Origin of the sequence: Streptomyces sp. NPDC017676, from assembly GCF_044329325.1 — a bacterium.
Lineage (GTDB): Bacteria > Actinomycetota > Actinomycetes > Streptomycetales > Streptomycetaceae > Streptomyces.
In genome coordinates this window covers 111,796-167,994 of record NZ_JBIRJA010000016.1, presented here as the reverse complement: position 1 = coordinate 167,994, position 56,199 = coordinate 111,796, and the positions used below count along the sequence as shown (strand labels likewise).

Sequence of the window (56,199 nt, the reverse complement as noted above, 5' to 3'; positions counted from 1 at the left end):
GCGGGGCTGGGGTCCGGTGCGGATGGTCCCCGGGTACGGCCCGTCGGCCCGCGCCGTGCCCCCGGGGGTGTCACGCCGCCGTGCTCAGTGCCTCGCTGCCGGTGGTGTCGCCGTCCTCCGTGGGGAGTGTGAGCCGTACCGGTTGGTCGCGGCTGATGCCCGGTGCGGCGGGTGCCTGGTGGGGCGGACGGTCGGCGGGGCTGGGGTCCGGTGCGGATGGTCCCCGGGTACGGCCCGTCGGCCCGCGCCGTGCCCCCGGGGGTGTCACGCCGCCGTGCTCAGTGCCTCGCGGTCGGTGACGTCGCCGTCCTTAGCGGGCAGGTTCAGCTGCACCGGTTCGCAGCGGCGGCGCAGCAGCAGGCCCGCGCCGATGGACCCGGCGATGAGGAGGCCGCCGGCCACCAGCGCGCCGCGTGCGCCGGCCCACTCCATGAGCAGGCCCAGCAGCGGCGGACCGCCGAGGCTCCACACCGTGCCGACGCTGCTCCACACGCCGAGCACCCGGCCCCGCAGATGCGGCGGCGGATCGGTCTGGAGCACGGCCGTGCCGGCGGTGTCGGAGACGGACTCCACGATCGCCATCGGCAGCACCAGCACCAGCAGCACGGCCAGCGACGGCGACAGGCCCGCCACCACCTGGAGCAGCGCGCCCCCCGCCGCGAGCAGACCCACGGTCCGCACGGACGGCCTGCGCAGCCGGGCGCCGAGGACGGCGCCGAGGATGCCGCCGACGGCGAGCACCGTGGACACCGTGCCGAACGCCCCGGCGCCGCCGGCCAGAGGTCCGGTGACGAGGACGGCGAGGGTCAGGCCGTAGTTGCGCCCGAAGACGGAGCTGAGCCCGGTGATGCCCGCGAGCGCGACCAGGCGGGGCCTGCGCGCGAAGAAGGACAGCCCCTCCCGTACGGTCATGCCCGCGCGCGCCGGAACCGCCCGCGCCCCGGCCGCCGGCTCCCCGGCGGCCCCGGGCACCGGCCGCAGGAACGGCACCACCGCGGCCACGAACAGGAACGACAACCCGTTCGCTGCGTACGCGGCGGACGTCCCGAGGAACCCGACGGTGACCCCGGCCAGGGCCGTGCCGGCCAGCCGGCCCGCGCTGTGCACCAGCGCACCCACCCCGATCGCGGACGGCACGTCCTCCACCGGCACGAGATCGTTGCCGAGCAGGGCACAGGCCGGTCCGTCGACGGTGGCGATGACGCCGGTCACGCCGGCCAGCACCAGCAGCGCCGTCATGTCGATCCGGTCCAGCGCCACGAGCAGCGCGGTGGTGAAGGCGACCGCGCCGAGCAGGGCCTGACTGACGGTGACCGTCAGCTTCCGGGGCCAGCGGTCCACGGCCGCGCCGCCGAGCAGGCTCACGAACAGCGCGGGCGCCGCCTGGACGGACATGGACAGTCCGGTCGCCGCCGCCGAGCCCGTGATGTGCAGCACGAGCAGGTTCTGCACGGTGAGCTGCATCCACGTGCCGGCGTTGGAGACGAAGTTCGCGGCCGACCACCAGCGCATGCCCCGGTGCCGCAGGGATCGCCACGGCGAACGCGAGGCCGGGGCGGTGAGGGGTGCTGACGGGGGCTGGACAGGGGCAGAAGACACGACGGGGTACTCGGCAACCGGGAAAGTGAGGAGGACCGGCGGGCCCGTCGGATCGGCAGCGCTGCACGGCCGGGGCTGCCAGGTCAGGGCGCCGACCATGGTGGCAGACGGGACGGCACGGTCGACGCCACCGCGTCCGCCGGTACCCGGTGGCATCCGCCAAGCGGCCTCGGACATACGGTGGTTGGGGCGCGCGTGGGGTTCCTCACAGGGCGGTTTCGACCTGTCCGTCCCGGGTAAGCGCGGACGGCCGACCGAGCGGCCCACCGGAGGAGCACGGTCATGCACGGGCACGGACGGACGACCGCGCCGGACCCCCGCTCAGGCCCCGGCGCGACCGGCCGCCGCTTCCCCCGTAGCGACACGACAGGCCACTCCGTACCGGCGGTGAACCGGCAACCCCGAACCGGCCACCGCGTACCGGCACCGAACGGCCACCGCGCGCGGCGCCCCCGACTGCCGCTGCCGCTCCGGCGCCGTCTTCCTGCCCGTGTCCACCACGGCGACCACCGGCTTGCGAGGTGGCGTGCGGCACGTCACGGCGTCACAGCGAAGCGGCCCCCGCGGCCCCCATGACCCGCAGAACCCGAAGGCCCCCGGGAGGCATCGTCGGAGCCGTCACGAGGAACCCCGGTCGCCGGGCGGAGTTCCCCCGGGCGCGCTAGCGGTTGACGGCCCTCATCCCGGCCTCGTCATACCGCTCACCCGCCGCCGCGGGCAGCTCCGCGTCGATGCGGGCCAGGTCGTCCTCGGTCAGCTCGATGCCCACCGCGGCGGCGTTCTGCTCCAGATACGTACGGCGCTTGGTACCCGGGATCGGCACCAGGTCCTCGCCCTGGGCCAGCACCCACGCGATGGCGAGCTGGGCCGGGGTCACGTCCTTCTCGGCGGCGATCTCCTTCACCTTCTCCGCCAGCCGCAGGTTCGCCTCCAGATTGGCGTCCGCGAAGCGCGGGTTCGTGCGCCGGAAGTCGTTCTCGTCCAGTTCGTCGGGCGAGGTGAAGCGGCCCGCGAGGAAACCCCGGCCGAGCGGCGAGTACGGCACGAAGCCGATGCCCAGCTCCCGGCACGTGGGCAGCACCTCGGCCTCCACGTCCCGCGACCACAGCGAGTACTCGCTCTGCACCGCGGTGACCGGGTGGACGGCGTGCGCGCGCCGGATGGTCTCGGCGCTCGCCTCGCTCAGCCCGATGTACCGCACCTTGCCCTCGGCGACCAGCTCGCCCAGCGCGCCGACCGTCTCCTCGATGGGCACGTTCGGGTCGACCCGGTGCTGGTAGTACAGGTCGATGCGGTCGGTGCCCAGCCGCTGGAGCGAGCCGTGCACCGAGCTGCGCACGTGCTCGGCCGAGCCGTCCTGCCGGCCGACCGTGCTCATGTCACCGGGGACGGCGTCGTCCATCCGGTAGTTGAACTTCGTGGCGATGACGTACTCGTCGCGGTGGCCCCTGATCGCCTCACCGACGAGCGACTCGTTGGTGAGCGGCCCGTACACCTGCGCGGTGTCGAGGAAGTCGATGCCGAGTTCGAGGGCGCGCCGGATGGTCGCGATGCCCTCCTCCTGGTCGGTGGAGCCGTAGAAGGCGGACATCCCCATGCATCCGAGCCCGATGGCCGATACCTGGAGGTCCCGCAGCCTGCGCTTGTGCATGTGGGGTCACAGCCTTTCGTGCACTCGACGGTCGTTCTCCGGGCGCGAGGGCCTTCTTCCATCTAGCGACGGAATCCGGCACCCGGCATCCCGTGGGGGAGCCGGGTGCCGGCACGCGCACCGGCGCTGTGTGACGCTACGAGCTGGAGCGCTCTCCAAGTCAAGCCGGGCCGGGGCGGGACGGTGTTCCGGGGCGTTACGGGTTCAGCCGTACCGGCAGCTCGAAGAGGTCGTTCTGGGTGACCACCGGCTTGTTGCGCAGCTCGGTCGCGGGGACCGCGAGCTCCAGGCCGGGGAAGCGGGCGTACAGCGCGGGCAGGGCGACGCCCGCCTCCAGACGCGACAGGGCGGCGCCGGGGCACACGTGCGGGCCGTGGCCGAAGGAGATGTGCCGGTTCCTGGTGTCACGGGTGATGTCGAACTCTCCGGCGGTCGGGCCGTGGGCACCCTCGTCGCGGCCGATCGCGCCGTACGACACGATCAGCGCGTCCCCGGCCGGGATCACCTCGTCACCGACCGGTACGTCCTCGGTCGCGAAGCGGATCAGGACGTGGGAGGTGGGGGTGGAGTAGCGGAGTGTCTCCTCGATGACCGCCGACCAGTCGGCCCGGCCCGACAGCACGAGGGCGCGCTGCTCGGGGTGGGTGGACAGATTGACCACGGCGTTGACGATCAGCGAGATCGTGGTCTCGTGGCCCGCCGCCACCATGAGCTGGAGGGTGGAGACGATCTCCTCGTCCGTGAGGTGGTCGCCGTCCTCCGAGGCGAGGATCAGCGCGCTGGTCAGGTCGTCGCCCGGCGCGGCCCGCTTGGCCGACACCGTCTGCGCCATGATCTGCGCCAGCTCCGTGAGGGTGGCGACGACCTCCTCCGGCGGGGTCTGCGTGGAGAAGAACTTCTCGAACAGCACCTTCAGCCGGGGCAGCAGGCCCTCGTCGATGCCCATCAGGTCGGCGATGACGTACATCGGCAGCGGGTAGGCGAAGGCCGCCTTCAGATCGACGGTCCCGCCGTCCGCCGGCAGCGCGTCCAGCAGGTCCTGGGTGAGCTTCTCGATCCGCTCCCGCATCCGCTCCACCCGGCGCGGGGTGAGCGCCTGCGCGACCAGCGTGCGCAGCCGGCGGTGGTCGGCGCCGTCCACCGTGAGCATCGAGCGGCCCGGGTTGGCGAGGCCGATCAGCGGCCAGTCCGCGGGTATCTCACCGCGCCGCCACGCGCCCCAGACGTTGATGTCCTTCACCAGCCGGGGGTCGGTGAGCAGCGCCTTGGCCTCGGCGTGGTGGGTGACGGCCCACACCGGGACACCGCCCGGCAGTTCCACGGCGGCGAGCGGGCCGGCCGCGCGCAGCGCCGCGCTCTCGGCCTCCAGGTCGGTGACGAAGGGATCGAGGGCGATGCGGGGTGCTTCGGTACCGGTCGTCATCGTGACGTGCCTCCCAGGGCAGGGGTCGGGTACGGCGGGTACGGCGCCGGTCCGGGGACGGCCCCCGGGCCGGCGGCGGGACAGCGGGTCGGCCGAGGCGCGGGTCAGCGGGCGGGTACGGGGCTGAACCGGACGGGCAGCCCGGACAGCCCCCTGAGCCAGGGCGAGGGCCGGCGCGTGAGGGACTCCGCGGGCACCGCCAGATCGATGTCCGGGAGCCGGTCCAGGACCACCTCGATACCGGTCCGGGCGATCACCTCGGCGATCTCCTGCGCGGGGAACGGGCAGCGGTGCTCGCCGTGGCCGAAGGAGAAGTGCGCGTTGTTGCCGCCGGTCAACGCGGAGGCGTCGGTCCGCACCTGCGGGTCGGAGTTGGCCCCTTGCAGACCGAGCAGCAGCAGATCACCGGCCTTGACGCGCCGGCCACCGAGGTGCGTGTCGCGGGCGGCCCAGCGGCCCGCCACGTTCTGCGTCGGCGTGTCCTCCCACAGCACCTCGTTCATCGCCTCGGCGACGCTGTTGCGCCCGCCGAACAGGGATGCGGCGAACCGGTCGTCGGTCAGCATCAGCCGCAGCGAGTTGCCGATCCAGTCGGCGGTCGGCTGGTGCCCGGCCGCCATCATCACCATCAGGTCCTGCGCGATCTCCTCGTCGCTGAACCCGCTCTCGTCGGCCAGCATCCGGGAGACCACGTCGGCCGCCGGCTCCTTCTTCCGGTCGGCCAGCAACTGCGCCATGGACGCGGCCAGATGGGCCTGTCCGGCCAGTGCCCGCTCCCGCCCGTCGATCATGTCGTTCAGGGCGGTGACCAGGCCCGGACCGTCCTCGTCCGGGAAGCCGTACAGCCGGGCCAGGACCCGTACCGGCAGCAGCATCGCGTACTGCGTGACCAGATCGGCCTCGCCCGCCGAGCACAGCGCGTCGATCAGTTCGTCCGCGAACCGCTCGGCGTGCGCCCGTAGTTCGAACGGGTCCACCTCCTCCAACGCGTTGCTGATCATCGCCGCGCGCTGCCGGTGCCGTTCGCCGACCGTGTAGAGGATCGACGGCTGCCTGTGCCCGATCATCGGCAGCAGCGGCCAGTCCGCGGGGATGTTCTCCCACTGGTTCCACAGGTCGGAGTCCCGGCTGAACAGCACCGGGTCACCGGTCACCTGGTGCAGTTCCCGGTAGCCGAGCACCAGCCAGGCGGGGATGCCGCCGTCGAGCAGCACCGGTACGACGGCACCGTGGTCGCGCCGCATCTCCCGGTACAGACGGGCCGGTTCGGTCTGGAACCGGGGTCCGCTCAGCGGGACGGCGTCGGGCGTGCTCACACGAACTCCTGTCGGGGCAGGACCGTCCGCGCGGACGGGTCGGCGTACCGGTTCTTCACGTGCTGCACCAGCGTGATCAGCACCTGCTTGCCCGACTCCCGGGAGCGGGCGTCGCAGTCGACCAGCGGCACCTGCGGATCCAGGTCGAGAGCCTCGCGGACGTCCGCGCCGGCGCGGACCGGACCGCCGAAGTCGTTGCAGGCCACGATGAACGGCGTGCCGTGGTGCTCCAGCCGGTCGATGGCGTACCAGGAGTCGTCGATGCGCCGGGTGTCCACCAGGACGACCGCCCCGAGCGTGCCGGAGAACAGCCGGTCCCACAGGAACCAGAACCGCTCCTGGCCCGGCGCGCCGAACAGGTACAGCACATTGCGCGCGTCCAGGCTGATCCGGCCGAAGTCGAAGGCGACGGTGGTGCCGGACTTGCCGCGCACCTGGCGGATGTCGTCCACCGTCGCACCGGCCTGCGTCATCGTCTCCTCGGTGTTGAGGGGGCGGATCTCGCTGACCGAGCGGACCAGCGTGGTCTTGCCGACGCCGAAACCGCCCACGACCACGATCTTGAAGCCTTGGTCGGCGGTGGCACCCAACGGGGTGCGCGCGGGAGTGCGCGCGTCAGAGGTTGCGGAGTCCAACGAGCACCTGCTCCAGGATGTCGGGATCGGTAATGGCCGGTCTGCTCGGATGCCGGGCGCTGACCCGGCCCGCCGCCAGCAGATCGCACAGCAGCACCTTGGTGATGCCCACGGGCAGCCGCAGTTCGGCGGCGATCTCCGCCACCGAGGCGGGGAACCGGGTCAGCTCCAGGATCGCCACGTGCTCCGACTGCATGCCGGCCGCCGGCTCCGACTCGGCGACCACGAGGGTGACCAGGTCGAAGGGGTTGTCGGGGTCGGTGCGGGTGCGTCCCTGGGTGATGGTGTACAGCCGGTCGGGGGCGTCGTCCCGGCCCGGGCGGTTGATGCCCGGGCGGTCCAGGTCCCGCCGGCCCGTGTCCGGTCGGCTCATGACGTGCGGGGCGGAGCGGTGAGGTGCTCGCCGAGCTGCTCCACCAGCTCGCTCATGTTGTGCCCGATGACGCCGGCGTCCGCGTCCTCCGTGGCGATCACGGCCAGATGGGCGCCGGCGCCCGCCTCCACGATGAACAGCACACCGCCGTAGAACTCCGTCATCGCCGAACGCACACCGCCGCTGCCGTCGCCGAACTCCACGGACGCGCCGTGCGACAGCGACTGGATGCCGGCGGCGATCGCGGCGAGCTGGTCCGCCTGGTCGACGCTCAGCTCCGGCGTACGGCACAGCTTCAGCCCGTCCCGGGACAGCACGAGCGCGTGCCGGGCACCCGGGGTCCTCTCCAGCAGGCCCTCCAGGAGCCAGGTGAGCTTGTCGTCGGCGGTGGTCGGGCCGGTCATGAAGTGGTGTCGCCTTCCGGGTACGCGTGCGGGTGAGAGGGGGCGGGGGAGCCCTGGTCGTCGGCGCCGTGCGAGGAGTCGCCGGCCGGCACACCGTCGTCCGGGGGCGGGGTGGCGGCTCGCTCGTCCGGCGCCGTGGTGTGCGAGGGGTCGGTGGTGTGGTTCCGGGACCGGTCTGCGGTGGGGTCGGTACGGCGGGTGCCCGGTGCGGACGGGCGCACCGCCTGCCGGAAGCTGCTGAAGCGGGCGGCGCGGGTCCTGCCCACGTCGGAGGCCGGGGCGCTGCCGGGTACGTCGACGGCCGGTGGCGTACGGTGCCGCGTGCTGTCCGGTGCGGTGTCGTGCTCGGCCGCGTCCGCTGCGGTGCCGTGCGCGGCAGAGGTGGGCGCCATCGCGGTGCCGTGTGGTCCGGTGTCGTGCTCGGGGGCGGCCGGTGACGTGCGGAGCTCGGCCGTGTCCGTCGCGGTGCCGTGCTCGGCAGAGGTGGGTGCCGTCGCGGTGCCGTGCTCGGCAGAGGTCGGCGCGGAGCCGTGGTCCGAAGTCCCCCGGGGCGTACGGGGCTTGGGTGTTTCCGGCGCCGTCCGGGCGCGTTCCGCCCGGGCGAGGGTGCGGCCCCGGCGACGCCTGGGCAGACCGGCCGGGCCCTCCTCCGTCGCCCCGGCGGGCTCGTGGACGACGGCGGGGTCCACGGCGGCCGCTGCCGGCGCGGACCGGCCGCTCTCCGGTCGCGGGGCCGCGGCGGCCGGCTCGGCGGGTGCGGAGGCGGGGCTGGTCAGGATCTCCTGCGGGATGAGCAGCAGCACGCCCGTGCCACCGCGCGCCGACGGCCGGAACGACACCTTGAGCCCGTGCTTGCGGGCGAGCCGGCCGACCACGGCGAGCCCGAGCCGGGTGCCGGTCAGACCGCCCAGCTCGGAGACGTCACCGGAGACCGCCCGCTCGGCGCGGCGCAGCTGCACCTCGCCCATCACCAGCCCGCTGTCCTCCACGGACACGATGACCCCGGCCGGCACCTCCTCCACGTAGACGTGGACCTCGGCGGTCGGCGGCGAGAAGTTCGCGGCGTTGTCGAGGAGTTCGGCGAGCGCGTGCATCACGCCCTCGGCGGCGTGCCCGGCGACGGCGGCCTCGCTGACCGAGTGCACCCGCACCCGCCGGTACCCGGCGATCCGGCCCATCGCGCCGCGCAGGATCGACTCCATCCCGATCGGCCGTGCCCAGCGGCGGCCCGAACGCGCCCCGGTGAGCACGGCGACGGAGTCCGCGAGCCGGCCGGCCTGGGCGGTGCGGTGGTCGAGATGGAGCAGGTCGGCCAGCACGTCCTCGTCGGTGTGCCGGTCCTCCATCGCCCGCAGGTCGGCGAGGGTCGCGGTGGCGAGCGCCTGCATCCGGGCGGCGGCGTTGGAGGTCGCGGCGACCGCGGCCGCCCGCTCGCGCCGGGCACGCTCCAACTCGTCCGAGAGACGGGCGTTCTCCTTCGCGAGCCGGTCCAGCTCCCGCGCGCCGTCCTCTTCCAGACGTGCGCGTTCGGCCGCGAACGAATCCGTGAACTCGGTGCGCTGCTGAGCGAGTTCGTCGATGAGCCGCTGCTGCTCCCGGCGCGCCTCCTCGGCCGTACGGGCCTGCTGCTGGAGCAGCCGTCCGACGTCCTGGGTGACGCTCTCCAGCCGGCGCCGGGTGCCGCGCGCGGTCCGCAGGGCGTGCGCGGCCGTGGCCACCGCCGCGCTGAGCACGATCGCGGCCGCGCCGGCGCCCGCGGCGAGCGGGGTGCGCACCGAGTCCGGCGCCGCCGCCACGGCCGCGCAGACCACGAGCGCCGACAGCACACCGGTCACGGCGAGGGCGGAGACGAACGTACGGAGGGAAGGTCGGTCGCCGGGATGCGTGGGCGCGGTCATCGGTCCGGTCTGATCCTTGCGGCGGAGACGGCAGGCTGGGCGGGACTGGCAGGAACATCGAGTGGTGCGACGTGACACCGGTGGTGAACTGGCGGTCACTATACGAGAGTTCGTGATCGAAACAGAAAGGTTCCGTGTTCGTTCCGGACCGCGGCCCCGGACATGCCTGTATCCGAGGACGGTTCCACGGGTGTGCCGGTTGCCTCCCGGCCCCTGTTTTCGGCGCCGTACGCCTGTGGGTCTTCCCACACCGGCGTGCCCCCGCGGCGGATCTTGACGCCCGCCTCCGGGCTCGCTGGACTGCACGGAGGGGCGGGTCGGACCGGAGCGTTCCGTACATCCGTACGATGGCGCCTGAAGTGGACGGATGACGGACGAAACGCCTCGCACGGTCGGACCGCCGGGAGCGAGGCGAAGGGGGCGATGCGCGTGACGGGGGACCCGACGGCGACGGGCTGCCGTGCCTCATGACCGCTGAAGGGCGCACCCCGCGAGTCCGCCCGCCGCTCGCGCGGCTCGCCCGGTTCACCGGGCGGACCCTGTCGGGCGAGTGGCACGCCATCGTCGTCGACCCGGTGCGGCGGCTCGTGCGGCGCGGACTGTCCGGGCTGCTGCTGGCCTTCGTCGCCGCGTTCGGCGTCATCTTCTTCCACGACATCGCCCAGCACCCCACGGGAGCGCTGTGGGTGGAGCGGCTCGGCGGGGTCCGGGCCGAGCTGCCGCTGTGGCTGTCCCTGCTGCGTACCCCCGTGTCGCTGTACGTCCCCGCGCTCGACCTGCCGGTCTGGGCGGGCATCACCCAGCTGTTCCTCGCCTTCGCCCTCGCCGAACTGGCCCTGGGCCGGGCCCGCACCCTGATGATCGCCTACGCCACCACCCTGGCCGGCACCCTCACCGCCCGCCTGATGATCGCGCTGGGGCCCGGCTGGTGGGGGTTCGGGCTGCCGCCCGAGGCCGGGCGGGTCCTGGACACCGGGCCCTCCGCGGCCGTGGTCGGCCTGTTCACCTATCTCTCGGTGGTCCGGCGCGCGCCCGTGGTGTTCACGCTGACCGGCGGCTCGATGGTGTGGGAGTCCATCGCCGTTCCCAACCTGGCCGGCCGCGAGCATCTGATCGCGGTGGCCGCGGCGATCGTCCTCGGCCTGCTGCACGGCCGGGGGGAGCGGTTCCGCTCCCCCCTGCGGTCCCGCTGGCCCATGCGTCGACGGCCCTCGCGCACAGCCCCGCCCGCCCCCGGTCCCACCCTGACGGCCGAGTGCCCCGGAAACACCCATTCGAAGGTCCCGTCGCATTTCCTCGAACGCTAGTCCGCCTCGACCGAATCGGCAGAAACCCTTCCCGGGAAATATCCCGACTTCCGGGCATGGAGATCTCGGAACTCCCACTGCTACGCTCACGCCGTTGCCCACGGTGACCCCATTCACGGTTCGGGGGCGGGGGCCATGAAGGTCGGCGTCCCTCTGCCACTGGCGGAATATCCCGGAAAACAGCCCTCCTACGAAGAGGTGAGAGCGCTCGCCCGAGAGGCGGAAGCGGCCGGTTTCGACTCCCTCTGGTGCTTCGACCACCTGCTCTTCCGTGAGGACGGCGAGCCGGTCGAGGGCATCTGGGAATGCTGGATCACCCTCAGCGCGCTCGCCGAGGCCACCTCACGTATTCAATCGGATTGCTCGTCCTGTGCACCGCTTTCCGGAATCCCGCCGTCCTTGCGAAAATGGCGGTGACGCTCGACTCGATCAGCAATGGCCGGCTCATTCTCGGACTGGGCGCGGGCTGGCACCGGCCGGAATTCGAGGCGTTCGGCATCGATTTCGATCACCGCGTGGCCCGCTTCGAGGAAGCCGTGCACATCATCGCGTCACTGCTGCGCACCGAAAAGGCGGAATTCGACGGCCGTTACTCCTGGGCCCACGGCGGCGAACTTTGTCCGCGCGGGGTGCGGCCGGACGGCCCGCCCCTGCTGATCGGCGGCACCGGCCCCCGCATGCTCCGGGCCACCGCCCGCCACGCCGACCTGTGGAACGGCTGCTGGTTCGGGGACCCGGCCGGCTTCGCACCCGCGCTGCACACCGTGCGCGAGGCCTGCGCCGCCGCCGGCCGCGACCCGGCCACCCTGCGGATCACCGCCGGAGTGAACGTCGTACCCACCGCCCGCGCGGAACCGCCGGACCCACGGCGGCCCGTCCTCGGCGGCACCCCCGCCGACCTGGCCGCCGGCCTCGCCGGCTACCGCGATCTCGGCGTCGACCACCTCGTCTGCAACGTCAACCCGAGGAGGAACCCGTTCGATGACCTGGACGATCGACGAAACCAGGGTGATGCCGTTCCTCAAGGCGGCCCACCGCCGGGACCTGCTCGCCGCCCTGCGCCGGCCCACGCCCGTGACGGACCCCGCACCCGCGATGGAGGACGGCACACCGGCCCCCGCAACCGCGACGGGGGACGGCACACCGGGACCGCACGCCAAGAGCTCCAAGGACTTCAAGGACTCCAAGGACGTCACCGACGGCGCCTGGACGCCCACCGGGTCCGCCGTCCCGCTCACCGCGCGCCCCGCGGAGCGGACCGAGACCATGGCGGCCGGCACCGACGCCGGCTGCGACGACGTCCTCACCGTGCTGCGCGCCTCCCGGGCGAGCCGCTTCCTCAGGGAGCGCGGCCTTGTCATCTGACACCGCAACGAGAGCGCCGTCCAGCGCCGGGACGACACCCGCGCCGGACGCCCCCGCCGACCTGGTCGTCATCGCCGACCCCCGGGACCCCGTCGCCGTCGAACTCGCCGCCTACGTCACCGAGCAGGGCCGCTCCGTCGCCGTGCTCGACGTGTTCGACGCGGCCCAGCTGTTCACCGTCACCGCCCGCGCGGGCACGGCGACCGTCGACCCGGCGGTCCCGCTGGTGCTCCTGCCGCCCGCCCCGCCCGAGCACCGGGCCGGGTTCGACGCGGAGTTCCACCTCGGCGAGTGCCTCGCCCAGCTGTGGGCGGTCGCCGCGCTCACCCCCGCGCCCGTGGTCGATTCATCCGCTCCGCCCCCGCCGGCCTTCCCCGGGGGACTGCGCTGCCGCTTCTGACCCGCCCGGCCCGGCGCGCCCGTGTGGCGCCGCCCACCCCGTCAGTGTGATGGTTTTCGCACATCGACCCGTGCGGGCACCCCCTAGGGTGGCCGCGAGTACGGCAGGCGTGGCTGACACCAGGGTGTTCGTCGCCGGCAGGCAGCTGAAGGGAATCCATGATGTTCCGCAAGGTGCTGGTCGCCAACCGTGGAGAGATCGCGATCCGCGCGTTCCGGGCGGGCTACGAACTCGGCGCGCGCACCGTCGCCGTGTTCCCGCACGAGGACCGCAACTCGCTGCACCGGCTGAAGGCCGACGAGGCGTACGAGATCGGGGAGCCGGGGCACCCGGTGCGGGCCTACCTCTCCGTCGAGGAGATCGTGGGCGCCGCCCGCCGGGCGGGCGCCGACGCCGTCTACCCGGGGTACGGCTTCCTGTCCGAGAACCCCGAACTGGCCCGCGCCTGCGAGGAAGCCGGCATCACCTTCGTCGGCCCCAGCGCGGCCACCCTGGAGCTGACCGGCAACAAGGCCCGCGCGGTCGCCGCCGCCCGCGCCGCGGGCGTACCCGTTCTCGGCTCCTCCCAGCCCTCCACCGACGTGGACGAACTGGTGCGCGCCGCCGAGGAGATCGGCTTCCCCGTCTTCGTCAAGGCGGTCGCCGGCGGCGGCGGGCGCGGCATGCGCCGCGTGGAGGACCCGGCCCAGCTCCGCGAGTCCATCGAGGCCGCCTCCCGCGAGGCCGCCTCCGCGTTCGGCGACCCGACCGTCTTCCTGGAGAAGGCCGTCGTGGAGCCCCGCCACATCGAGGTGCAGATCCTCGCCGACGGCGAGGGCAACGTCATCCACCTCTTCGAGCGGGACTGCTCGGTGCAGCGCCGCCACCAGAAGGTCATCGAGCTGGCCCCCGCGCCCAACCTGGACCCGGAGCTGCGCGACCGGATCTGCGCCGACGCCGTCCGCTTCGCCCGCGAGATCGGCTACCGCAACGCCGGCACGGTCGAGTTCCTGCTCGACCGCGACGGCAACCACGTGTTCATCGAGATGAACCCGCGCATCCAGGTCGAGCACACCGTCACCGAGGAGGTCACCGACGTCGACCTGGTCCAGGCCCAGATGCGGATCGCCTCCGGCGAGACCCTCGCCGGCCTCGGCCTCTCCCAGGACACGGTCACCCTGCGCGGCGCCGCCCTCCAGTGCCGCATCACCACCGAGGACCCCGCCAACGGCTTCCGCCCGGACACCGGCCGGATCAGCGCCTACCGCTCCCCGGGCGGCTCCGGCATCCGCCTCGACGGCGGCACCACCCACGCCGGCACGGAGATCAGCGCGCACTTCGACTCGATGCTGGTCAAGCTCACCTGCCGGGGCCGCGACTTCCAGGCGGCCATCGGCCGGGCCCGGCGCGCGGTCGCCGAGTTCCGCATCCGTGGCGTGGCCACCAACATCCCCTTCCTCCAGGCGGTCCTCGACGACCCCGACTTCCAGGCCGGCCGGGTCACCACCTCCTTCATCGAGCAGCGCCCGCACCTGCTCACCGCCCGCTCCTCCGCCGACCGCGGCACCAAGCTGCTCACCTACCTCGCCGACGTGACGGTCAACCAGCCGCACGGCCGGCGGCCCGACCTGCTCGACCCGCTGACCAAGCTGCCGCCGCTGCCCGCCGGCGAACCGCCCGCCGGCTCCCGCCAGCTCCTCGTGGACCTCGGCCCCGAAGGCTTCGCCCGGCACCTGCGCGAGTCGCCGACCATCGGCGTCACCGACACCACCTTCCGCGACGCCCACCAGTCCCTGCTCGCCACCCGGGTGCGCACCAGGGACCTCCTCGCCGTCGCCCCGGTCGTCGCCCGCACCCTCCCGCAGCTGCTGTCCCTGGAGTGCTGGGGCGGCGCCACCTACGACGTCGCCCTGCGCTTCCTCGCCGAGGACCCCTGGGAGCGGCTGGCCGCCCTGCGCGAGGCCGTCCCCAACATCTGCCTCCAGATGCTGCTGCGCGGCCGCAACACCGTCGGCTACACGCCGTACCCGACCGAGGTGACCGACGCCTTCGTGCAGGAGGCCGCCGCCACCGGCATCGACATCTTCCGCATCTTCGACGCCCTCAACGACGTCGGCCAGATGCGGCCCGCCATCGACGCCGTACGCGAGACGGGCACCGCGATCGCCGAGGTCGCCCTCTGCTACACGGCGGACCTCAGCGACCCGTCGGAGCGCCTCTACACCCTCGACTACTACCTGCGCCTCGCCGAGCAGATCGTCGAGGCCGGCGCCCACGTCCTCGCCGTCAAGGACATGGCCGGCCTGCTGCGCGCCCCGGCCGCCGCCCGGCTCGTCTCGGCGCTGCGCCGCGAGTTCGACCTGCCCGTGCACCTGCACACGCACGACACCGCCGGCGGTCAGCTCGCCACCTACCTCGCCGCGGTCCAGGCCGGCGCCGACGCCGTCGACGGCGCGGTGGCCTCCATGGCCGGTACGACCTCGCAGCCGTCGCTGTCCGCGATCGTCGCCGCCACCGACCACTCCGACCGGCCCACCGGCCTGGACCTCCAGGCGGTCGGCGACCTGGAGCCGTACTGGGAGGGCGTCCGGAAGGTCTACGCCCCGTTCGAAGCCGGCCTCGCCTCCCCGACCGGGCGCGTCTACCACCACGAGATCCCCGGCGGCCAGCTGTCCAACCTGCGCACCCAGGCCGTCGCCCTCGGCCTCGGCGACCGCTTCGAGGACATCGAGGCGATGTACGCCGCCGCCGACCGCATCCTCGGCCGGCTGGTCAAGGTCACCCCGTCCTCCAAGGTCGTCGGGGACCTGGCCCTGCACCTGGTGGGCGCCGGGGTCTCCCCGGACGCGTTCGAGGCGACCCCCGACAAGTTCGACATCCCGGACTCGGTGATCGGCTTCCTGCGAGGCGAGCTGGGCACACCGCCCGGCGGCTGGCCCGAGCCGTTCCGCACCAAGGCGCTCCAGGGCCGGGCGGCGCCCAAGCCCGTGCCCGAGCTGTCCGCCGAGGACCGTGAGGGGCTGGCGAAGGACCGGCGGGCCACCCTCAACCGGCTGCTGTTCCCCGGCCCGACCCGCGAGTTCGAGACGCACCGCCAGTCCTTCGGCGACACCAGCGTCCTCGACAGCAAGGCGTTCTTCTACGGCCTGCGCCCGGCCAAGGAGTACGCCGTCGACCTGGAGCCCGGCGTCCGGCTGCTGATCGAGCTCCAGGCGATCGGCGAGGCCGACGAGCGCGGTATGCGGACCGTGATGTCCACGCTCAACGGCCAGCTGCGGCCCATCCAGGTCCGTGACCGTGCGGCGGCCTCCGACATCCCGGTCACGGAGAAGGCCGACCGCACCGACCCGGGCCATGTCGCGGCACCCTTCGCCGGTGTGGTGACCCTGGCCGTCGCCGAGGGCGACGAGGTGGCGGCGGGTGCCACGATCGCCACCATCGAGGCCATGAAGATGGAAGCCACGATCACGGCCCCCAAGGCGGGCCGTGTCTCCCGCCTCGCCATCAACCGCATCCAGCAGGTGGAGGGCGGCGACCTCCTGGCGGAGCTGACCTGACACCACCGACCTTGGACCCCGCCGCCCCGGCCGCCCCGGCCGGCGGGGTCCCCGGCGGGTGGCCGGCCGGGGGCCGAACGCCGGGCACTGGGGGGCAGAGCCGCACGGGGGTGACCGTCGGCAGACGGCTTCCCACGCCTGGCTGCCAGCGGGCGCCGCTGTCCGGGCGCGGGCGGGGTGCAGGGCGTCGAGTCGAACCCGGCACTGGTCCACCGCGAGTCGGGCCCGGCACTGCCCGCCCCTCCGCTACCCCCGGCCGATGAGGTGGCGCAGGCGGGCGAGGAGGAGGTTCGGGTCGTGCCGGGTGGTGGACGCGGCGCTCGGGACGTACACGGTTCGGCCGCGGACGGCCACGGAGGTCGGGTTGGACAGACCGTCCCGTGCGGTGAGCACGGTCGTGACGGTGCCGTCCGCGCGGACCAGGACGACCCTGTTGCCGGTGTTCAGCGCGGCCAGCACGCTCCTTCCGGAGCCGGGAAACGCGAAGTCGTCGATGCCGGCGAGTCCGTCGGCCCGGGTCTCGACAGGTCCGGCGGCGCCGTCCGGGAGCACGGGGACGCGCAGCAGCGTGCCCCGGTCGGTGTTGGACACCCACACCGCGTCCCGGCGGACCTTGACGCCGTTGGCGCCGAAGCCGCGCGCCGGCGCCGCCGGGAGCGGAGCGAGCGCCACGCCCCTCGCCCACGCCGTGGCCGAGCCGCCCGCCTGCGGGACGCGCCAGACGGTGCCACGTGCCGAGTCGGCGACATAGAGCACGCCCCGCCGCTCGTCGAGGGCCAGCCCGTTGGGCAGCCCGTCGGCCGGCAGCGCGGCGATCTGCTCCGGCGCGTCGCCGGGGGAGAGGCGCCAGACGCCGGTCGCGCTGGTGCCGGTGGCGTAGTTGACGTACAGCGTGCCGTCGTGGGCGCGGGCGATGCCGGTGACCACGGCGCTGTGCAGCAGGGGCGTGCGGGCGTGCGCGACGGCCGGCAGGGTGGCGCGGGTCCGGATGCGGCCGTCGTCGGTGACGTGGGCGATCTGCCGGGCGGAGGCGAAGGTCAGGTCGGCGGAGCCGTCGAGGCCGAGCGCGATGTTCTCGGGCGTCTGCCCGGCGGCCAGGTCGAGGTGGGCGAGGACGCGCGCGTCGGTGACGAGGGGCTCATGGCCGGTGGCGGGCGCGGCGGCGACGAGGCCGAGCGCGAGCGCGGCCGCGGCGGCTCCGGTCAGACGCGGGCGGCGGGGGAGGCGGGGCATGTGACCTCTTCTCGGTCGGCGCGCGGGAGCGCCGGCGTGCGGGGTCACACCAACATGGCGGGCGACGGGTCACCGGTGGCGGGAGCCGGGGCCGCGGGATCGCTCGCGCGGACCACCGGCACGCGCCGTACGAGGCACACCCGCAGTCGCCGTACGAGGCACGCCCGCACGCTCCGTACGAGGCACACCGGGTGACGTACCGCCCGGCCGCGGTCCGCCCGGGCCCTGTCAGTCCCAGAGCGGATACGTCATGACCTGCTTGAAGCCCTCCGGACGGCCCTCCTGGTAGGTAAGGCTGATCCGGCTGTAGCGCTGCACGTCAGGGTGCTTCTTCCAGGGCTCGCGGCCGTCGAGCCGGACGGTCACCGGGTACGCGTGGAAGGAGCCGGCCGCGCAGTACGGCTTGCAGTCGTTGACCATGTTCATGCCTTCGGCGACCGCCCCCTCCGGACTCCACTTGGTCCAGTGGAGTCCGGCGAGGCGGCTGTTTCCGTCGCCGCAGGCCAGGATGAAGTCGCCGGGGCGGACGGTGCGGTTCCACAGGCAGTCGACCAGGACCGTCGGCGACGCACCGGTGTGGGACGGCGACGTACCGGCGCGGGGCTGCGTCGTGGCCGTGACCGGCGGACTGGCCGTCGCCGTGGTCATGGCCGCTGTCAGCAGGGCTCCCGCCGCGAGGACGATCGCCGTTCCCGTCACTGATCCGCGCATGGTCGCTCCCACCCGTCGTGCTGTGTCCGACCGCGTTCACCCGACGCTACGACCGTCCCGCCGTTCGCACCAGTCGCGCAGGTCGGGCCGCGTGTCAGCCGTGCGAGACGGTCAGCCCGTAGAAGGCCACGCGGGCACCGTTGGTGGTGCTGTCCGAGGAGGACTGGTTGTAGGAGCCGGCCTTGAAGTACTGCTTGTACGGCTTGAAGGAGGACGGGATGGCGTAGTGCGTGGTCGTGCCGTTCACGGTGAGGTCGATGGTGTTCCCGCCGGAGACGGCGATGGTGTAGCTCCAGGTCTTGCCGACGGACACGTGCCCGACGGTGTGCTGGGTCTGGCCGCCGGCCGGCGAGTCCTCGGTGCCGAGGACGATGTCCCCGCCCGCGCGGTAGTACAGCTCCACCAGCGGCTTGGTCGAGGAACCGCCGGAGCCGAGGTGGATCTGGCCGACGCAGACGTTCTTGGTCACGGACACCACGCGCAGGGTCGCGCTCATCCGGTGGCTGCCGCTGAGCGCCCAGTCGGCGGCGGAGCCGTCGCGGTTCATCTCGCGCAACTCTGAGCGGGCGTACTTGGAGTTCGGTGTGGTGACGCCCTTCTCGGGCGCCCAGAACGTCATGGCGCCGTCGCGGGTGTCGGTGTAGAAGTACGCGTCCTGGTAGCCGTTCGCGCCCTGGAGCCGGGACGACGGGATGGTGGTGGGCTTGCCGGGGGAGCCGACGGGCTCCTGGAGCTGCCACACGGACAGGTCGAAGTTGCCGCCGGGTGCGACACGCGGGTCGGCCGCGTCGGCGCCGCCGGTGCCGAGGGCGGTGAGGGCGAGCGCGAGGACGGCGGTGGCCGTCGCCGCGGGTATCCGGGAGCGGGTCATGTGGGGGGTCCCTTCGTCGGACCGATGAGGACCGAGCGCGAGCCGGTGTTCATGTGTCTGAACGCTGGACTCATTCTTGTCCTCCGGTGACCCGAGAAGGTAAAGGTCTGAACCAGACACGTCAAGAGTGGGCGGCCGACTCGCACGTCATCGTCGGTCGCTCACCAGGAGCCCTTCGGCACCGCTCGGCATCCGTGGCCCCTGACCGCGCTGGTGCCGACGTCGTCGGCCCGGTCGCAGCGCCAGTCGTTCCGGCCCGCCCGGTCCTCGATGTGGACGCCGTCGCCTTCGGTGGTCTCGGCGACCTTGGCGCACCCCTCGCCCACGAGCGTGCCGGAGGGCTGGTCCTCGGCGGTGCGGGCGCAGTCGTAGTAGTAGGGCGGCGCGGGCGCGGCGACGGCGGCCGGGGCCAGGAGCGTCCCGCCGCCCGCTGCCAACAGGCCGACGCGGAGGACCGTCACGGTCCGGCGGCGCGTGGTGCGAGCGCGCATGAGGTGTCCCTTCCGGTGCTCGGCCGGGCGAGCGGGCGGGTGCTGCCCCGGTCCCGGCCCCACACGGGAGCGTTCCACCCCGGCCGACCGCCCTCACACATCGCTCACCCGAACGAGGACGGCGGGTGGTCCCCCTGCGCGCCGCGGACCGTCAGCCGAACCCCAGCCGCCCGGTGACCGTCCGTCACGGGGACGGGCTCGCGATGCGGAGCGGTGCCGCGGGGGCGGTGCGGTGACCGTCCGTCACGGGGACGGGCTCGCGATGCGGAGCGGTGCCGCGGGGGGCGGTGCGGTGGTCTCGGTCTCGCCGGTGGCGTCCGCCCACCAGTCGGCACCGTCCTCGACGTAGCGCAGCAGCACGCCCTCGCGGATCGCCCAGGGGCAGACGACGGCCCGGGGCAGGCCCATGAGCTTCAGCGCCGTGTGCCCGACGACCGCTCCGGCCAGACTCTGGGCGGCGCGCGGCGCGGAGATCCCGGGCAGCTGGGCGCGTTCGGCGGCGGGCAGCCCGGCGAGGGCGTGCACCGCCGCGCGCAGGTCCCGGCAGACCAGCTCCCGGTCCACGAAGGGACCGAACCGCCCCGGCGCGGCCCCGCACAGCCGGGCCAGCTGCTGGAACGTACGGGACGTGACGGCGGCGGTGCGCGGACGTTCCCAGCGGATCCGCGAGGCCACGTCCCGCAGTTCATGGCGGATACGCCGGCGCAGCTCCTTCAACTCGCCCGGCCCGGGCGGGTCCTGGACGCCCAGGTACTCCCGGGTCAGCCGGTTCGCGCCGAGCGGCAGGGAGGCGGCGAAGTCGGGCAGCCGGCCCCGGCCGAAGGCCACCTCCAGCGAGCCGCCGCCGATGTCGAGCAGTGCCAGCGGTCCCGCCTTCCAGCCCAGCCAGCGGCGCGCCGCCAGGAAGGTCAGCTCGGCCTCCGTCTCACCGGGCAGGGTGCACATGCGGATACCGGTTCCGGACGTCACCCGTTGCAGCACCTCGTGGCGGTTGGGGGCGCCGCGCACCACCGCGGTCGCGAAAGCCAGCGGGCCGGCCGCGTGCCACCGCCTGGCCGTGGCGCCCGCCGCCGCCACCGCCTTCACCAGTCCCTCCACCGCCTCGTCGGCGATGGTGCCGTCCGGGCCGACCTGTTCGGACAGGCGGAGCTTCCACTTGACGGTGTGCACCGGCAGCGGAACACCACCCTCCACATCTGCGATCACCAATCGGACCGTGTTCGAGCCCGCATCCACCACGCTCACCCGCATGGCCGGGGAGTACCCAGTTCACCGGCGGCCACCCTTGACCACGGGGGGCGTGCCGGTGCACAGCGCACCCGGCCGCGTGCCTCAGGAGCGGCTCGCGCGGCACTCGGAGGCGGACCAGTGGCGTGCGGCGCACGGGCCGGGGGCCGGCGGAGGCCCACCGCGCGGCAGCGTGCGCGCACACCCTCCGCACACCACCTCCACCTCGGCGCCGGCCCCGCGCAACCGCGCCGCGGCTCGGACGGCCGCCTCCAACCAGGTTCCCTCGACGGCCGGTACCGGAGCGGCGGCCATCAGCTGTGCGCTCCGCCAGGCACTCAGCCCGGTGACGGCCCGCAAGGCCTGTACGACGTCCCTCCGGCGCTCACCCACACCCGTGAGCAGCACCGTGAACTCCGGTTCCTCCACCACACGCCCCTGCCCCGGCTCCGCCGCCCCCTGCCCCGGCTCAGCCGCCCCCTGCCCCGGCTCAGCCGCCCTCTGGCCGGCGTGTCCGAATCCCGGCCCCGTGCCTCCCGACGGCCCCACCGCTGCCCTTGAATGGTCACGCCCACGGTCGGGGCGCGCGGCGGCAGGTGACGGAGCGTATGCCATGAGGGTACTGGTGATCGGCGGCGGTATCGCGGGGACCGCGACCGCCCTGGGCCTGCACAAGGCCGGTGTCGACGTCACCGTCTTCGAGGCGCACCCGGACACGGCCGAGGACATCGGCGCCTTCCTCACCCTGGCGAGCAACGGCATGCGCGCCCTGGCCGCACTGGACGCCACGCACGCCGTCACGGCCGTCGGTTTTCCGCTGACTTCGCTGCGACTGCTCGACAGCCGGGGCACCGAGGTCGCGCACGCACCGCTCGGCGAGGCGGACGACCCCGCCCTGCGCTACCGCTGTCTGCGCCGCGGCGAGCTGAACGCGGCCCTCCAGGGCGAGGCGGTCCGGCGCGGCATCCGGCTGCGCCACGGCGCCCGGCTGGTGTCCGTGACGGACGGCCCGCACCACGTCACCGCCCACTTCGCCGACGGCTCCACGGCCACCGGCGACCTGCTCATCGGCGCCGACGGCCTCAACTCGACCGTGCGCGGGCTGCTCATGCCCGAGGTCCGGCCCGGGTACGCCGGCCAGCGGGTCTACTACGGCTGCACCGGAACCGCGCCCGGCCCCGGCCCGGAGGGCGCCATCACCATGGTGCGGGGCGGCGCGACCGCCTTCGGGTACGCGGTGTCGCCGACGGGGGAGACGTACTGGTTCGCCCGCGCCGGCGGCGATCCGCTGCCCGCCGGGGCCCTCGCCGCGCCACCCGCCGTGCTGCGCGCACGGCTGCTGCCGCTGCTGAGGCAGGACGACACCCCCGCCGCCGCACTGGTCGAGGCCTCCGCCGACACCCTCATGGTCACCAACGCCACGGAGCTGCCGCTCGGCACCGCCTGGCACGCCGGGCGGGTCCTGCTCGTGGGCGACGCGGCCCACGCGGCCTCCCCGGCGACCGGCCAGGGCGCCTCGATGGCCCTGGAGGACGCCGTCGTCCTGGCCAAGGCCCTGCGCGACCTGCCCGATCCGCAGGCGGCGTGCGCCGGGTACGAGCGGCACCGCCGCCCGCGGACGGAACACAACATCACCGTCAGCGGCGGCCTCACCCGCGGCACCCGCACCCCGTCCCGCCCCGCACCCGGAGCGCCTCCTGCCACCGGGCCGGACGAGCGGCTCATCCACCAACTCGCCTGGGACACCCCGCTGTCCGCCACCCCGCCCGAGCCGGGCTGACCCGCCCCGACCGCGTGCGCGAAGCGCACGAGCCGGCCGCCCTGTGACCGTGGGACGGCACCGGCGAGTTGAAGGATCTGGTGTCCGAAGACTTGTGGCCCGGTTGGTTCATCTCTTAAATCAAAGCATGAACTAAGCCATGGGCCGTGCCCGTTGAACCCCACACGTCTGGAGCCGCCGAATGAGACTGAGATCCCTGGGCGCAGCGCTGGCCGCCACGGCCGCGCTGCTCGCCCTGCCCACCACGCACCCCTCGGCCACAGCGGCCGAAACCCCCTTGTCCCAGGGGAAGTCCGCCACCGCGTCGTCCGAGGAGAACGGCGGCACCGCCGCCGCCAAGGCGGTCGACGGTGACACCGGGACCCGCTGGTCCTCGGCCGCGAGTGACGACCAGTGGGTCCGCGTCGACCTCGGGAGCACCGCGACCGTCACCCGGGTCGTCCTGAACTGGGAGGCCGCCTACGGCAAGGACTACAAGGTCCAGATATCCGGGGACGGGAGCACCTGGACCGATCTGAAGTCCGTGACCGGCTCCGACGGCGGCACCGACACGCTCGACGTGTCCGGCCGGGGCCGCTACGTACGGATGCTCGGCGTGCACCGGGCCACCGCCTGGGGCTACTCCCTGTGGGAATTCCAGGTGTTCGGCACCACGGACGGCGCCCAGGCGGGCTGCGGCACCGCGAACGCGGCCCAGGGCAAGGCCGCCACGGCCTCCTCCACCGAGAACGCCGGCACACCCGCCTCCGCCGCCGTCGACGGCGACACGGGGACCCGCTGGTCCAGCCAGGCCGCCGACCCGCAGTGGCTCCGGGTCGACCTCGGCTCCGTCCAGGACCTGTGCAAGGTGGACCTGAACTGGGAGGCAGCCTACGGCAAGGACTTCCAGATCCAGGCCTCCTCCGACGGGCAGAGCTGGAACACCCTCAAGACCGTCACCGGCGCGACCGGCGGCACGGCGTCCTACGACGTCAGCGGCTCCGGCCGGTACGTCCGGATCTACGGCACCGCCCGCGGCACCGGCTACGGCTACTCCCTGTGGGAGGTCGCCGTGCACACCGGCAGCACCGGCGTCCCGCCCGTCCAGGGCGGCGGCGACCTCGGCCCCAACGTCATCGTCGTCGACCCCTCGACCCCGGGCCTCCAGCAGAAGTTCGACGACGTCTTCGCCAAGCAGGAGTCGGCCCAGTTCGGCACCGGCCGCTACCAGTTCCTGCTCAAGCCCGGCACCTACAACAACATCAACGCCCAACTCGGCTTCTACACCTCGATCTCCGGTCTCGGCCTGAACCCCGACGACACGCAGATCAACGGTGACATCACGGTCGACGCGGGCTGGTTCAACGGCAACGCCACCCAGAACTTCTGGCGTTCGGCGGAGAACCTCGCCCTCAAGCCCGTCAACGGCACCGACCGCTGGGCCGTCGCCCAGGCCGCGCCCTTCCGCCGCATCCACGTCCAGGGCGGCCTCAACCTCGCCCCCAACGGCTACGGCTGGGCCTCCGGCGGCTACATCGCGGACTCGAAGATCGACGGTACGGTCGGCCCGTACTCCCAGCAGCAGTGGTACACCCGGGACAGCTCGGTCGGCGGCTGGACCAACGGCGTGTGGAACATGACCTTCTCCGGCGTCCAGGGCGCCCCCGCCACCAACTTCGACAGCGGCCCGTACACCACCCTGGACACCACCCCGGTCTCCCGCGAGAAGCCGTTCCTCTACCTCGACGGCTCCGCCTACAAGGTGTTCGTCCCGGCCAAGCGCACCAACGCCCGGGGCGTCTCCTGGCCCGCGAACGCCGGCACGTCGCTCCCGCTCGACCAGTTCTACGTCGTCAAGCCGGGCGCCACGGCCGCCACCATCAACCAGGCCCTCGCCCAGGGCCTCAACCTCCTGTTCACCCCGGGCGTCTACCACCTCGACCAGACCATCGACGTCACCCGGCCGAACACCGTCGTCCTCGGACTCGGCCTCGCCACGCTCGTCCCGGACAACGGCGTCGACGCGATGCACGTCGCCGACGTCGACGGGGTGCGGCTCGCCGGATTCCTGATCGACGCGGGCCCGGTCAACTCCGACACGCTGCTGCGCATCGGCACCCCCGGCGCCACCGCCGACCACTCCGCGAACCCCACCACCATGCAGGACGTGTTCATCCGCGTCGGCGGAGCCGGGCCCGGGCTCGCCACCAACTCCGTGGTGGTGAACAGCGACGACGTCATCATCGACCACACCTGGCTCTGGCGCGCCGACCACGGCAGCGGCGTCGGCTGGGACACCAACCGCGCCGACTACGGCCTGCGCGTGAACGGCGACGACGTCCTGGCCGCCGGCCTGTTCGTGGAGCACTTCAACAAGTACGACGTCTACTGGAACGGAGAACGCGGCCGGACGATCTTCTTCCAGAACGAGAAGGCCTACGACGCCCCGAACGCCGCCGCCATCACGCACGACGGCATCACCGGCTACGCGGCCTACAAGGTCGCCGACTCCGTCACCACCCACGAGGCGTGGGGCCTGGGCAGCTACTGCAACTACACGTCCGATCCGTCGATCGTCCAGGCACACGGCTTCCAGGTGCCGGCCACCTCGGGGATCAGGATGCACGACCTGCTGGTGATCTCCCTCGGCGGCAAGGGCCAGTACGCGCACGTCGTCAACAGCACCGGCGCGCCCACCTCGGGCACCGACACGGTCCCGTCCAAGGTGACGTCCTTCCCGTAGGACACCGCGCAGCCGCCGGTCAGCCGCCGGCCAGGGTCTCGTGCGGGGCCCTGCGGTAGGTGTCCCGGTACAGGGAGGCGAAGCGGCCCGGGTGGTGGAAGCCCCACCGGGCCGCGATCTCCGTGACCGTGACCTCGCCGGGGTCGGCGGCCACCAGTTCGTGATGGGCGTGCGCGAGCCGCACCCGGCGCAGCTGGGCCAGTGGAGTGGTGTCCAGATGACGGCGGAAGGCGTACTGCAGCGCCCGTACCGTCACATGGGCCGCGGCGGCGATGTCCGCGACCGTGACGGGCTGGTCCGCGTGGTCGTCGATGTAGGCGAGCGCGCGGCGCAGCACCGCCGGGTGCGCGTCGGCATCGTGGGCGGCGGGCTCGTCCAGCGCCGTGTTGGGGAACGCGGCCAGGACGCTCGCCGCCAGGTGCTGGGCAGCCGTGGCGGCGATCAGCGGCTGGTCCGCTGTCTCGGCGTCGGACAGCACATCGTCCCGCAGATGGGCGATCGTACGGCTGAGGTGGCGGGCCGCGGCGGCCGAGCGCGGCCGGTGCCCGGTCAGCCGTACCGGTCGCGAGCCGTCCCCGGCCACCTGGGCGAGCAGTGCGGGATCCAGCATGGTGATGTTGTAGCGGGCGTTGCAGATGCGGCCCGCGTACGGCAGGTCCGGTGGCGCGAACAGCACCACGTCACCGGGGCCGAAGGAGTCCTCGACACCCCGGAAGCCGTGGTCCCGCACGGTTCCCTCGTGCACGACGCACAGACAGATCCGGCCCAGCGGAGACACCGAGTAGGCCATCTCGAAGTCCAGCGCGAGTTCGTCGACACTCACCGCGGGGATGCCGGCGCGGTGGATCCGGGCACGGGTCGAGCCGGGCGTCCCGCTGGCGATGCGCATCCTGGCGTAGGCCCGGCTGAGGAAGTCCTCCGTCACGTCCAGGTCGTGACTGTCGAAGGTGAGGGTGTCCATGCCCCCCGGCTGCCCCCGGATTCCGCTTCCACGACTCGCCGACCAGCGATTTTTCGTTTTCTGTACCGCCTCTTGCCCGGTTGTTCGTCTGGCGGCTGGCGCTCGGCGGCCGGGCTGCGCAGGGTGAGCGCATGATCGGACGCGACGAGCAGACGGACCAGCTGAAAGCACTTCAGGAGGAGGTCGAGCAGCTGCGTCATGCCCTCGGCTCGCACGCCCTGGTCGACCAGGCGATCGGCGTGGTCATCACCGTGGGCGGGCTCCGCCCGGAGCAGGGCTGGGAGGTCCTGCGGCACGTCTCGCAGCACACCAACATCAAGCTGCGGGAGGTGGCGCGCTGCCTGGTGGAGTGGCCGTTGCGCCGCCGGCTGCCCGAGGTGATCCGCCGGGCCCTGCCCGCCGCCATGGAGCACGCGCGCACCCAGGCCGAGGTCGCCGGCCGGGAGGACGAACGCGAGGTCTGCTGCGGCCGGCCGGGTTGAACGGCCGCACCACGGTCGGGCCGCCGGGGGCGTGCGGGCGTACGGCGTTCCGCCCGGCCGGGCGGCCCCGCGGCCGTCAGTCCGCCGTCAGGTGCAGGTCCGCCCACGCGCGGCCGCGCAGGTCCGCGTCCCGCAGGATGTCCACCGCCGTGCAGGCCAGCGCCTCCACCACCGCCGTCAGTACCCGGCGGGCCCGCTCCGAGGCAGCGGCCTCGGCGAACTCCGGCGTGTGGTCGGAGCCGTCGGCGCCCATGATCGCGACGAACGGGTGAATGGCGGGCACCCGGCCGCTGACGTTGCCGATGTCGGAGGAGCCCAGGTAGACGCCGGGCGTGGGCGCGGTGAGTGCGATCCCCGCGCGGTCCAGGTGCCCGGCGAACCGCTCGGACAGCACCGAGCTGTCCCGGAAGTGCTCGTACCGCACGCTCGCGCGTTCCACCGTGACGGCCGTGCCGGTCGCCAGCGCCACCCCCTCCGCGGCGGTGCGCAGCTGTTCCGCCAGCTCGTCCAGGGCGGCCGTCGTGACCGCGCGCAGTCCGAAGCGGCCCTCGGCGTACTCCGGGACGATGTTGATGGCCGTACCTCCCTGGGTGATGATCCCCTGGACATGGGACCCCTCCGGCAGCCGCCGCCCGAGTGCCGACAGGACGTTGAACAGCTCGATCAGCGCCGCGAGCGCGTCGAGGCCCTCCGTCGGGTTGCCCGTCGGGTGCGCGGCCCGGCCCCGGAAGCCGACCCGGTACTGCTCCTGCGCGGTCAGGGGCGCCCGCACCCAGTCGTACACCCCGGGGTGGAACATCAGGGCGGCGTCCACCCCGTCGAAGACCCCGGCCTCCACTTCCAGCGCCTTGCCGCCACCGCCCTCCTCGGCCGGCGTGCCCACCGCGAGGACCGTGCCCCCGGTGCCGTCCCGCACGGCCTCCGTGACCAGGGCCGCGCCCAGGCCCGCCGCCGCGATCAGGTTGTGCCCGCAGGCGTGCCCGAGCCCCGGCAGCGCGTCGTACTCCAGGGGGAAGGCCACCACCGGCCGGCCCTCGCCCGAGCGGGCCGTGAACGCGGTCGGCAGGCCCGCGGCCTCCCGCCGCACCGCGAACCCCGCGCGCTCCAGCTCGCCCGTGAGCAGCTTCGCCGCGCGGTGTTCGGAGAACGCGGTCTCCGGGTCCGCGTGCAGGGCGGTAGCCACGGTCCACAGCGCGTCGGCGCGGCGCTCGGTCTCCTCCCGGATCCGCTGGTACAGCGACACGAGACCTCCTGGGGTTCGGCGGGCCTGTTCCGTGGCGGCCCGGGTTCCACCGAACAGCTCCCTGACACCGGCCGCGTGTTTGGGGAGCACGGCCGGTGCAACACGGTGGATGCGGCACCGACCAGCTCAGGAGGACAGCCATGGATCACTCGCGCGTACCCGTCCTGGAGGCTCTGCAGGAGTTCCGGCGGCGAGGAGACGTGGCGTACGGGCCACCCGGGCACAAACAGGGCCGCGGCACCGATCCCCGGGTGGCCGAGATCCTCGGTCTGGACGTCTTCCGCTCCGACGTGCTCAGCCTCAACGGCCTGGACGACCGCCGGCAGTCCCAGGGCGTGCTGGAGCAGGCCCAGGAGCTGATGGCGGACGCGGTCGGCGCCGAGCAGGCGTTCTTCTCCACCTGCGGCAGCTCCCTGTCCGTGCGGACCGCGATGTGCTCGGTCGCCGGACCGGGGGAGAAGCTGCTGGTGTCCCGCAACGCCCACAAGTCGGTCATCGCGGCGGTGATCATCAACGGAGTGGAGCCGATCTGGGTCCACCCCAAGTTCGACGCCGAACGGCACATGGCCCATCCGCCCGAGGCCGACGACGTGCGCAACCGGCTGCGCGAGCACCCCGACGCCAAGGGCATGCTGCTGATCACGCCCACCGACTGGGGCACCTGCGCCGATGTGCGCGCCGTGGCCGACGCCTGCCACGCCTTCGACGTCCCGCTCATCGTGGACGAGGCGTGGGGCGCCCACCTGCCCTTCCACGACGGGCTGCCCGTCTGGGGCATGAACGCGGACGCCGACCTGGTCGTCACCAGCGTGCACAAGATGGGCGGCGCGATCGAGCAGAGTTCCGTCTTCCACCTCCAGCACGACCGGGTCTCGCCCACCGTGCTCAAACAGCGCGAGGACCTGCTCGGCACCACCAGCGCCTCCAGCCTGATCTACGCGACCCTCGACGGCTGGCGGCGGCAGATGGTCGAACAGGGGCATGCCCTCCTGGACGCGGCGCTGCACCGGGCCGAGCGCGTCCGCGCCCAGCTGCGCGAGCTGCCGGGGCTGCGGGTGATGGGCGGCGAGGTGATCGAGGAGGGCCTGGCCGCCGAGTTCGATCCCCTGAAGATCGTCGTCGACGTACGCGACCTCGGCATCAGCGGTATGCAGGCGGCCGAGTGGCTGCGCGCGAACTGCCACGTCGACGTGGGCGGCTCGGACACCTGCCGGATCAGCGCCTCCATCACCCACGCCGACGACGAGCAGACCGAGAAGCTGCTGGTGGAGTCCGTGCGCTCATTGGTGGAACGCGCGGACACCATCGAGCGACAGCCCGCCGTGCACCTGCCCGAGCCCGGCGCCCTGGAGCTGGAGCAGGCGGTGCTGCCCCGCGACGCCTTCTTCGGCCCCGCCGAGGTGGTGTCCGCCGAGCGGGCCGTGGGCCGGATCGCCGCCGAGACGATCAGCCCCTACCCGCCGGGCGTGCCGGTCGTGGCGCCGGGCGAGGTGATCACCGCGGAGGTCGTCGACTACCTGCGCAGCGGTGTCGCCCACGGCTTCCTCATCCCGGACGCGGCGGACTCCTCCCTGGAGACCCTGCGGGTCGTGGCGCGCCCGTGACGGGCGGCCGAGGGGCCGTACTCCAAGCCGTACTCCCGGACCCGTCCCGAACTGCGCCCGACGGGGTCAGCGCCTAGGGTGGCCTGTGCGGGCGGCCGCCGGGTGACCGCCTGCCCCGGGTCAAGAAGCCGGCCCTGCTGACAACACGTCCTCGGCGGGCGGCACTTGGTCCTGCCGGTGGTCCCCGGGTCCGGACCAGCGCGTCCGGCGGGCCTCCCGCCCCGGCAACGCGATAGGAGACGGCCCGACTTCACCCCGACCGGAAATCCCCGTGATTCCCGGTTTCGGACGCCCCGGCCCGGGGACCTCGGTACGAACCCGTCACAACCCCTCTCATTCGACATTCGCCCGGTACGACCCGGTGCCGGCCTGCCCCCAGCGTGGGCAGCCGTGCCTCGGACACCCACCTCGCCCCTGCCGGGCCCGCTCCGTGACCAGCGAAGGAATCAGAACTGATGAGCGAGACCAATCCCCTGAAGCGAGCGGCGGACAAGGTGGCGGACGCCCTGCAGGGCGGGCCGGCGGGCCCCGAGGACGGCATCCCCGGCAAGCCGGGACCCAAGTCGCCGCCGGTCGCCGAGCCGACCGACCCCCACGAGCCGTACCCGCCCAAGCCCGAGCAGAGCGGCCCGGACACCGTCTCGCCCACCGGGCAGCCGACCGGCGCCGACCAGGCGCGGATGGCACAGAGCGGCAGCTACCTGACCAACGCCCAGGGCACCCGGCTCTACGACACCGACCACTCCCTCAAGGCGGGTCCCCGCGGACCGGTGCTCCTCCAGGACCACCACCTGCGCGAGAAGGTCATGCACTTCGACCACGAGCGCATCCCCGAGCGCGTGGTCCACGCCCGCGGCGCCGGCGCGCACGGCGTCTTCCGCAGCTACGGCACCGCCGCCAACGTGACCAAGGCGGCCTTCCTCGCCGAGGACGTCGAGACACCGGTGTTCGTCCGCTTCTCCACCGTGCTCGGCTCCCGCGGCTCCTCCGACACCGTCCGCGACACCCGGGGCTTCGCGACGAAGTTCTACACCAGCGAGGGCGTCTTCGACCTCGTCGGCAACAACATCCCGGTGTTCTTCATCCAGGACGCCATCAAGTTCCCGGACGTCATCCACGCCGGCAAGCCGCACCCGGACCGGGAGATCCCGCAGGCGCAGAGCGCCCACGACACCTTCTGGGACTTCGTCACCCTGCACACCGAGGCCACCCACCACACCCTGTGGAACATGTCCGACCGGGGCATCCCGCGCTCGTACCGCACGATGGAGGGCTTCGGCGTCCACACCTTCCGCCTGGTCAACGCCGCCGGGGAGACGACCCTGGTGAAGTTCCACTGGAAGCCGAAGCTGGGCGTGCACTCCCTGGTGTGGGAGGAGGCCCAGATCATCAACGGCGTCGACCCCGACTTCCACCGCCGCGACCTCTACGACGCCATCGAGGCGGGCGCCTACCCCGAGTGGGAGTTCGGCATCCAGACCTTCCCCGACACCCCCGACCAGACCTTCGAGGGCATCGACCTGCTGGACCCGACGAACATCGTCCCCGAGGAACTGGCCCCCGTGCAGCGGATCGGGCTGCTCACCCTCAACCGCACCCCGTCGAACTTCTTCGCCGAGACCGAGCAGGTCGCCTTCCACGTCGGACACCTCGTCCCCGGCATCGACATCACCGACGACCCGCTGCTCGCCGGCCGGCTCTTCTCCTACCTGGACACCCAGATCACCCGGCTCGGCGGCCCGAACTTCCCGCAGATCCCGATCAACCGGCCGCACTCGCCCGTCAACGACATGCTCCGCGACGGCTTCCACCAGACGGCCGTCCACCGGGGCGTGGCCCCCTACCGCCCCAACTCCCTCGACGGCGGCTGCCCGTTCACCCCCGGGACGGACCTCGAAGGGGCGTACGTCGAGACCCCCGTCCGCGTCCCCGAGGCGACCAAGGTCCGCGAGGCGCCCGAGTCGTTCCAGGACCACTTCAGCCAGCCCCGCAGGTTCTGGCTGAGCATGAGCCCGGTGGAGCGCGAGCACATCATCGGCGCCTACACCTTCGAACTCGGCAAGTGCTACGAACAGGCCATCCGGGAACGGGCGCTGCAGGTCCTGGCCAACATCGACCCGGAGCTGTGCGAGGGCGTCGCCGCCGGCCTCGGCCTGCCCGCCCCCGCGCCGACGGTGCCGCTCGCCGACGTCGAGCCCAGCCCCGCCCTCTCCCAGGTCGGGCACACCTGGCCCACCGACGGACGGATCATCGGCATCGTCACCGGCCCCGACGGCGACCTGGACGGCGTACGGGCCGTACGCCGGCAGGTGCTGGACGGCGGCATGGTCCCGCTGATCGTCGCACCGGCCGGCGGCACCCTCGGCGACGGCGCGGACGCCCTGACCGTGCAGCGGACCTACGCCACCGCGCGTTCCGTGGAGTTCGACGCGCTGCTGGTGGCCGGCACCCCCGGCGTCGGCGCCGACGCCTACGGCGCCCGGGACGCCAAGGCAGGTCACCCCAACGGCCACCAGGCCACCCCCGACCCGCGGGTGGGGCTGCTGCTGGCGGAGGCCTTCCGGCACGGAAAGGCCATCGGCGCCGCCAAGGGCGGGCAGAGCGCCCTGGAGGCGGCCGGCATCCCGCTGGAGGCACCCGGTGTCGTCGCCGACGACACCGCCACCGCCGCGCTCCAGCAGCTCACCCAGCTGCTCGGCGCCCACCGGGTCTGGGAACGCTTCCCGTCCGCCGCCTGACGGTCACCGGACGGACGTCCGGACCCGTCGCACGAGCGTCGGCCCCGCGCCGGCTCCCACACCACCGGGAGCCGGCGCGGGGCCGCTCACTCCAGCGTGGTGCGGCACAGCAACAGGCAGATGTCGTCGTCGTGTTCGGAGTCGTGGAGCATCGGCTTGAGCAGCGCGTCGGCCGCCCCGTCCAGATCCGCCAGATCCGACCGGCCGAGCGCCCCCATCGCCTGGGCGAGGCGGTCGATGCCCGCGTCGATCCCGGCCGACCGCCGCTCCACCAGGCCGTCCGTGTACAGCGCGAGCGTCGAGCCCACCGGGAGCTCCAGGGTGTGCTCCTCGTACGAGAACGCCATCGGAACCCCCAGCATGATCCCCGGTCTGGCCTCCAGCACCCGCACCTCGCCGTGCGGGCCGCGCGCGATGGCCGGCGGATGCCCGGCCGCCGCCCACACCACACCGGGCTCCCCGGGCGTGAACCGGGCGATCGCACAGGTCGCGTACAGCTCCGGCTGCTGATGCCGGAGCATCCGGTGCAGCAGGGTGAGGATGCGCGCCGGCCCGTTGCCCTCGACGGCGTAGGCGCGCAGCGCGGTCCGCAGCTGGCCCATGATCACCGCCGCGCGCAGTCCGTGCCCCGTGACGTCCCCTATCACCGCCAGCACACTGCCGTCCGGCTGCGGAAACGCGTCGTACCAGTCACCGCCGATGTTCAGACCGTGCGTCGCCGGCAGATAGCGGGCGGCCAGTTCGAGACCCGGGGTGGCGGGAAGTTCGGTCAGCTGGGCCCGTTGCAGGGCCTCGGCCACGTCCCGGTGCTGTTCGTACTGGCGGGCGTTGTCCAGGGCGATGCCCGCCCGCCGGGCCAGTTCCAGCAGCATCACGGTGGTGTCCGGGTCGAAACGCTCGCCGGGCGCCGCCAGCGTCAGCACCCCCTGCACGGTGCGCGCGCCGAGCGGCAGGCACAGCAGCGACCGGTCCGGGGAGAGCGCGGAGGCCGGCAGGTCGTCCACGCCGGGGAGGTCACCGGGGTGGGGGCCCGCGTGCTGCGGGCGGCCGGTGCGCGCCGCCGTCACCGTGGCCGCCGCCCGCTCGGCCGGCAGGATCCGCTCGTCGTCCACGAGCCAGACGTCGACGTGCCGCGCGTACTCCGGGACCAGCAGCTCGGGCAGCCGGCGCAGGATGTCCTCGTGATCGAGGGAGGCGTTCAGCACCGCGCTCGCGTTGGCCAGGAAGGTCAGCAGACGGCGGGCCTTCTCCGCCTCCGCGCGCGCCACCCGCTCCGCGTCGAGGAGCTCGCGCTGCGCCAGCGCCGCCGCCTCCAGCTCGGCGTGCAGCGCCAGCACGCCCTGGTTGGTCTGGTGCAGCTCCTCCCGGTGGAACCGCAGCAGCTTCTCCGTCTCCGCCAGGTGCCCCAGCAGGGCGGCGGTGTCCTCGTCGGCGCCCAGCAGGGCCTCGGCGAGCGGGGCGTCGTCCAGGGCGGGCAGCGGGCCGGTCACGGGGGCGGGGCAGACGAGCGTGTGCTGCCACGGCTCCGGCCCGTCCAGGGCGACCCGCAGCTTCCCGCCCGCCTCGGCGGTCACGGCCAGCTCCGCGCGGCCGGCGTCGACGGCGCGGCGCAGCCGGGCGCCGAGCGCGGCCAGGAAGCGGGCGCGGTCGAGCGCGGACACCCCGGCGTCCGCGGTGAGCCGCGCCAGCAGGGCACGGGCGCGGGCCGCGTCCGCGGTGGAGGCGATGGTCCAGTTCTCAGAGGCGGCTGTCATGGGCGCTGGTCCGGCGGTCGGGGGCCAGTACGGCCACGCTGGTGTCGTCGCGAGCGGGGCGGGCCGGGCTGCCCGCGTCCCGCAGGATGGCCGCGGCCACCACGGACGGGTCGTGGGCGAGCAGCCGGGGGTCCTCCGGCGGCCGCCACCGGCTGGGCAGTCCGTCACTGTGCATCACGAGCAGGCTGTCCTGGCGCCACGGCACCCGGCGCACGGGCACGTGCGCGGGAAAGTACGCGCCGACGATCCCCGGATGGGAGACGAGGGACGTCCAGGAGTCCCCGGTGCGCACCCGGGCGCCGACGTTGCCGACGCCCGAGAAGCTGAGTTCCGCCCGGTCCGTGTCCACCTGGGCCACCGTGACCGCCGCGCCCCGGGTGGGCCGCAGCGCGGTGTGCAGCCGGCGCAGGATGTCGGCCGGCGGCAGATGGGCGGTGCGGCGCAGCTCCGCCACCGCCGCGGTGGAGGCGTGCGCGGCCTTCGGACCGTGTCCCAGACCGTCCGCGAGCAGCAGCGTCAGCAGGCTCCCGGAGCGCACCCAGCTCCACGCGTCACCGCACTGCTCGGCCTGCGCGAGGGCGACCGTGATCCCGCCCGCCGGCACCGCTGCCGGCGGTGCCCCGCGCCGGACGGGCTCGGGGTCGATCCGCGCCGCCGCCACCGTCCCTCCGCCCGGCAGGCTGTACAGGTGGAAGGCGTTGGCACTGCGCTGACAGCTGCCCAGACCCGCGCCGAGCGAGCCCGTGGCGGTGGACCAGCCGTCCCGGCGCGCGGCGCCGACGTCGGCGATGCCCGGACCGTGGTCGAGCGAGAAGAGCTGCACCGACAGGGCCTCCCCGCCGTCGGCCGGCGCCGTCACCAGGTTGACCACCATGCGGCCCCCGCCGGCGTGTTTGAGCAGGTTGGTGGCCAGCTCGGTGGCGACCAGCTCCGCGGCCGCGGTGCGCGCGGCGGCGAGGCCCGCCTCTCCGCACGCCTCACGGGCCGCGATCCGGGCGTCCCGGACACGCGTGGAGTCGTGCACCGGGATCTCCCACACCCGGCTCATCCCACCCCCGCACGCGACGCGGGCACCTGGGCCACCCAGGCGACGGCGGTGACGGTCGTGCCCCGGCCGGGCTCGGTGTCGACACTGAACTCGTGCACCAGCCGCTTCGCTCCGCTCAGCCCGAGTCCGAGGCCGCCGCCGGTGGTGTACCCGTCGGTCATGGCCAGTTCCAGGTCGCGGATGCCCGGACCGCTGTCGATGAAACGCATGCGCAGACCCCGGCTGCGGCCGTTGTCCAACGGCGTGATCTCCGCCCGCCCGCCGCCGCCGTGCACCAGCGTGTTACGGGCCAGTTCGCTCGCCGCCGTGACCAGTTTGGTCTGCTGCACCAGACCGAAGCCGAGCTGCGCCGCGCACTGCCGCACCTGCTGCCGGACCCAGGCCAGATCCGCGTCCGAGCCGATGGGCAGGCTCGTCGCGGAAGCCTGGCCGGACGACTGCATCAGCTCCCCCTCTGTGCGAGCAGTTCCATGGCACGGTCGACGTCCAGGGCGGTGACCAGGCCGGGCAGGGTGAGCCCCAGCTCGACCAGGGTGATCGCCACGGCGGGCCGCATGCCGGCCAGGACCGTACGGGCCGCCAGCAGGCTGGCGGTGGAGGCGATCTCCGCGAGGACCCGGCCGAGGAACGAGTCGACGATGTCCACGCCGGAGATGTCGAGGACCACACCGGTCACCCGGCTGGTGGCGATGCGGTTGGTGATGTCGTGCTGCAGCTGTTCGGCCATGCCGTCGTGCAGCTCGCCCTGCAGTGAGACCAGCAGGACGTCGCCCAGGGCGAGCACCGGGACCTGGGACGGCTGGGCGGGAGTGGGCTGGTTCACCGGGCGCTCGCACCCGCGTCCGCCCGGGACACCTCGATGCCCTGCTTGCCCAGCGCGTAGGCCAGCGCGTCGGACAGCGAGGCGCGGGTGAGCACCGAGCCCAGGTCGATGCCGAGCTGCACGATGGTCTGCGCGATGGCCGGACGGATGCCGGACACGATGCACTCCGCGCCCATCAGGCGTGCCGCGGCCACCGTCTTCATCAGGTGCTGCGCGACGAGCGAGTCGACCGTCGGCACACCGGTGATGTCCAGGATGGCGTACCGGGCCCGCTGGTCGACGATGGCCTCCAGCAGCGACTCCATCACGACCTGGCTGCGCGCGCTGTCCAGCGTCCCGATCAGCGGTACGGCGACCGTGCCCTCCCACAACTTGATGACAGGGGTGGCCACTTCGAGGAGTTGCTGGCGCTGCCGCTCGATCAGCTCGGCGTTCGCGTCCAGTGCCGTCTCCATCACCACCAGGCGCAGCGTGCCGAGCAGCAGCGTCAGTGCCATCACGCATTCCTGGGCCTGCGGGGTGGCGGGGTCGGGGAACTCCTCGCGCAGCAGATCGACGGCGGGGACGCGCAGGCCGGCCACCTCGTCGGCGATCTGGGCCGGGGTGGATCCGGTGCGGGTCCGGGTCTGGGTCATCCGCCCCAACTGGTCACGCACCGGCGCGAAGCCGGGCGCGGCGATGTCCTCCAGCCGTCCGCCGACGGCCACGTCGGACAGCGCGTCCACCACGGCCTTGCACGCCTCGACCGCCTCGTCACGGGAGACGGTGAAGACCGAGCGGAACAGGGGGGCGTCGGCCCAGCGCTGGGCGATCTGCTCCTTGCGCCGTTCCAGGAAGGAACTCACCACCTGCGGGGCCGATTCGGCCGCGTCGTGCTCGGGCACTCTCATCCTCTCCTCTCGCACAGCCAGGTCCGCCGGTCGGCCGGCTCCCCGTACCGATCATCGCCGACCGTCCACCGTAGCCCCCGCCGTCCGACCGGACCAAACCCGGTCCTGGCAACTTTCCCCAGGTCAGCGTCCTTTGGCCGGAGACACCGCGCGGACCTCGCCGGACGCCGCGTCGGCGCCTGGGCCGGGGCCGCGGCCCTGGACGCCGACATGGCCGGACGTCCGGGACACCGGGAGCCGTCCCGCACGGGGAGGCCGTGGCGTCCCGGGGGCCGGAGCGCCGAGCGGGCCGTGACGTACGCCGCCGCGCCGTGGCACGGGTCTGCGGCTCGGCCACGGGCCGCAGTGCGCGGGTCTCCTGTGCCGATGTGCGGGGTATGAGGTGTTTCACAGGATCCTGTGCTGATGTGCGGGGTATCAGGTGTGTCGCGGGGTCCCGTGCAGCGGTGCGGGGCACGGGGCGTGCGCCAGGGACTCGTGCTGTGGTGCGGGGCACGGGGCATGCGGCCCGTGCTGTGCTGCCGGGCGTGGGTCGTGCCGTGGGGCCCCGTGTCGCGGTGCGGGGCGGCGGGTGGTGTCCTGGCGCGTGGCAGTCGACCGGCAGGGGCGGGGGACGGCCCGGCCGTCGTCGGCCGTCGGCTCGTCCCGGTCTGCTTCCCGCGCACGTCGTTTCGGCTCCTTCGCTGCGTTCACGTGGTGCCGGCCCGCCGGTGTGCGCCGCCGGGCCGGTGTCGGTGAGCCGCCTACCCCGAAACCCGCGGGACTCTCCTCGCTGTTGCGGACGTCACCCGTGCGTGCGACCGGCCGTGACCGCGCGAGTCAGTCGCGCGCCGGTGCCGGGGCCTCCCGGCGGACCGGTGCGGGGTCCGGCTGCGCGGAAGGACGGCGACGGCGCAGCAGCAGGCGCCGTGCCGGGCGCTCCACCCCCTCGTACAGCACCCAGGACAGGCCGAGCGACACCGCGAACGCGGCCGCGGTGACCGCCGCCCCCGCCAGGGCGCCGAAGTGCGGCTTCCTGCCCACCAGCTCCGTGGCGGCGCGCAGGACCAGCAGGTGGATCATGTAGAAGGCGAACGACAGCTCCCCGAGCCGTACCATCCGCCGGCGCCGCCACAGGGACGGCAGCCCGTGCAGGTCGGCGACCGCCGCCGCCGGGATGAGCAGGGCGAACCCGGCGATGGTGCACACGGTGGCGGAGTAGCCGGGCGTGACCTGCGGAACCATGAAGTAGCCGATGACGGCGAGGGCGAGCGAGGCCTCCAGGCCGGGTCCGCGCCAGCGGCCCAGTAGCACCAGCCGCGCGGTGACCGCGCCGAGCACGAACTCCGGTAGCCGCGCGGCGGGGAACGAGTAGATCGAGTACGTCCACCAGTGGTGGGCGTCCGTCCAGGCCAGCACCAGGACCGCCGCCACCGACAGCCCGCCCAGCGCGGCCGAACCGCGCGCCCCGAGCCGGCGCAGCAGCAGGATCAGCAGCGGGAAGGCGGCGTAGAAGAACGCCTCGCAGACCAGCGACCAGCTCACCGGGTTCAGCGTCTGCCACCACGGACGCCACCAGGAGTGCAGCAGCAGCGCGTTCGCCAGGCCCTGCTTCGCCGTCGGCCGTGCCTGGTGCGTCAGCGTGTACGCCATGACGAGGGCGATGGTGAGGGTGGCCAGGTGCACCGGGTAGATCCGGGCGACGCGCCGGCGCCAGAAGGCGAGCGCCCGGTCGCGGGGCCGCGCCGACCAGGTCAGCACGAATCCGGACAGCACGAAGAAGAACGACACTCCGGTGGCGCCGGAGCCGAAGGCCCAGGACACGAGGCGGCCACCGGAGCCGCCGAACCAGCCGAAGTTGTGCACGTGCAGTCCGAAGACCAGCAGCGCCGCCATCCAGCGCAGCCCGGTGAGAGACGGCAGGGCGGCCGGTGCGGTGGACCCGGCGGTCGCCGGGCCGGTCCGGGCGGGTGGCGTCCGGAGCGCCGGGGTCGTCGCCGTGGTCATCACATCACCTGCCGCAGGGGGATCGCGTGGGGCATGAAGGGGAGCGTTGCCCGCCGGCCCCCGGTCCCTCACGCCCCATGGGAAACATCACACTGCTGCCGAACGACGGACCGCCGTCCGTGCCACGGACGGCGGGACCGCGTGCACCCGCACGGGTGAGCACGCTCACCGCGGTGACAGGTGCACTCCGCGAACCCCCGGACGGGTCAGCCGGCCAGTTCGTTCCTGATACCTCGCCCTGCCCGATGTCCAGGTGCTGGTGGATCCGGGCCGGGGTGCCGGGCGGGCTCAGGATGTACCGCAGCCCGGAGGACCCCTTGTGGTTGAAGGTGTCGGCGATGTGGACGTGCCGGAGTAAATCCGGAAAAGCAGAAGTATGTTCCGATTAAAGAGACGCCTGGTATCGTCGATAACATGAGCAATAGATCGCTGATCCTGGAGGCGGCGACCGAACTGCTGGAGGCGTCACCCACCGGGGACGTGGCCACCCGCGGTGTCGCCGAGAAGGCGGGTGTGCGACAGCCGGTCATCTACCGCCTCTTCGGCGACAAGGACAGCCTCCTGGCCGCGGTCGTGGATCAGGGGTTCGCGCGGTACCTGGCCGCCAAGCGGGCCGCCGAGCCGACCGCCGATCCGGTCGCGGACCTGCGGCGCGGCTGGGACCAGCACACCCAGTTCGCTCTGGAGCACCCCAACCTGTACCGCCTGATGGCCGCCCCCGGGCCGGCCTGCGTACCCAAGGCCATCGATGAGATGCACGCGCTGCTGCACGCCACGCTGGAGCGCGTGGCACAGGCGGGGCGCCTCGCGGTCGAGCCGGACCGGGCGGCCGACATCGTGATCTCGGCGAACACCGGTGTCGCGCTCACCCTGCTGACCCGGCCCGGCATGCGGCCCGGCACCGACCTGTCGGCGCGGGTCAGGGACGTGGTGCTGGCCGGGGTCCTCACACCGGAGGCGTCCACTTGCGACGCGTCCCCGCCGGTGAGCACCCGGCGGGCCGCGACCACCCTGGCGGCGCTGCTGCGGTGCGACCCTCCGCGCTCGTTCACCCCGGCGGAACGGGCGTTGCTGGCCGAATGGCTCACCCGGCTCATGGACGACGGCGCCACACCTGGATCCCCCGGCAACGCATCCCGTACCAATGCATCCCGTACCAACGCATCGCGTACCCATGGATCCCGCACCCCGGACCGGAGCACGACGTGACGGCTGCGACGACGAAGACATCCACCACCGAGGTCCTGCCCGCCTGGAACCGGGGATCTCCCCACCCGCTCTGGCTGGCCATCCCGTTGCTGCTGGTCATCGCCATCCCGACAGTCGACGCGTTCCTGCCGCCGGACATCCATCTCGCCCACCTCCTGGTCGTCGCGACCGCGTTCACCGCCATGGCCTACGGCCCCGGAGCCACGACGCTGGTCGGCACCCTCGCGGTGCTCGCGCTGATCGCCGCCGGCACGGAGCGCGGAACCCTCGTCACCGAGAGCGTGCTGGTCGAACTGTGCACGCTCGCGGCGCTCTGTGTACTGCTCGTCGCCTTCACCCACCTGCGGGACCGGCGCGGACGGGAACTGCTCAGAGCGCGTGCCGTCTCGGACACCGCGCAACGCGTGGTCCTGCGTCCGCTTCCCACGCGCGCCGGACCGCTGTCCCTCGCCGGCGAATACCGCAGTGCCGAGGCCGACACCTACATCGGCGGCGACCTGTACGCCGCGGCCCGGACCGCCCGCTCCACCCGCCTGGTCATCGGGGACGTCCGCGGCAAGGGCCTCGCCTCCATCAGCGACACCGCCATCGTGCTGGGCGCCTTCCGCGCCGCCGCCCACCGCCCGGTCCCGCTGCCCGAACTCGTCGCCTACGTCGAGGACGCCGTCCACTGGGGCCTCAAGGAGTTCTCGGAAGTCGATCCGGACGTCGGGGAACGCTTCGTCACCGCCGTCGTGCTCGACATCCCGGACGACCAGCCCGTGCTGCACATGATCAGCTGCGGGCATCCGCCGCCCCTCCTGCTGAGCCGGTCCTCCGGGACCGCGACCGCGCTCCATGTCACCGACCCCGCCCCACCGCTCGGTCTGGGCGCCCTGTCCGACACCACCTACACGGCGGCGACCTTCCCCTTCCACGTCGGGGACAGGATCCTGCTCTACACCGACGGGGTCACCGAGACCCGCGACAGCGACGGCACGTTCTACCCGCTCGGCGAACGCCTGGCGAAGTGGTCCGCCCTCGACCCCGGCCCGCTCCTGCGGGAGATCGTCGGCGATCTGCGCGACCACGCGGGGGGACTGGTCCAGGACGACATGGCCATGATGGTCGTACAACGCGACGGGACGCCCGCCGCCGGCTGACGGGCGGAGCCACGCGCCCCCGCCCGGCCGGACGTCACAGCAGGTCCTCGACGGTGATCGGGAACCGCCGCACCCGGCGGCCGGTCGCGTGGTGCACGGCGTTCGCGATCGCGGCGGCGGCGCCGACCTGACCGATCTCCCCGACGCCCTTGACGCCCAGCGGGTTCACCACGCTGTCGTCGACCTCGACCAGTTCCACGTCGATGTCGGGGGCGTCCGCGTTGACCGCGACCAGGTACTCGCCCAGGCTCGCGTTGGCCCACCGCCCGGTGCGCGGGTGCATGTGGTTGGCCTCCAGCAGCGCCTGGCCGAGGCCCCAGAGCATGCCGCCCGTCAACTCGCTCCGGGCCGTCTTCGGATTGAGCACCCGGCCGGGAGCGAAGGCCCCGGTCATGCGCCGCACCCGGACCAGGCCCAGCTCCGGGTCGACGGCCACCTCCGCGAACTGCGCCCCGAACGTCATCGTCGCGAACCCGGCGTCCCGGCCCGGCGGACTCCACACGCCGAGCGCCTCGGCGTCGGGCTGGAAGGTCCGCTGGAGCAGATCGGCGTACGACTCGGAGGCCGTCCCGGCGGTCATCACCCCGTCCCGCACGACCACGTGGAGCGGGTCGGCGCCGGGCAGCGGGGAGCCGGCGTCGGCGACGGCCCGGCGGACGAGCTCGAAGGCACAGGTCCGCTCGCCCCCGGGGGCCAGGGTGTGCACCCGCGCGTCCATCGCCATCAGCGCCACGGCCACGTCCGAAGGGTGAGCGGCGATGCAGTGCCCGCTGGTGCCGAGGACGGCGTGGCCGCGGCTGAACCCGTCGAGCGCCGAGCAGCCCGTGCCCGGATCGCGCTTGTTGCACGGTGACCGGGCGTCCCGGAAGTTCGAACACCGCACGCGTTGCAGCAGGTTACCGCCCATCGACGCCATGTGACGCAGCTGTGCCGAGGCGCCCAGTTCCAGGGCCTGGCGGATCACCGGGCAGCGCTCACGCACCATGGGCGACGCGGCGACCTCGCTCATCCGGGCGAGGGCTCCGATGCGCAGGCCGCCCTCCCGGGTCGGCTCGATCGCGGTCAGCGGGAGGTGGTTGATGTCCACGAGCCGACGGGGGTGGAGGACGTTCTGGCGGAGCAGATCGATCTCGGTGGTGCCGCCGGCGAGGAAGTCGCTGGTGGGATCGGCGCTGACCGCGGCGACCGCGGTCGCGGGATCGGTGACCCGGGCGTAGGTGATCGGCTGCACGGCAGGGCTCCTGGCTTCCGTCGCGGACGGCCCGGATCGCGGCCCGGATGTGCGGATTGGCGGCGCAGCGGCAGATGTTGCCGCTCATCCACTCCTTGGTCTCGCCGTCGTCGCCGGCGTGCCCCTGCTGAGCAGTGCCACGGCCGACATGATCTGGCCGGGTGTGCAGTAGCCGCACTGGAAGGCGTCCTCGGTGATGAACGCCTGCTGCACGGCGTGCAGTTCGTCCCCCTCCGCGAGCCCCTCGATCGTGGTGACCTCACGCCCCTCGCACGTCAGGGCGAGTGTCAGACACGCCAGGACGCGGGTGCCGTCCACCCGGACGGTGCAGGCCCCACAGGTTCCCTGGTCACAGCCCTTCTTGGCGCCGGTGAGGAGAAGATGCTCGCGCAGGGCGTCCAGCAGGCTGACGCGGGGCTCGATCTCCAGGGAACGCTCCACGCCGTTCACCGACAGGGTGACCCTGACCGGCCCAGGGCCCCGCTCCGCGAGTGTCTGCCCACGTTGGGTGAGGGATGGACCGTGTACAGACATGTCTCACCTGCAACAAGGCAGGTTCATTCTCATACCGCATCAAAAGTGCCGCAACCGTACGGCTGTGGTACGAGGCGGAGTGGGGTGGTAGAGCCGCTACCCCCCTTGGCGCTTGCCCCTTCATTCCGGCCGACGCACGGTTGAAAAAGGAAGTAAGGGACAAATGGGAATGACGGTCCCTCATCTCCGACCCGACTGACAACACCTCAGAAACTGTGCAGAGGAGACTGGTTATGCGTTGTGCAAAGTGGCCCCTCGCCGCCGTGGCGGGTCTCGCCCTCGCGCTGGGCGGTGCCGCGGCGTCGGCCTCCGCCGCTCCGGCGTCCCCGGCGGCAGCCCACCACGCCGTCGATGACCACGGCGGCCACGGCGGCCACGGCGGGTATGGAGGCTACGGAGGGTACGGACGGGGATATGACAACGTCCGGTACGACGTCGAGGACTACGGCTGGTACGGCGGATACGACCACGGTGGCTATGACCATGGCGGATACGCTCACGGCGGCTACGGCCACGACGGTTTCGGCCATGGTGGTCATGGCGGTGGTGGTGGCCACGGCGGTGGTGGCGGTCACGGCGGTGGTGGTGGCCACGGCCGATAGTTACGTCGCCAAGGGGGCCGGCACCGCGCCGGCCCCCTTCGGCTTGTTCGTGGCGACGGGCCCGGGGCCGCCCTGTGCGGTCGAAGAGCCACGCCGTCAGCCGCGAGCACCCGTACCCGTGGCCGGCCGTTCCACCCGCGCGGCGGCCTTCTCGGCCCGGCGCCGGGCCTCCCGGACCGCGCGGCCGGCCTGCCGCTCCCGGTCCCGCGCGTCCCGCTCCGCGGCCCGGGCCCGCTGCTGCTCCTCCTCGGCGTCCCGCAGCCGCTCCCGGAGCTCACGGAGCCGCTCCTCCGCGTCGGTCAGCCGTGCGCCGGCCTCCTCCGCCGCCCGCGCGGCGGCGTCGGCCTCCTCCTCGTGTGCGCGCAGCTCCCGCTCGGCCTCGCGGGCCTCGGCGCGGCGTCGGCGTCGCTCCTCCTCACGGGCCTTGTCCTCTCGCCGGCGCTTGTCCTGTCTCCGGCGCTCGTCTTCGTCGCGGTCCTGGTCCTGTTTCCGGCGCTCGTCTTCCTCGCGGTCCTGGTCCCGTGTCCGGCCCTCGTCTTCCTCACGGCCCCTGCCCCCGGCAGGCTGCTTCGGCTCGGGAGCGGGCCGGCGGCCGAGCACGGCCTCGTCGGCCGCCGGGAACCCGATCGTCGAGGTGAGCGGCTTCACCAGCCGGCCGGCCGCCCACTCCCGCGCGGCCTGTGGATCGGCGAGCGCGGCGTGCAGGGTCTCCTCGACCTCGCGCTGGACGCCCTCGCCCACCGGATGCCCCGCCTGCGCGGCCAGCCGCCGGGCCTGCCGTCCCAGCGCGCCGATCACCTCGTTCTGCCGACGGGCCAGCCTGCGCAGTTGTGTCCCGTCCAGCTCGCGGTGCGCGCGGCGCAGCTCCTCGCCGAGGCCGAGCAGCGGCTGGACCTCCTCCGGCTGCCGGCGCACCAGCAGATTGCTGACCCAGGCGGCCAGGCTCGGTCTCCGCAACGCGCCGATCTTCTTGGCGAGGGCCTGGTCACCGGCCTTGCGGGCGTCCTGGGCGCGGCGGTCGCGGGCGGCCACGAACTCCTCCGGTCGCAGCCCGTACAGCTCGTCGGCGACGGCGTCCAGGTCCATGAGCGTCCCTCCCGACGGCCACCTCGGTGACGGGCTACGGGTTTCTCACTCGGCGGGGTTCATGTGCTCTGTGGCTCCTCCGCTGTGCGGCGCGCACCGGCGGGTGTGCGTCGGGCGCACCGAGTCACCGGTTCGCGGGACTGTCCGGCTCGCCGCGCGGATCGCGCCCGTCCCGGGCACCATGATGCGGGAACGCCCGGTACGAGCCTCCGGCCGGCCCGGGATGCACTTGCGTGGGCAAACGTCCGGCGAGCGGTATGGCGGGTGGAAGGGGGCGGGGAAGTGGACGCGGGACGACGACACGCGGCCAAAATTGCACCGTTCGTTTTCTTGAATCTCTCGTGTTTATGAGGATAGGTTCGGCGGCATGACCGCCTCCCCGACCCCGACCACCGCCGAGGAGCTCCGCGGTGCCGGCCTGCGCGTGACGGCAGCCCGCGTCGCGCTGCTGGAGACCGTCCGGGACGGCGACCACCTCGGCGTCGAGGCGATCGCCTCCGGAGTCCGCGATCGCGTAGGCCACATCTCCCTGCAAGCCGTCTACGAGGCCCTTCACGCGCTGACCGCGGCGGGTCTCGTACGCCGTATCGAGCCGGCAGGCCACCCGGCCCGGTACGAGGGGCGTGTGGGCGACAACCACCACCACATCGTGTGCCGGTCCTGCGGCGCCGTCGCCGACGTCGACTGTGCCGTCGGCGACGCGCCCTGCCTGACCGCCGCCGACGACCACGGCTTCGCCATCGACGAGGCCGAGGTCGTGTACTGGGGCCTGTGCCCCGACTGTTCCACCGGCCGCAGTTCCTGAGCACCGAGTTCCGCACAGCCCGGAAGGATTGCCATGACTGAGAACCACGACGCGATCGTCACAGACGCGAAGTCGGAGGAGGGGAGCGGCGGTTGCCCCGTCGCGCACGACCGGGCCCTGTACCCGGCCCAGGGTGGTGGCAACCGCCAGTGGTGGCCGGAGCGGCTCAACCTGAAGATCCTGGCGAAGAACCCGGCCGTGGCCAACCCGCTCGACGAGGACTTCGACTACGCCGAGGCGTTCAAGTCGCTCGACCTCGCGGCCGTGAAACGTGACATCGCCGAGGTGCTCACGACGTCGCAGGACTGGTGGCCCGCCGACTTCGGCAACTACGGCCCGCTGATGATCCGTATGGCCTGGCACAGCGCGGGCACCTACCGCGTCAGCGACGGCCGCGGTGGCGCCGGGGCCGGCCAGCAGCGCTTCGCCCCGCTCAACAGCTGGCCCGACAACGGCAACCTCGACAAGGCCCGCCGTCTGCTGTGGCCGGTCAAGAAGAAGTACGGCCAGAGCATCTCCTGGGCCGACCTGCTGGTCCTCACCGGCAATGTCGCCCTGGAGACCATGGGCTTCAAGACCTTCGGCTTCGGCGGCGGCCGCGCGGACGTCTGGGAGGCGGAGGAGGACGTCTACTGGGGTCCCGAGACCACCTGGCTGGACGACAAGCGCTACACCGGCGACCGCGAGCTGGAGAACCCGCTCGCCGCCGTGCAGATGGGTCTGATCTACGTCAACCCCGAGGGCCCGAACGGCAACCCGGACCCGATCGCCGCGGCCCGCGACATCCGTGAGACGTTCCGCCGCATGGCGATGAACGACGAGGAGACCGTCGCCCTGATCGCCGGCGGCCACACCTTCGGCAAGACCCACGGCGCCGGTCCCGCCGACAACGTCGGCCCCGACCCCGAGGCCGCCTCGCTGGAGGACCAGGGTCTGGGCTGGAAGAGCACCTACGGCACCGGCAAGGGCGGGGACGCCATCACCTCCGGCCTGGAGGTCACCTGGACCAGCACCCCGACCCAGTGGAGCAACGGGTTCTTCAAGAACCTGTTCGAGTTCGAGTACGAGCTGGAGCAGAGCCCGGCCGGCGCCAACCAGTGGGTGGCCAAGGACGCCCCCGAGATCATCCCGGACGCGCACGAGCCGGCGAAGAAGCACCGCCCGCGGATGCTGACCACCGACCTGGCGCTGCGCTTCGATCCGATCTACGAGCCGATCTCCCGCCGGTTCTACGAGAACCCGGAGGAGTTCGCGGACGCCTTCGCCCGCGCCTGGTACAAGCTCACCCACCGCGACATGGGCCCGAAGTCGCTGTACCTCGGCCCGGAGGTCCCGGAGGAGACGCTGCTGTGGCAGGACCCGCTGCCGGAGCGCGAGGGCGAGCTGATCGACGACGCGGACGTCGCCACCCTGAAGACCAAGCTGCTCGAATCGGGCCTGTCCGTGTCCGAACTGGTCACCACCGCCTGGGCGTCCGCCTCGACGTTCCGCTCCAGCGACAAGCGCGGCGGCGCCAACGGCGCCCGCATCCGCCTCGCCCCGCAGCGCGGCTGGGAGGTCAACGACCCCGACCAGCTGGCCCAGGTGCTGCGCACCCTGGAGAACGTCCAGCAGGAGTTCAACGCCTCCTCCGGCGGGAAGAAGGTCTCCCTGGCCGACCTCATCGTCCTCGGCGGTGCCGCCGCCGTGGAGAAGGCCGCCAAGGAAGCCGGCCACGAGATCCAGGTGCCCTTCACCCCGGGCCGTGTCGACGCGACCGAGGAGCACACCGACGTCGAGTCCTTCGAGGCGCTGGAGCCGACCGCGGACGGCTTCCGCAACTACCTCGGCAAGGGCAACCGCCTGCCGGCCGAGTACCTGCTCCTCGACAAGGCGAACCTGCTGGGCCTGAGCGCCCCGGAGATGACCGTCCTCGTGGGCGGCCTGCGCGTCCTCGGCGCCAACCACCAGCAGTCGCAGCTCGGCGTCCTCACCACGACGCCCGGCGTCCTCACCAACGACTTCTTCGTCAACCTGCTCGACATGGGTACGACGTGGAAGGCGACCTCCGAGGACCAGACCACGTTCGAGGGCCGCGACGCCGCCACCGGCGAGGTGAAGTGGGCCGGCAGCCGCGCCGACCTCGTCTTCGGCTCCAACTCCGAGCTGCGCGCGCTCGCCGAGGTCTACGCCAGCGACGACGCGAAGGAGAAGTTCGTCAAGGACTTCGTCGCCGCCTGGAACAAGGTCATGGACGCGGACCGCTTCGACCTGGTCTGACCGACCGGCTCCACCAGGCCTGACCCGTTGAACAGCACGTCCGGGTCCGCCCCGCTGGGCGGACCCGGACGTCATGCTTTCCGGCGGGACCGGGCGTGCCTGCTTTCCGGCGGGGCCGGGCGCGTCAGTGGCCCAGCGCCGTCGCGCCCGCCCGCGCGTACCGCTCGTCCAGGTCGCCCGACGGGGCGCCCGCGACACCGATGCCCGCGACCGGAGCGCCGTCGGCGGTCACCGGCGTACCCCCCGCGAGGAACAGCGTGCCCGGGATGTCCTTCAGGGTCGGCGCCTGCGCCAGCCGCCCGGTCAGCTCGGAGGTCGGCGCGTTCCAGGACACCGCGGTGAACGCCTTGCGCTCCGCGGACACGTACGACTGCGGGCCCGCCCCGTCTCCGCGCAGGGTGACCAGCGTGTTGCCGTTGCGGTCGACGACGGCCACGGACACGTGCCGACCGTCCTTCTCGGCCGCCTCGACCGCGGCGCGCGCCGCCCTCGTCGCCGCGTCCAGGGTGAGGTGCGTGCTCCGGGTCAGCTCTCCGTTCCGGGCGGCGACGGGAGCGGCGGCGGGCGTGGCGTCCGTGGAGCCGGCGGCGTTGGCGGCCACCGTGCCGACGACGCCGGCACCGGCGACGGCCAGGGCGGCGCCGCCCACGAGGACGCGGGCACGCGGGGACGGCTTCTTGCGGCTGGGCATGCTGAGGGACCTTCCGGTAGGGGCTGGGCCGGGGGCGGAGTCGCTCCCGGAACCGATCCTCGGCCCGGTGCGGGCCGGGTTCCGTCGTCGGACCGGATGCCCCGGGGGTCATCCGACCGGATGACCCCGGAGGTCCCGGGCGTGGGCACAATGGAGGGTGTTTGCCCAGTTCAGCGCGGAGAGGGAGGTGCCCGCGGTGGCCCTGTCCGAGCGCGACGACACCCGTGCCCTCACCGTCGTCATGCACACGGCGTTCTTCGTGCTGCTGTCCGCGTCCGTCGTCCGCTACCTGGCCCGGCACGCCGGCGGACCGCACACTCCCTGGGTGATCGCGCTGTCCGCGCTGCTGGCCGCGCTCTACGTCCTCGGCCCCGCCCTCGGCAGCCGGCCCGGCCCGCGCCGCCTCACCTGGCTCGGCCTCGTCGTCGCCGCCTGGGCGCTCCTCGTCGTCCTCGCCCCGAGCTTCGCCTGGTGCGCGGTCCCGCTCTTCTACACCGGCCTGCGCACCCTCCCAGCGCGCACCGCGATCCCGCTGGTCGCGCTCCTCACCGCGCTCGCGGTGGCCACCCAGCTCCGCCTGGCCGGCTGGCCCGACCCGAACGTGCTGCTGGCACCGCCCGCGGTGGCCGCCGTGGCCACCACCGTGTTCGTCGTCATGCAGCGCCAGGCGGCCCGCCAGGACGCCCTGATCGACGACCTGGTGCGCACCCGGCGCGACCTGGCGGCCACCGAGCGCCGCGAGGGCACCCTCGCCGAACGCGAACGGCTCGCCCGGGAGATCCACGACACCCTCGCCCAGGGCCTGTCCAGCCAGCGTATGCTGCTCCAGGCGGCCGACCGCCTCTGGGACACCACGCCGGGCACCGCCCGCGACCACGTCCGTACGGCGGCGGCGATCGCCGAACGCAGCCTCGCCGAGGCCCGCCGCTTCGTCCACGACCTGACCCCGGCCGAGCTGGCCGAGGGCGGCGGCCTGCTCCAGGCCCTGCGCGCCGTCGCCGAGCGCGAGACGACAGCCAGGCTCCCCGTCCGCGTCCACGCCGAGGGCAGCCCGCCCGTCCCGCTGCCCGCCCCCGTGGAGTCGGCCCTGCTGCGCATCGCCCAGGGCGCCCTCGCCAACGTCCGCGAACACGCGGCGGCCACCACCGCCACCCTCACCCTGACCTGCCTGGACGACCAGATCGTCCTCGACGTCACGGACGACGGCCGCGGCTTCGACCCACGCACCCCGCCCGCCCCGCCCGCCCCCGAGGCCGCCCCGGCCGACGCACGCGGACACGGCCTGCCCGCCATCCGCGCCCGCCTGCGCCAGCTGGGCGGCACCCTCACGATCGAGTCGGCGCCCGGTGAGGGAACCGCGCTGTCGGCGGCGATCCCGTTGGAGCCGAGATGACCCACACCCCCGAGACGGCCGCACCGGCACCGGTGCGCATCCTCGTCTGCGACGACCACGCCGTCGTACGCGCCGGACTGCTGGCGCTCCTGCGCAGCGCCCCGGACATCGAGGTCGTCGGCGAGGCCGGCAGCGGCGAGGAGGCGCTCGCCCTCGCGCGCAAGACCGCCCCGGACGTCGTCCTCATGGATCTCCAACTGGGCGAGGGCATCGACGGCGTCGAGACCACCCGCCGGCTGCGCGCCGAGCCGTCCGCCCCGCACGTCCTGGTCCTCACCACGTACGACACCGACGCCGACGTCACCCGGGCCGTCGACGCGGGCGCCACCGGCTACCTGCTGAAGGCCGAGCGCGCGGAGGACCTGTTCACGGCGATCCACGCCGCCGCCCAGGGCCGCCCGGCCCTCTCGCCCCCGGTAGCCGACCGTGTCATGTCCCGGCTCCGCAACCCGCGCCCCACCCTGACACCACGCGAACTCGACATCCTCACCCACCTCTCGCGAGGCCTCTCCAACCACGCCATCGCCCGCGCCCTCTACATCAGCGAGGCCACGGTGAAGACGCACCTGCGGCGCATCTACGACAAGCTCGGCGTGGACACGAGGGCGGGCGCGGTGGCGGTGGCGAAGGAACAGCGCCTGCTGGCCTGACGTGGGCCACGGAACGCCGGTCCGGACGACGACCGGCGGGGGCGCGGGGCGGCGTCCCTGTGCGGCTCGGCCGCGTGGGCGCGACCAGCCACCGGAAACCCGCGGCCGGGCGACGACACCCCCCGGCGGGCGCCGACGCGCGACAGCCCCCTACTTCCGCAACGCCTCGAACGCCTCCCGCCCCGCCGCCCCGATCGCGAGGTCGATGTCCGGGGCCAGCCCCGCCCGCCGTCCGGCCCGGGTCAGCGCGGCGATCGCCACCCGCTCCCCGGACTCCGCCTCGACGACCCCGATCTCGTGCCGGAGATGCAGGAACGTGCCCGTCTTCCCGCTCCACCGCAGCGTGTCCGTCCGCAACTCGCCCGCAAGCCGCTGCGTGAACACCTGGAGCCCCATCAGCCGCCGCAGCTCCGCCGTCGCCCCGGGACCGGCGATCCCGTCGCTCCACACGCGCTCCAGCAGGCCGACGAGCGCCGCGGCCGAGCCGGCGTTGGCATGGGCCGGGTCCAGAGTCTCGATGGTGTGCCGGCCCGCCCCCTCGTCCCGGACGGCGAGTTCCAGCGCGAGGGAGAAGTCGTTGCCGGCGGCACCGGCGGCGCACTCGTACAGGTGGTTCATCCGGTGCCGCATCCGGATCCCGTCGCAGCCCCAGGCGCGCAGCCGCGCGTCGACGTCCGCCACCGGTACCAGGTCGAGCAGCGCGTCCGCGGCGGCGTTGTCGCTCACCGACAGCATGAGCGCGAGCAGGTCGCCGACGGCCACGGTGGCCGGGTGGCGGAAGGCGGCGAGCCCGGTGGGACCGACGCTGCTGGTGCCGGGATCCACCGTGACCGGGTGCGCCGGGTCGAGGTCCCCGTGCGCGATCCGGTCCAGCACCACCAGGGCGAGCGGGACCTTCACCACCGACGCCAGGGGGGTCGACTCCTCGACGTCGAAGCCGAGTTGCTCGCCGCTGTCGAGGTCACGGGCGAGGAAGGAACCGCGGACGCCGAGCGCCGCCCAGTCCGCGGCGATGGCCTCGGCGACATCGAGGAGGGCCCGGTCGTCGCCGACGTACACCGGCCGGTGCGCCGGTGCCGTGCCGGTCGGTGAGCGGTGCGCGGTGTTCATCGACCCGTCGTGCCTCTCGGTGAGGTGCCCGCCGATCCCATCGGCGAGCCGTCTGCCACGTTCACCCGCGAAGCCGTCCCCGCTCGTCCGCAAGCCGTTACCCCCCTCGTCCGCATGGCCTTACCCCGCTCGTCCGCAAGCCCTTACTCCGCTCACCCGCAAGCCCTGCCTCGTCCGCAAGCCCTGCCTCGCTCACCCACACGCCCCTGCCCCGCTCACCCGCGAGCCGCCAGCCGCGCGCGCACGTCCTCGCCGCCGGCCCCCGGCCCCCGCCCCCCATGCCGGGCGGGCGCCGCGCCCACGGCCGATGCCAGCAGCGTGGCCAGCCAGCCCGGTACGGTGCCCGCGCTGTCGCGGCCCGGGGCGGCGCCCACGTCGTACCCCCGGTGCAGGGCGGGGTCGGCCAGGGGCCTCCAAGGGGCCCCGTGCTGCCGCGCGAACGGCTCGGTGCACAGCAGCAGACCGCTTCCGGCCAGTGTCTCGGCGAGCGCGGTGGCCGCCGGTCCGGCCGGCCGGATCCTGCTCTCGGGCAGCCCGGCGCGCGCGGCTGCCCGAGACAACCGGTCCTCGTAGTACGGCACTTGGTCCTCCGCCGGGAGCAGCAGGGGCGGTGGCGCGGCGGGCCCGGCGGTGCGACCGCGGCGCGGCCGCAGCTCTTCGAGATGGACCGTGCGCCGCGAGGCCCCGCTCCCGGCCCCGCCGCCCTCCGGCGCCGGCGCGGACGCCAGCCCCAACGGCACCCGGAACGCGGCCTCTTCCGGCGGGGTCCGCACCAGCGCGTACCCGAGCGAACCGTCGGCCAGTCCGGAAACCCGTTCCAGGGGCGGCAGTTCGCGTATGCCGAGGGTGATCCCGTGCTCGGCGCCGGCGCGCAGGGCCCGGGCCAGCACGGCGGGGGCGCAGTCCGCGGGCACTCCGACGGCGCACACCCGGGACCTCCGGGCCGAGCGGGCGACCTGCCGCAACCGCTGGGCCCGGTCCAGCACGTCCCGGGCGTACGGGAGCAGGAGCACGCCCAGCTCGGTGGTCACGGTCTGCCGCCGGGACCGGTCGAAGAGCGCGCCGCCGAAGTGTTCCTCCAGCGTCTTGATACGGCGGCTGAGCAGCGGCTGGGCGATCCCGAGCCGGTCGGCCGCCCGGGAGAAGCTCGCCTCGTCGGCCGTCGCCACATACGCCTCCAGGTGTGCCAGGAGATCCATCCCGCACTCATATCAATACGGTATGGGATCTTCAAAGTTCTCTCTTGGACATCAGTGGCCTCCCGCTGTTTCGCTGTCCCCGTCGCCGGCCGCCGGCGAAGACCGACGCCGGTGCGGACGCCGCCGACCGACCCCGCCGACCGACCCCGATGACGGGCCGACCTGGGAGGACCTCACCCATGACCGATCCCGACCGCCGCACCCGGCTACCGCGTCGCCGCCTGATCAAGGCCGGCCTCGCGCTCACCGGCGCCGCCGTCACCACCACCGCGCTCTCCGCTTCCCCCGCCTCCGCGAGCCCGGACGCCGAAGCGCGCGCCGCACACGCCGAGCTGGCCGAGCTGGAGCAGCGTTACGGCGCCCGGCTCGGCGTGTACGCGCGCAACGTCCGTACCGGGCGGACCGTGTCCCACCGGGCGGGGGAGCGGTTCGCGATGTGCTCCACGTTCAAGGCGTTCGCCGCTGCGGCGGTCCTGCGCGACCGGGCCGGGTGCGCGCCGCTGGACCGGGTGGTGCACTACCCGCCGCACGACCTCCTGCCCAACTCCCCGCGCACGGAGGAGAACGCGGTGACCGGCATGACCGTGGCCGACCTCTGTGCGGCGGCGATCCAGTACAGCGACAACGCGGCCGGCAACATGCTGCTCCGGGAGCTGGGCGGCCCGGCCGGACTCACCCGCTTCCACCGGTCGCTGGGCGACGAGGTGAGCCGGCTCGACCGCTGGGAGCCGGAGCTGAACACCGCGATCCCCGGGGACCCGCGCGACACCACGACCCCGCAGGCGATCGCCGCGAGTCTGGAACGTGTCACCCTGGGCCGGGCGCTGGCCCGCGCCGACCGTGAGCGGTTCGTCGGCTGGCTGAAGGGCAACACCACGAGCTCGGCACGGTTCCGCAAGGGGCTGCCGAAGGAGTGGGTCGTGGCGGACAAGACCGGTACCGGCGACTACGCGACCGCCAACGACATCGGCGTGGCCTGGACGACCCGGCGGACACCCCTGGTGCTGGCGGTCCTGTCCGGCAAGGGCACCCCCGACGCCCCGGTGGACGAGGCGCTGATCGCCGACGCGGCGGCCGTCGTGGCCCGCACCCTGGCCCCTGGCGAGTAACTCCGAGCAGCGGTCCAGAAATTCACTCATCTGAATATGAATCATGTACGCGACCGTTGACGCGTGCATGACGTTTCCCTACCGTCGGGAAGGTCCAGGGGAAAGCGCTTTCCGTCATCGTTTCACCATGCCATGACCGGTCGCCGAGTTCACCCCCTGGACCACTCGCATCCGCTCAGCCGAGCCAACCCGCAGGGAGACGAACCGATGCACCTGAGATCAGCCCTCGCATGCGCCGGTCTGCTCGCCGGCGCGCTCGTCGCGCTGTCCGGCACCACGGCCGAGGCCGCCACGACCAGGTACGAAGCCGAGAGTTCCACCGCGGTCTGCACCGGCACCATCGACTCCGACTGGACCGGCTACTCCGGCAGCGGGTTCTGCAACGGCACCAACGCCTCCGGCGCGTACGCCCAGTTCACCGTGAACGCCGCCAGTGCGGGCACCGCGACCCTGGGCATCCGCTTCGCCAACGGGGCGACCGCCGCGCGGCCCGCCACCGTCGCGGTCAACGGCACGACGGCCACCACCGCGTCGTTCGAGGCCACCGGTGCCTGGACCACCTGGACGACCAAGACGCTCACCGTGCCGGTGAAGGCGGGCAGCAACACGATCCGCCTCACCCCGACCACCGCCGACGGCCTGCCCAACCTCGACCACCTCGACGCCGACGTGGCCACGGCCGCCACCGGAGCCGTCCTCTACGTGTCACCGGCCGGTACCGACGGCGCGGCCGGCACGGAGTCGGCCCCGACCACCCTCACCTCGGCCATCAGCCGGGTCACCCCCGGTGGCACGATCTACCTGCGCGGCGGGACGTACAACTACTCCTCCACGATCACCATCCCGGCGGGCAGCAACGGCACGTCCGGTGCCCGCACCACCCTGTCCGCCTACCCGGGCGAGAAGCCCGTGCTGAACTTCTCGGCGCAGAGCGAGAATTCGGCCAACCGGGGCATCCAGCTGTTCGCCGACTACTGGCGGCTGTACGGCCTCACGGTCGAGCACGCCGGCGACAACGGGATCTACGTCGGCGGCAGCAACAACGTCGTGGAGCGCGTGGTGACCGCCTACAACCGCGACACCGGGCTCCAACTCGGCCGGATCGCCTCCACCACCCCCAGCTCCCAGTGGCCGTCGAACAACCTGATCGTCAGCTCCGAGTCGCACGACAACGCCGACTCCGACGGTGAGGACGCCGACGGCTTCGCCGCGAAGCTGACCACCGGCACCGGGAACGTCTTCCGCTACGACGTCTCCCACCACAACATCGACGACGGCTGGGACCTCTACACCAAGACCGACACGGGCGCCATCGGCCCGGTGATCATCGAGTACTCCCTGTCGTACAACAACGGCACCCTGAGCGACGGCAGCCAGAGCGGCAACGGCGACCGCAACGGCTACAAGCTCGGCGGCGACGACATCGCGGTCAACCACGTGGTACAGCACAGCATCGCCTACCGCAACGGCCATCACGGCTTCACCTACAACAGCAACCCGGGCACGATGACGATCTCCAACAACGTCGGCATCGACAACGCCCAGCGCAACTTCTCCTTCGACGCGGGCACTTCGGTGTTCCGGACCGACACCTCCTGCCGCTTCGCGGTCAGCGGTTCCAACGACAAAACCGTCGGGAACGCCGACAGCTCCAACCAGTTCTGGACCGGCACCAACGGCTCCCGCTGCTCCTCGTACGCGGGCGCCCTCGGCTGGTCCTTCGCCTCCGACGGACGCCTGGCGGTGACCTTCGGCGGCGTCGTGACGCCGTAGCCACCGCGCCACGGCGAGGGAACGCGGGAGGCCGCCGCCGGCGGCCTCCCGCTTCCCGCTGTCGGCACGTGGAGTCGGTCCGGGTGATGTCCTTCGTCCAGGCGCCCGACGGGAAGGACAAGTTGCTCGCCCGCGCTTGTTCAGCCGACCGGGTCGCCGGGTGACACGGAATGGACCTCCAGGTCCGCCGCGGCCAGCAGGTCGGCGATCAGCTCCGGTGAACCGCCGACATAGGTGCTGACCAGATCCACGTCTCCGCCCACGAGCCAGGCGCGGTCCTGCGGCCACCACAGGTCGGGAAGCTCGGCGAACTCGTCCAGCGTCACGGGGGACAGGGCGTCGGCCAGCCGGCCGGCCAGCAGGACCTCGTCCCGGCCCGGCGTCTCGAACGTACCGAACCGGCCCCAGTCCCAGCGGCCGTAACCGCACCACAGCCCGAACCAGCACCTGTCGGGGGTCCCCGTGTGCCGGGCCAGGACGGGCAGCAGGGCGCGTGCGACGTCCGGCGGGGTCGGCCCCTCCCCGGGATGCTCGTCCCACACGCCGGGCAGGCCCTGGTCGGAGCGGTTGGCATGGTCCTGGTCCGTCCCGATCACCTCATGCCAGCGGGTGACCGGTGTGACGCGCGTGCCGTGGGCGCCGGCCACCGTCGACCAGCGCACCGGTCGCTCGTCCCGCCGGGCCGGGTGCAGGATCCGCGCGTAGGCGGCGAAACCCGGCGCGGCGACGCCCGCCACCGTGCCGAGCGCGCCCAGCTCCGACCGGGTCAGCCAGTCGGCGGGGGAGAGGTCGTCGGCCTGCACCCGCAGCCGGCCGTACCACTCCGGAGCGGGGTCCTGGTCGACCAGGGGGTAGTCGTTCACCCCGACAGTGTGCCGTGCCGACCGCCCGGAGCGGCCGACCGGGCGGGCCGGGACCGAGGCCCCGGCCCGCCC

47 protein-coding genes and 3 pseudogenes are annotated in these 56,199 nt (G+C 73.3%); 19 read left to right on the top strand and 31 right to left on the bottom strand.

Annotated elements, in window-relative coordinates:
• Positions 1-264: 264 nt before the first annotated feature.
• From ACH4LD_RS31290 to ACH4LD_RS31255, 8 genes are all read right to left on the bottom strand, one after another.
• Positions 265-1,599: an MFS transporter gene (locus ACH4LD_RS31290; protein WP_398057430.1), complete on the bottom strand. Its 1,335-nt coding sequence runs from the start codon at positions 1,597-1,599 to the stop codon at positions 265-267.
• Between the two features lie 661 nt (positions 1,600-2,260).
• Positions 2,261-3,250 carry an aldo/keto reductase gene (locus tag ACH4LD_RS31285; RefSeq protein ID WP_398057431.1) on the bottom strand — a complete coding sequence of 330 codons (990 nt, stop codon included), beginning with the start codon at positions 3,248-3,250 and terminating at the stop codon, positions 2,261-2,263.
• Positions 3,251-3,446: 196 nt separating this feature from the next.
• On the bottom strand, positions 3,447-4,673 hold the full coding sequence (locus ACH4LD_RS31280; protein ID WP_398057432.1) for a cytochrome P450: 1,227 nt from the start codon (positions 4,671-4,673) through the stop codon (positions 3,447-3,449).
• A 104-nt stretch (positions 4,674-4,777) separates the two neighbouring features.
• Positions 4,778-5,989 (bottom strand): cytochrome P450, encoded by a 1,212-nt coding sequence (locus ACH4LD_RS31275; protein WP_398057433.1) that lies wholly within the window; start codon positions 5,987-5,989, stop codon positions 4,778-4,780.
• Complete coding sequence (locus ACH4LD_RS31270) at positions 5,986-6,624, bottom strand: ATP/GTP-binding protein (protein ID WP_258055776.1); 639 nt, start codon at positions 6,622-6,624, stop codon at positions 5,986-5,988. Before ACH4LD_RS31270 ends, ACH4LD_RS31275 begins: the two co-directional genes overlap by 4 nt.
• The gene (locus ACH4LD_RS31265; RefSeq protein ID WP_132785930.1) at positions 6,605-6,952 is read right to left on the bottom strand and encodes a DUF742 domain-containing protein; all 348 of its coding nucleotides are present in this window, start codon (positions 6,950-6,952) and stop codon (positions 6,605-6,607) included. The genes ACH4LD_RS31270 and ACH4LD_RS31265 overlap by 20 nt, the downstream gene beginning before the upstream one ends.
• Before the next feature lie 41 nt (positions 6,953-6,993).
• The gene (locus tag ACH4LD_RS31260; protein ID WP_014676781.1) at positions 6,994-7,401 is read right to left on the bottom strand and encodes a roadblock/LC7 domain-containing protein; all 408 of its coding nucleotides are present in this window, start codon (positions 7,399-7,401) and stop codon (positions 6,994-6,996) included.
• Entirely contained in the window at positions 7,398-9,299 is a 1,902-nt protein-coding gene (locus tag ACH4LD_RS31255) for an ATP-binding protein (RefSeq protein ID WP_398057434.1), read from the bottom strand. The genes ACH4LD_RS31260 and ACH4LD_RS31255 overlap by 4 nt, the downstream gene beginning before the upstream one ends.
• Positions 9,300-9,766: 467 nt before the next feature.
• On the opposite strand from ACH4LD_RS31255, the gene ACH4LD_RS31250 reads away from it, so the two are divergent.
• From ACH4LD_RS31250 to ACH4LD_RS31225, 6 genes and pseudogenes are all read left to right on the top strand, one after another.
• The gene (locus ACH4LD_RS31250) at positions 9,767-10,606 is read left to right on the top strand and encodes a hypothetical protein (protein ID WP_398057435.1); all 840 of its coding nucleotides are present in this window, start codon (positions 9,767-9,769) and stop codon (positions 10,604-10,606) included.
• Positions 10,607-10,741: 135 nt separating this feature from the next.
• Complete coding sequence (locus tag ACH4LD_RS31245) at positions 10,742-11,023, top strand: LLM class flavin-dependent oxidoreductase (RefSeq protein WP_398057436.1); 282 nt, start codon at positions 10,742-10,744, stop codon at positions 11,021-11,023.
• A pseudogene (locus ACH4LD_RS31240) lies at positions 10,912-11,394 on the top strand (LLM class flavin-dependent oxidoreductase); the annotation flags it as partial. The gene ACH4LD_RS31245 and the pseudogene ACH4LD_RS31240, both read left to right, overlap by 112 nt.
• 193 nt (positions 11,395-11,587) lie before the next feature.
• Entirely contained in the window at positions 11,588-11,971 is a 384-nt protein-coding gene (locus ACH4LD_RS31235; RefSeq protein WP_398057437.1) for a hypothetical protein, read from the top strand.
• Complete coding sequence (locus tag ACH4LD_RS31230) at positions 11,961-12,371, top strand: hypothetical protein (protein ID WP_398057438.1); 411 nt, start codon at positions 11,961-11,963, stop codon at positions 12,369-12,371. The genes ACH4LD_RS31235 and ACH4LD_RS31230 overlap by 11 nt, the downstream gene beginning before the upstream one ends.
• 161 nt (positions 12,372-12,532) lie before the next feature.
• Complete coding sequence (locus ACH4LD_RS31225; protein WP_398057565.1) at positions 12,533-15,907, top strand: pyruvate carboxylase; 3,375 nt, start codon at positions 12,533-12,535, stop codon at positions 15,905-15,907.
• Positions 15,908-16,153: 246 nt separating this feature from the next.
• Here the strand turns inward: ACH4LD_RS31225 and ACH4LD_RS31220 are convergent, their stop codons facing one another.
• From ACH4LD_RS31220 to ACH4LD_RS31195, 6 genes are all read right to left on the bottom strand, one after another.
• Positions 16,154-17,140 (bottom strand): SMP-30/gluconolactonase/LRE family protein, encoded by a 987-nt coding sequence (locus tag ACH4LD_RS31220; protein ID WP_398057439.1) that lies wholly within the window; start codon positions 17,138-17,140, stop codon positions 16,154-16,156.
• A 228-nt stretch (positions 17,141-17,368) separates the two neighbouring features.
• Positions 17,369-17,851: a hypothetical protein gene (locus ACH4LD_RS31215; protein WP_398057440.1), complete on the bottom strand. Its 483-nt coding sequence runs from the start codon at positions 17,849-17,851 to the stop codon at positions 17,369-17,371.
• A 94-nt stretch (positions 17,852-17,945) separates the two neighbouring features.
• Complete coding sequence (locus ACH4LD_RS31210; RefSeq protein WP_132785783.1) at positions 17,946-18,722, bottom strand: polysaccharide lyase family 7 protein; 777 nt, start codon at positions 18,720-18,722, stop codon at positions 17,946-17,948.
• Positions 18,723-18,883: 161 nt separating this feature from the next.
• Positions 18,884-19,213: a hypothetical protein gene (locus ACH4LD_RS31205; RefSeq protein ID WP_398057441.1), complete on the bottom strand. Its 330-nt coding sequence runs from the start codon at positions 19,211-19,213 to the stop codon at positions 18,884-18,886.
• Between the two features lie 243 nt (positions 19,214-19,456).
• On the bottom strand, positions 19,457-20,464 hold the full coding sequence (locus tag ACH4LD_RS31200) for a Ppx/GppA family phosphatase (RefSeq protein ID WP_398057442.1): 1,008 nt from the start codon (positions 20,462-20,464) through the stop codon (positions 19,457-19,459).
• Between the two features lie 81 nt (positions 20,465-20,545).
• Positions 20,546-21,055 (bottom strand): ribosomal protein L7/L12, encoded by a 510-nt coding sequence (locus ACH4LD_RS31195; RefSeq protein WP_398106199.1) that lies wholly within the window; start codon positions 21,053-21,055, stop codon positions 20,546-20,548.
• Between ACH4LD_RS31195 and ACH4LD_RS31190 the strand changes: the two genes are divergently transcribed.
• Positions 21,054-22,220, top strand: coding sequence for an FAD-dependent oxidoreductase (locus ACH4LD_RS31190; protein ID WP_398057444.1), 1,167 nt, complete (start codon positions 21,054-21,056; stop codon positions 22,218-22,220). The genes ACH4LD_RS31195 and ACH4LD_RS31190 overlap by 2 nt on opposite strands.
• Positions 22,221-22,401: 181 nt before the next feature.
• Complete coding sequence (locus ACH4LD_RS31185) at positions 22,402-24,942, top strand: discoidin domain-containing protein (protein WP_398057445.1); 2,541 nt, start codon at positions 22,402-22,404, stop codon at positions 24,940-24,942.
• A gap of 19 nt (positions 24,943-24,961) precedes the next feature.
• Here ACH4LD_RS31185 and ACH4LD_RS31180 read toward each other — a convergent pair whose 3' ends face one another.
• Positions 24,962-25,903 carry a helix-turn-helix transcriptional regulator gene (locus ACH4LD_RS31180; protein ID WP_398057446.1) on the bottom strand — a complete coding sequence of 314 codons (942 nt, stop codon included), beginning with the start codon at positions 25,901-25,903 and terminating at the stop codon, positions 24,962-24,964.
• A gap of 131 nt (positions 25,904-26,034) precedes the next feature.
• Between ACH4LD_RS31180 and ACH4LD_RS31175 the strand changes: the two genes are divergently transcribed.
• Positions 26,035-26,385, top strand: a complete 351-nt coding sequence (locus ACH4LD_RS31175; protein WP_398057447.1) for an ANTAR domain-containing protein — start codon at positions 26,035-26,037, stop codon at positions 26,383-26,385.
• 76 nt (positions 26,386-26,461) lie between these two features.
• Here the strand turns inward: ACH4LD_RS31175 and ACH4LD_RS31170 are convergent, their stop codons facing one another.
• The gene (locus ACH4LD_RS31170) at positions 26,462-27,628 is read right to left on the bottom strand and encodes an amidohydrolase (protein WP_398057448.1); all 1,167 of its coding nucleotides are present in this window, start codon (positions 27,626-27,628) and stop codon (positions 26,462-26,464) included.
• A gap of 140 nt (positions 27,629-27,768) precedes the next feature.
• Between ACH4LD_RS31170 and ACH4LD_RS31165 the strand changes: the two genes are divergently transcribed.
• Both ACH4LD_RS31165 and ACH4LD_RS31160 read left to right on the top strand, forming a co-directional pair.
• Positions 27,769-29,232, top strand: a complete 1,464-nt coding sequence (locus ACH4LD_RS31165) for an aminotransferase class I/II-fold pyridoxal phosphate-dependent enzyme (RefSeq protein ID WP_398057449.1) — start codon at positions 27,769-27,771, stop codon at positions 29,230-29,232.
• Positions 29,233-29,687: 455 nt separating this feature from the next.
• The gene (locus tag ACH4LD_RS31160) at positions 29,688-31,970 is read left to right on the top strand and encodes a catalase (protein WP_398057450.1); all 2,283 of its coding nucleotides are present in this window, start codon (positions 29,688-29,690) and stop codon (positions 31,968-31,970) included.
• A gap of 86 nt (positions 31,971-32,056) precedes the next feature.
• Here the strand turns inward: ACH4LD_RS31160 and ACH4LD_RS31155 are convergent, their stop codons facing one another.
• The 7 genes and pseudogenes from ACH4LD_RS31155 to ACH4LD_RS31125 form a co-directional block, all read right to left on the bottom strand.
• Positions 32,057-33,724, bottom strand: a complete 1,668-nt coding sequence (locus ACH4LD_RS31155) for a PP2C family protein-serine/threonine phosphatase (protein ID WP_398057451.1) — start codon at positions 33,722-33,724, stop codon at positions 32,057-32,059.
• The gene (locus ACH4LD_RS31150; RefSeq protein WP_398057452.1) at positions 33,708-34,772 is read right to left on the bottom strand and encodes a SpoIIE family protein phosphatase; all 1,065 of its coding nucleotides are present in this window, start codon (positions 34,770-34,772) and stop codon (positions 33,708-33,710) included. The genes ACH4LD_RS31155 and ACH4LD_RS31150 overlap by 17 nt, the downstream gene beginning before the upstream one ends.
• A complete protein-coding gene (locus ACH4LD_RS31145; RefSeq protein WP_103813180.1) occupies positions 34,769-35,215 on the bottom strand; it encodes an ATP-binding protein in 447 nt (148 codons plus the stop codon). Before ACH4LD_RS31145 ends, ACH4LD_RS31150 begins: the two co-directional genes overlap by 4 nt.
• The gene (locus tag ACH4LD_RS31140) at positions 35,215-35,595 is read right to left on the bottom strand and encodes an STAS domain-containing protein (RefSeq protein WP_132785793.1); all 381 of its coding nucleotides are present in this window, start codon (positions 35,593-35,595) and stop codon (positions 35,215-35,217) included. The genes ACH4LD_RS31145 and ACH4LD_RS31140 overlap by 1 nt, the downstream gene beginning before the upstream one ends.
• Positions 35,592-36,485: an STAS domain-containing protein gene (locus ACH4LD_RS31135; RefSeq protein ID WP_165951636.1), complete on the bottom strand. Its 894-nt coding sequence runs from the start codon at positions 36,483-36,485 to the stop codon at positions 35,592-35,594. The genes ACH4LD_RS31140 and ACH4LD_RS31135 overlap by 4 nt, the downstream gene beginning before the upstream one ends.
• An 819-nt stretch (positions 36,486-37,304) precedes the next feature.
• Positions 37,305-38,471, bottom strand: a complete 1,167-nt coding sequence (locus ACH4LD_RS31130) for an acyltransferase family protein (protein ID WP_398057453.1) — start codon at positions 38,469-38,471, stop codon at positions 37,305-37,307.
• Positions 38,472-38,682: 211 nt separating this feature from the next.
• Positions 38,683-38,832 (bottom strand): annotated as a pseudogene (locus tag ACH4LD_RS31125) (sugar phosphate isomerase/epimerase); the annotation flags it as partial.
• A 53-nt stretch (positions 38,833-38,885) separates the two neighbouring features.
• Between ACH4LD_RS31125 and ACH4LD_RS31120 the strand changes: the two are divergent.
• Both ACH4LD_RS31120 and ACH4LD_RS31115 read left to right on the top strand, forming a co-directional pair.
• Complete coding sequence (locus ACH4LD_RS31120; protein WP_398057454.1) at positions 38,886-39,680, top strand: TetR/AcrR family transcriptional regulator; 795 nt, start codon at positions 38,886-38,888, stop codon at positions 39,678-39,680.
• Positions 39,677-40,822 carry a PP2C family protein-serine/threonine phosphatase gene (locus ACH4LD_RS31115; protein WP_398057455.1) on the top strand — a complete coding sequence of 382 codons (1,146 nt, stop codon included), beginning with the start codon at positions 39,677-39,679 and terminating at the stop codon, positions 40,820-40,822. Before ACH4LD_RS31120 ends, ACH4LD_RS31115 begins: the two co-directional genes overlap by 4 nt.
• A 34-nt stretch (positions 40,823-40,856) precedes the next feature.
• Here ACH4LD_RS31115 and ACH4LD_RS31110 read toward each other — a convergent pair whose 3' ends face one another.
• The 4 genes and pseudogenes from ACH4LD_RS31110 to ACH4LD_RS31095 form a co-directional block, all read right to left on the bottom strand.
• The gene (locus ACH4LD_RS31110; protein ID WP_398057456.1) at positions 40,857-42,053 is read right to left on the bottom strand and encodes an FAD binding domain-containing protein; all 1,197 of its coding nucleotides are present in this window, start codon (positions 42,051-42,053) and stop codon (positions 40,857-40,859) included.
• 19 nt (positions 42,054-42,072) lie between these two features.
• Positions 42,073-42,587: pseudogene (locus ACH4LD_RS31105) on the bottom strand ((2Fe-2S)-binding protein); the annotation flags it as partial.
• A 206-nt stretch (positions 42,588-42,793) separates the two neighbouring features.
• The gene (locus tag ACH4LD_RS31100) at positions 42,794-43,180 is read right to left on the bottom strand and encodes a hypothetical protein (protein ID WP_398057457.1); all 387 of its coding nucleotides are present in this window, start codon (positions 43,178-43,180) and stop codon (positions 42,794-42,796) included.
• Positions 43,181-43,285: 105 nt separating this feature from the next.
• Positions 43,286-44,275, bottom strand: a complete 990-nt coding sequence (locus ACH4LD_RS31095) for a hypothetical protein (RefSeq protein WP_398057458.1) — start codon at positions 44,273-44,275, stop codon at positions 43,286-43,288.
• Positions 44,276-44,642: 367 nt separating this feature from the next.
• On the opposite strand from ACH4LD_RS31095, the gene ACH4LD_RS31090 reads away from it, so the two are divergent.
• Both ACH4LD_RS31090 and katG read left to right on the top strand, forming a co-directional pair.
• Entirely contained in the window at positions 44,643-45,080 is a 438-nt protein-coding gene (locus ACH4LD_RS31090) for a Fur family transcriptional regulator (protein WP_030640662.1), read from the top strand.
• A 33-nt stretch (positions 45,081-45,113) separates the two neighbouring features.
• Positions 45,114-47,339 carry a catalase/peroxidase HPI gene (gene katG / locus ACH4LD_RS31085; protein ID WP_398057459.1) on the top strand — a complete coding sequence of 742 codons (2,226 nt, stop codon included), beginning with the start codon at positions 45,114-45,116 and terminating at the stop codon, positions 47,337-47,339.
• Positions 47,340-47,463: 124 nt separating this feature from the next.
• On the opposite strand, the gene ACH4LD_RS31080 is transcribed toward katG, so the two are convergent.
• The gene (locus tag ACH4LD_RS31080) at positions 47,464-48,030 is read right to left on the bottom strand and encodes a heme-binding protein (RefSeq protein ID WP_398057460.1); all 567 of its coding nucleotides are present in this window, start codon (positions 48,028-48,030) and stop codon (positions 47,464-47,466) included.
• 187 nt (positions 48,031-48,217) lie between these two features.
• On the opposite strand from ACH4LD_RS31080, the gene ACH4LD_RS31075 reads away from it, so the two are divergent.
• A complete protein-coding gene (locus tag ACH4LD_RS31075; RefSeq protein ID WP_398057566.1) occupies positions 48,218-49,423 on the top strand; it encodes a sensor histidine kinase in 1,206 nt (401 codons plus the stop codon).
• Positions 49,420-50,073 (top strand): response regulator, encoded by a 654-nt coding sequence (locus ACH4LD_RS31070; protein ID WP_398057461.1) that lies wholly within the window; start codon positions 49,420-49,422, stop codon positions 50,071-50,073. Before ACH4LD_RS31075 ends, ACH4LD_RS31070 begins: the two co-directional genes overlap by 4 nt.
• 150 nt (positions 50,074-50,223) lie before the next feature.
• Here ACH4LD_RS31070 and ACH4LD_RS31065 read toward each other — a convergent pair whose 3' ends face one another.
• The gene (locus ACH4LD_RS31065) at positions 50,224-51,183 is read right to left on the bottom strand and encodes a serine hydrolase (RefSeq protein ID WP_398057462.1); all 960 of its coding nucleotides are present in this window, start codon (positions 51,181-51,183) and stop codon (positions 50,224-50,226) included.
• Positions 51,184-51,398: 215 nt separating this feature from the next.
• Positions 51,399-52,382: a LysR family transcriptional regulator gene (locus tag ACH4LD_RS31060; protein WP_398057463.1), complete on the bottom strand. Its 984-nt coding sequence runs from the start codon at positions 52,380-52,382 to the stop codon at positions 51,399-51,401.
• 179 nt (positions 52,383-52,561) lie between these two features.
• Between ACH4LD_RS31060 and bla the strand changes: the two genes are divergently transcribed.
• Both bla and ACH4LD_RS31050 read left to right on the top strand, forming a co-directional pair.
• Positions 52,562-53,491, top strand: a complete 930-nt coding sequence (gene bla, locus ACH4LD_RS31055) for a class A beta-lactamase (RefSeq protein ID WP_398057464.1) — start codon at positions 52,562-52,564, stop codon at positions 53,489-53,491.
• 207 nt (positions 53,492-53,698) lie between these two features.
• A complete protein-coding gene (locus ACH4LD_RS31050; RefSeq protein ID WP_398057465.1) occupies positions 53,699-55,264 on the top strand; it encodes a carbohydrate-binding protein in 1,566 nt (521 codons plus the stop codon).
• A 140-nt stretch (positions 55,265-55,404) separates the two neighbouring features.
• Here the strand turns inward: ACH4LD_RS31050 and ACH4LD_RS31045 are convergent, their stop codons facing one another.
• Positions 55,405-56,127, bottom strand: a complete 723-nt coding sequence (locus tag ACH4LD_RS31045; protein WP_398057466.1) for a hypothetical protein — start codon at positions 56,125-56,127, stop codon at positions 55,405-55,407.
• Positions 56,128-56,199: the final 72 nt, after the last annotated feature.

Coding starts and splice junctions, on each gene's coding strand:
- ACH4LD_RS31280 (WP_398057432.1), bottom strand. CDS start 4,673: ATGACGACCGGTACCGAAGCACCCCGCATCGCCCTCGATCCCTTCGTC.
- ACH4LD_RS31200 (WP_398057442.1), bottom strand. CDS start 20,464: ATGCGGGTGAGCGTGGTGGATGCGGGCTCGAACACGGTCCGATTGGTG.
- ACH4LD_RS31255 (WP_398057434.1), bottom strand. CDS start 9,299: ATGACCGCGCCCACGCATCCCGGCGACCGACCTTCCCTCCGTACGTTC.
- ACH4LD_RS31130 (WP_398057453.1), bottom strand. CDS start 38,471: ATGACCACGGCGACGACCCCGGCGCTCCGGACGCCACCCGCCCGGACC.
- ACH4LD_RS31245 (WP_398057436.1), top strand. CDS start 10,742: ATGAAGGTCGGCGTCCCTCTGCCACTGGCGGAATATCCCGGAAAACAG.
- ACH4LD_RS31065 (WP_398057462.1), bottom strand. CDS start 51,183: ATGAACACCGCGCACCGCTCACCGACCGGCACGGCACCGGCGCACCGG.
- ACH4LD_RS31195 (WP_398106199.1), bottom strand. CDS start 21,055: ATGGCATACGCTCCGTCACCTGCCGCCGCGCGCCCCGACCGTGGGCGT.
- ACH4LD_RS31050 (WP_398057465.1), top strand. CDS start 53,699: ATGCACCTGAGATCAGCCCTCGCATGCGCCGGTCTGCTCGCCGGCGCG.
- ACH4LD_RS31095 (WP_398057458.1), bottom strand. CDS start 44,275: ATGGACCTGGACGCCGTCGCCGACGAGCTGTACGGGCTGCGACCGGAG.
- bla (WP_398057464.1), top strand. CDS start 52,562: ATGACCGATCCCGACCGCCGCACCCGGCTACCGCGTCGCCGCCTGATC.
- ACH4LD_RS31135 (WP_165951636.1), bottom strand. CDS start 36,485: ATGAGAGTGCCCGAGCACGACGCGGCCGAATCGGCCCCGCAGGTGGTG.
- ACH4LD_RS31150 (WP_398057452.1), bottom strand. CDS start 34,772: ATGAGCCGGGTGTGGGAGATCCCGGTGCACGACTCCACGCGTGTCCGG.
- ACH4LD_RS31145 (WP_103813180.1), bottom strand. CDS start 35,215: ATGCAGTCGTCCGGCCAGGCTTCCGCGACGAGCCTGCCCATCGGCTCG.
- ACH4LD_RS31250 (WP_398057435.1), top strand. CDS start 9,767: ATGACCGCTGAAGGGCGCACCCCGCGAGTCCGCCCGCCGCTCGCGCGG.
- ACH4LD_RS31220 (WP_398057439.1), bottom strand. CDS start 17,140: ATGCCCCGCCTCCCCCGCCGCCCGCGTCTGACCGGAGCCGCCGCGGCC.
- ACH4LD_RS31185 (WP_398057445.1), top strand. CDS start 22,402: ATGAGACTGAGATCCCTGGGCGCAGCGCTGGCCGCCACGGCCGCGCTG.
- ACH4LD_RS31215 (WP_398057440.1), bottom strand. CDS start 17,851: ATGCGCGGATCAGTGACGGGAACGGCGATCGTCCTCGCGGCGGGAGCC.
- ACH4LD_RS31205 (WP_398057441.1), bottom strand. CDS start 19,213: ATGCGCGCTCGCACCACGCGCCGCCGGACCGTGACGGTCCTCCGCGTC.
- ACH4LD_RS31190 (WP_398057444.1), top strand. CDS start 21,054: ATGAGGGTACTGGTGATCGGCGGCGGTATCGCGGGGACCGCGACCGCC.
- ACH4LD_RS31180 (WP_398057446.1), bottom strand. CDS start 25,903: ATGGACACCCTCACCTTCGACAGTCACGACCTGGACGTGACGGAGGAC.
- ACH4LD_RS31080 (WP_398057460.1), bottom strand. CDS start 48,030: ATGCCCAGCCGCAAGAAGCCGTCCCCGCGTGCCCGCGTCCTCGTGGGC.
- ACH4LD_RS31285 (WP_398057431.1), bottom strand. CDS start 3,250: ATGCACAAGCGCAGGCTGCGGGACCTCCAGGTATCGGCCATCGGGCTC.
- ACH4LD_RS31260 (WP_014676781.1), bottom strand. CDS start 7,401: ATGACCGGCCCGACCACCGCCGACGACAAGCTCACCTGGCTCCTGGAG.
- ACH4LD_RS31060 (WP_398057463.1), bottom strand. CDS start 52,382: ATGGATCTCCTGGCACACCTGGAGGCGTATGTGGCGACGGCCGACGAG.
- ACH4LD_RS31210 (WP_132785783.1), bottom strand. CDS start 18,722: ATGACCCGCTCCCGGATACCCGCGGCGACGGCCACCGCCGTCCTCGCG.
- katG (WP_398057459.1), top strand. CDS start 45,114: ATGACTGAGAACCACGACGCGATCGTCACAGACGCGAAGTCGGAGGAG.
- ACH4LD_RS31225 (WP_398057565.1), top strand. CDS start 12,533: ATGTTCCGCAAGGTGCTGGTCGCCAACCGTGGAGAGATCGCGATCCGC.
- ACH4LD_RS31235 (WP_398057437.1), top strand. CDS start 11,588: ATGACCTGGACGATCGACGAAACCAGGGTGATGCCGTTCCTCAAGGCG.
- ACH4LD_RS31155 (WP_398057451.1), bottom strand. CDS start 33,724: ATGACAGCCGCCTCTGAGAACTGGACCATCGCCTCCACCGCGGACGCG.
- ACH4LD_RS31070 (WP_398057461.1), top strand. CDS start 49,420: ATGACCCACACCCCCGAGACGGCCGCACCGGCACCGGTGCGCATCCTC.
- ACH4LD_RS31165 (WP_398057449.1), top strand. CDS start 27,769: ATGGATCACTCGCGCGTACCCGTCCTGGAGGCTCTGCAGGAGTTCCGG.
- ACH4LD_RS31120 (WP_398057454.1), top strand. CDS start 38,886: ATGAGCAATAGATCGCTGATCCTGGAGGCGGCGACCGAACTGCTGGAG.
- ACH4LD_RS31090 (WP_030640662.1), top strand. CDS start 44,643: ATGACCGCCTCCCCGACCCCGACCACCGCCGAGGAGCTCCGCGGTGCC.
- ACH4LD_RS31175 (WP_398057447.1), top strand. CDS start 26,035: ATGATCGGACGCGACGAGCAGACGGACCAGCTGAAAGCACTTCAGGAG.
- ACH4LD_RS31160 (WP_398057450.1), top strand. CDS start 29,688: ATGAGCGAGACCAATCCCCTGAAGCGAGCGGCGGACAAGGTGGCGGAC.